This window comes from Streptomyces sp. NPDC042371 (assembly GCF_056437465.1).
Genome location: NZ_JBWKAP010000020.1, coordinates 56,193 through 113,863, shown reverse-complemented (window position 1 = coordinate 113,863; position 57,671 = coordinate 56,193). Strand labels below are relative to the sequence as shown.

Sequence of the window (57,671 nt, the reverse complement as noted above, 5' to 3'; positions counted from 1 at the left end):
CCGCCGAGCTCGAGCTGGCGCAGGCGCTGACCGACCAGGTGGTGGCCGCGGTCAGCGAGCCCGTCCTCGCCGCCCTGCTGCTCGGCAAGGCGGCGCAGGCCAACGAGCACGGCGTGGAGCTGGTCGTCTCGGACGACAGCAGCATCGACGACGGCATGCTCCCGGCGTCCCTGCCCGCCCGCGACCTGGTGACGGTCCTCGGCAACCTCATCGACAACGCGGTCGACGCGGCGCAGGGCTCGCCCGCGGCGCGCGTCACCGTGACGGCCCGCGCGGACGGGGCGGAGCTCCTGCTCCGCGTCTCGGACACGGGACCCGGCGTCGACCCCGCGCAGCGGGACGCGGTCTTCGAGCGCGGCTGGTCGACCAAGGCGGCCACGGGCCGGGGCCTCGGCCTCGCCCTGGTCCACCAGACGGTCACCCGCAACGGCGGCACGCTGACCGTACGAGAATCCCCGGAGGGCGGCGCGGAGTTCGAGGTGACCCTCGTGACGACCACCGCCGAGACCGTCCCGGGAGGCGCCCAGTGATCCGCGTACTCGTCGTCGAGGACGACCCCGTCGCCGCCGACGCCCACGTCCTCTACGTCAACCGCGTCCCCGGCTTCGAGGCCATCGGCCGCCCCGCCCACTCCGCCGCCGAGGCCCGCCGCGCCCTGGACCGCACCCCGGTCGACCTGATCCTCCTCGACCTGCACCTCCCCGACGGCCACGGCCTCCAGCTGGCCCGCTCCCTGCGCGCCGCGGGCAACCACACGGACGTCATCGCGGTGACCTCCGCCCGGGACCTGGCCGTCGTCCGCGAGGGCGTCTCCCTCGGCGTCGTCCAGTACGTCCTGAAGCCCTTCACCTTCGCGACCCTCCGCGACCGCCTCACCCGTTACGCGGAGTTCCGCACCGCCGCGGCGGAGGGCGAGGCCACCGGCCAGGACGAGGTGGACCGCGCGCTCGCCACCCTGCGCGCCCCGGGCCCCGTCGACCTCCCGAAGGGCCTCAGCGGCCCCACCCTCGAACGCGTCATCCGCACCCTGCGCGATGCCCCCGACGGCCTGACCGCCACCGCGGCCGCCCAGTCGGCGGGCCTCTCCCGGATCACCGCCCGGCGCTATCTGGAGCACCTGGTCGACACGGCCCGCGCGGCCCGCAGCCCCCAGTACGGCCACGTCGGCCGCCCCGAGCTGGTCTATCGCTGGCTTACGCCGAACGACTGAACCCCGGCCGGGCACTCGGCACTTCCCACCCCGGAGGCCTCACCAACGTACGCCCGATAACAACGTTGTCACGGTGGTGACAGGCAACAACGCACAGCGCCCGCAGAGGCATTGACCTTGCTCGGAGCACGCCCTTACGTTCACCGGGCAAGCCACGTGGCAGCCCAGCCGCGTCGGCCAGTAGGAGGTCGTGCCCGTGCGCCCCACCACCACCCCACTGCTCCTCGCCGCTTCCACCCTGCTCGCCGCCGGTTCCCTCACCGCGTGCGGCGGCGGCTCAGGCGACGACCCCGACACCGTGAAGATCTCCTTCAAACAGTCCACGGACAACCAGATCAGAGTCATGGACACCTATCTGGCGGACATCAAGAAACAGTTCGAGAAGGAGAACCCGGGCAAGAAGGTCAAGCTGGTGCCGATCAAGGCGCCGGACTCCGAGTACTACACCAAGCTGCAGCAGATGCTGCGCTCCCCCAAGACCGCGCCCGACCTGGTCTACGAGGACACGTTCCTCATCAACTCGGACATCACCAGCGGGTACTTGAAGCCGCTCGACACCTATCTGGCCAAGTGGCAGGACTGGAACCAGTTCATCGGCACGGCCAAGACGGCGGCGAAGGCGGCCGACGGCAAGACGTACGGCGTGCCGGACGGCACGGACACCCGTGGCCTCTGGTTCAGCAAGGCGATCTTCAAGAAGGCGGGGCTGCCCGCCGACTGGCAGCCCAAGACCTGGGACGACGTCCTGGACGCGGCCAGGACCGTGAAGGAGAAGGTCCCGGACGTCACGCCCCTCAACGTCTACACGGGGAAGCCCGCCGGTGAGGCGGCGACGATGCAGGGCTTCCAGATGCTCGCGTACGGCACTGGCAAGGACCCCCTCTACGATCCGGCGTCGAAGAAGTGGGTCACCGGCAGCAAGGGCTTCAAGGACTCCCTGAAGTTCGTGGAGACCGTCTACAAGGACAAGCTCGGCCCGGACGTCTCGGACGCCCTCGACCCGAACTTCGCCACCCGCGTCCGCGGCGAGCTGCTGCCCGAGGACAAGCTGGCGATCAACCTCGACGGTTCGTGGCTGCCGCAGGACTGGGGCAAGGGCGCGGGCCACGAGTGGCCCGAGTGGTCGAAGAAGCTGGGCCTCGCCGCCATGCCGACGCAGCACGGCCAGGCCCCCGGCAAGGTGAGCATGTCCGGCGGCTGGACCTGGGCGATCCCGTCCAAGGCCGACAACCCCGACCTCGCCTTCAAGTTCATCGAGACGATGCAGACGAAGGCCAACGCCAAGAAGTGGTACATCGCCAACTCCGGCATCGCGGTCCGCAAGGACGTCGCGGCCGACCCCACGTACGTGAAGGCGCAGCCCGGCATCAAGTTCTTCACGGACCTGGTCGCCACGACGTACTACCGGCCCGCGTACCCCGAGTACCCGAAGGTCTCCACGGCGATCCAGGAGGCGATGGAGTCGGTGACGACCGGTGACAGCTCGGTGGAGGACGCCGCGAGCGGGTACGACGAGGAGGTCGACTCGGCGACGGACGGCAAGGTCACCGACAAGTAGCGCCTTGGGGTACACCGCCTCACCGGCGTCGTACCAGTGTCGTCGTTCCGCCGTCGTGTCAGAGAGTGAGTGCCCGCACGTGACCACCGCATCCTCCGCGGGTCCCGGCGGCGTCGCCAAGACGTCGCCGCCGGGACCGGCCTCCGCACCCCCGCCCCCCGCGTCCGCCGGCTCCCGGGCCCGCGTCCGCCGGGGCCTGTTCCGGGCCCTGCCCGTCTCCCCCGCCGTCATCCTGCTCACGCTCTTCCTCGCGGGCCCGATCGGCTACTGCGCGTACATCGCCTTCACCGACCTCCAGCTCACCGGACAGGCCGAGTCGAGCTTCGTCGGGCTCGACAACTTCCGCGAGGCGTTCGGCGACGAGCGGTTCCTCAACGCGGTCTGGCTCACCCTCGTCTTCACGCTCCTCTCCTCCATCATCGGCCAGAACACCCTGGGCCTGGCCCTCGCCACCCTGATGCAGCGCGCCTCCAAGCCGGTCCGCACCTTCACGGGCGCGATCGTCGTCACGGCGTGGGTCCTGCCGGAGGTCGTCGCAGGCTTCCTCCTCTACGCGTTCTTCCGCCGCGAGGGCACCCTCAACGCCGTCCTCGACTTCCTCCATCTGCCGTCCCAGAACTGGCTGTTCACCCTGCCGATCCTCGCGGTGTCGTTCGCGAACGTCTGGCGGGGCACGGCGTTCTCGATGCTCGTCTACTCCGCCGCCCTCAACGAGATCCCCAAGGAGATCACCGAGGCCGCGGAGGTCGACGGCGCGAGCGGCTGGCGCCGCATGTGGCACATCACGCTGCCGATGATCCGTCGCTCCATCGGCACGAACCTGATGCTCAACACCCTGCAGACGCTCTCCGTCTTCGGTCTGATCTGGGTGATGACGCGCGGCGGCCCGGGAAACGACAGCCAGACGCTCCCGCTCTTCATGTACGAACAGGCCTTCCAGAAGAGCATGATCGGCTACGGCACGGCCGTGGCCCTGCTGCTCCTCCTGGTCGGCTCGCTGTTCTCCCTCGTCTATATGCGCCTGCTCCGTACGGAGGTCTGAGTGTCCATCAAGTTCACCTCCCGTACGCCGCGTTCGCGCCGCGCTTCGCACCGCCTGGCCGCAGACGCGGGGCTGATGGTGGTGGCCGCCGCCTTCATCCTCCCCCTCGCCTGGGTGGTCCTTTCTTCCTTCGACCCGAAGGCGGACCTCAGAGTGCGGCTCCCCGACAGCCTCACCCTCGACAACTACGACAAGGTCCTCACCCCCGAGATCACCTTCACCCCGCTCCTCAACAGCCTCCTGCTCTGCGGCGGCGGCACGCTCCTGACGGTCGTCTGCGCGGCCCTCGCCGCGTATCCGCTCTCCCGCTACCGCTCCCGCCTCAACCGCCCCTTCATGCTGACGATCCTCTTCGCGACGAGCCTGCCGATCACGGCGATCATGGTTCCGGTGTACGCGCTGTTCGTGCAGGTCGACCTGATCGACACGATGCAGGGCACGATCTTCTTCTTCGCCGCGTCCCAACTCCCCTTCGCCATCTGGCTGATGAAGAACTTCATGGACGGCGTCCCCAAGGAGCTGGAGGAGGCGGCATGGACGGACGGCGCGTCGTCCTTCCAGTCCCTGCTCCGGATCGTCCTGCCCCTGATGGGCCCGGGCGTGGCGGTGGTGACGGTCTTCTCGTTCGTCATGATGTGGGGGAACTTCTTCGTCCCCTTCATGCTCCTGCTCACCCCTGAGCAGATGCCCGCGTCGGTCAGCATCAATGACTTCTTCGGCAACAAGGGAACGGTGGTCTACGGGCAGCTGGCGGCGTTCTCGATCCTCTACTCGACGCCGGTGATCCTGTTGTACGTCCTGATCTCGCGGAAGCTCGGGGGCGGGTTCGCGCTGGGCGGCGCGGTGAAGGGCTGAGTGGCGCGGTGACGGGCTGAGTGGCGCGGTGAAGAGCTGAGGGGCGCGGTGAAGGGCTGACGCGATCCGCTCTTACGGTGGACACGAAACTGTGACATGAGTTCGCGGCGATACGTTCCCTGTCGCCCCATTCGTGGTTACACATCTCCCTGGTATCGGGCCCGGGACCGCACTAGCGTGCTGAGCTCTCGCCCTCCCCACCTGTCCCCACCTGCCAGGAGCCGCACAGTGACCCGTCCCCTCCGTCTTGCGGCGGCCGCGCTCGCCGCGTCCGCGGCGCTGCTCCTGACGTCCTGCGGCAGCGACGACGACAAGCCGAAGGACGACGACAAGATCGCCGGGGCGGACCAGGGCGGCGAGAAGTCGCCATCGCCGAGCGAGGACGCGGATGCGGACGCGGCGGCGGACCGGCCGAAGATCAAGCTGCCGTCCGACCTCACGTACAAGTTCGACTGGTCCAAGACGGGCGACAAGACCAAGGACGCGGTCCTGGCCGACACCGAGCAGTACGTGCAGGCCGTCGACATGGCCATCGCCGAGCAGGAACCGCTGCACAAGGCGTACCGCTTCTACTCCGCCGGAGACGCGGCGGCGGGGAGCCAGAAGTTCGTGGAGGAGTACGTCGACTACAAGGACCGCATCACCGGCGTCAAGCGGTACTTCAACGCCCGGGTCGACGTCACGGGCGGCAAGACGGCGGGCCTCGTCTACTGCGAGGACCAGCGGAAGGCGCACAACAAGAGCCTCAAGACGGGCAGGACGGCGAAGGCGCCGGCACCGTCCAAAGACGACTTCGTGCTGTACAGCAGCCGACTGCGCGTGAACAAGCAGGGCGTCTGGGTCACCGAGACGACCACATCAGACCGGGGGAACGCCACATGTCAGCCATGACGAGGACGAGCAGGACACCACTGATCGCGGCCGGGGCGGCGGCGATGGCCGCCGTACTGCTCCTGCCCGGTCCCGCCTCGGCGGGCACCGGCCACGGCGGGAGCGCCAACGGCGACGCCAAGGGGCCGACCGAGGACGGCGGCGACGGCACCCTGATCGCCTCCTCGGGCGGCATCTCCTTCGACCGTTCCAAGAACGGCTCGGGCCCCAAGAGCGGTGCCATCGCCCCCACCGGCACGTACAGCCCGCCGCCCTGCTGGTACGGCCCGACGTACACACCCGCCGAGTTCAAGAAGGAGCGCGAAGCCGTCTGGGCGGTGGACTCCACGGGGCACGAGTGGGACCTCGAACAGCAGGAACGCTACGTCAAGGGCAAGCCGTACAAGGACTTCAACATGGACAAGGCCGGGAAGGGCTACTGGTGGACGGGGTTCCCCAACAAGACCTATCCGCCCGGCTGGGACAAGTGCAACAAGGACACCTTCTGGGTCGACAAGGGTGACCCGCCGCCCGCCGACGTCCCCGGCATCACCCCGGAGATCCTGGCGAAGCTCGCGTACGCCGAGATCCGCGTCCCCGGCACGAAGGTGTCGCTTGCCCCCGGGGGCCCGACGAAGGTCAAGCTCCCCACCTGGGCCTGGCTGGACGGCGCGGAGTTCAAGCCGGTGTCCGTGACGGCCAGGGTCGCCGTCCTCGGCATCAAGGCGACGACGACCGCCGAACCCGTCTCGCTCAAGATCGACCCCGGCACGGCGGACGCGGAGACGTACCCCGGGTCCGGCGTCTGCGAGATCGTGAACGGCAGGATCGGCGCGCCCTACGCGAAGGGCAAGGCCAAGCAGACCCCGCCCTGCGGCGTGAAGTACCTCCGCTCGTCCGGTGAAGGATCGTACCCGCTGAAGGCCACGGTCACGTGGAAGATCCACTGGACGGGCACGGGCGTGAACGGCGAACGGAAGCTGCCCGACGGCGAGTTCGGCGCGGAGCAGGACGTGGTGGTCGAGGAGATCCAGTCCATCAACCGCTGACCACAGGGTGCCACGAGGGGGAGGCAGCCCGGTGCGGGGGCGGATGCTCGACGACCGCTACGAGCTGCCCGCGCCGATCGGCGCGGGCGGCATGGGGCAGGTCTGGCGCGCACGCGACACGAGCCTCGGCCGCGAGGCCGCGGTCAAGCACTTCGTGCCGGGGCCGACGACGGGCGAGGACGAGCAGCGGCAACTCCTGGCCCGCTTCCGGCAGGAGGCGCGCGCCGCAGCCTCCCTGGACAGCCCGTACATCGTCGCCGTGCACGACCACGGCGAGGACGACGGCACCCCGTACCTGGTGATGACCCTGGTGCCGGGCCGCTCGCTGGACGAGGTGCCGCGCGAGAGCGTGCGGGTGCCGGTGGCGGACGCGCTGCGCTGGGCGGGCGACTTCTCGACCGCCGGGTGGACGGGTCATGGAAGGAATTCGGCACCGTGAACGAAAGGTTCCGCCCCACCCGCCCATGACGGCCCCTCACGGCCCCTGACAGCCCAGCGGACGATCGTGTCCGAAAGCCGGGTTTGTGCCGACCCATCGCTGCCGAGGAATGCCTCATGGTGGAGAACGACGCGGCTCGGGCCGCCGACGTGGCACGCGACTACTACGACACGAAGGACGTCGACGGCTTCTACGCCCAGGCGTGGGGCGGCGAGGACATCCACGTAGGTGTGTACGCGGACCCACACGAACCGATCGGCACGGCATCCCGCCGAACCATCGACCGCATGGCAGCGAGGGTGAGCGACGGGCTCGGCCCCGACAGCACCGTCCTGGACATGGGCTCGGGCTACGGCGGCGCGGCCCGTCGCCTGGCCGCCGAGTTCGGCTGCCGTGTCGTGGCCCTCAACATCAGCGAGACGCAGAACCGCCGCCACCGCGAACTGAACGCGCAGCACGGCCTCACCGAGCTGATCGAGGTGGTGCCGGGCTCCTTCCAGGACATCCCCGCCCCCGCAGGGTCGTTCGACGTCGTCTGGTCCCAGGAGGCCCTCTGCCACAGCGCCGACCGACTCGGCGTCCTGCGCGAGGCCCACCGGGTCCTGCGGCCGGGCGGCCACGTGACCTTCACGGACATCATGGCCGCCGAGCACGCCCCCGCCGACGCGCTGCGATCGATAGCAGAACGCCTGAGCCTGCCCCCGTTCGCCACGGCGCCCCGCTACACCGAACAACTCCAGGCTCTGGCCTTCACCGAGGTGGAATTCGACGACCTCACGCCCCACATCCGAACCCACTACGACCGCCTGGCCGCTTCACTCCGCACCCCGGCCCCGGGCCTACTGGACGCGGTGAGCCCCACCTACGTCGACACCCTCCGCACCAGCCTGGACCACACGGCCGCGGCCTGCCAGGACGGCTACTTCAGCTGGGGCATCTTCCACGGCCGCCGCGAGTGACGGCGACCACGGTCATGGCCCGCGCGATCTTCGGCCCGCTCGGCGGGCTCGTGGAGATCGGCGCGGTCGTCTCAGCGGGTTCGTGGGCGCTCGCCGACGTCTCGGTGGGCGCGTTCGTGGACGAATGCGGGAAGGACCTCGCACGCGCTCTCATGCTGATCAGGGACATCGGCGAGTTCAGCCCCGAAACCATGCTGATCTTCGACGAGTTGGGCTACGCACGGGATCACCCAGTCGCCGCACCGTCCCTCCTGCTGTCGTCAGGCGGCTACGAGGAGGTGTCACCGCGGCTGGGCGAACGGGAAGCGGTCCAGCGCATGTGCGGGATGGGCACCGACCTGCAGCTCACCCGATTCCTGCAAGCCCTCATCAACGCCGCAATCGCGCGGGGCGCGGACGCCGCCGAGGGCGCTCCCTTGGTGAGCGAGGCATTGAGGATCGCGGTACGCATCACCGGCACCGCCCCGGAGCCCGGGGCCGCAGCCGTCCTCACCATGTGGCGCGTGGCGTTCCTCGCGGAGATCCTGCACCCGAACTCGGCGGCCCGCCCAGACGCCCGCGCCGCCTTCCGCCAGTACTCCCACGCCCTGGAAGAAGCACTTGTCGCCCGGTGACACCCCCGCGCCCTCCCCCTAATCCTTAACCGTGTAGACCTTCGTGGGCGCCGGAGGCCTACTCACTTCCGCTTCACGCGTGCATCCCTGTTCGATACGTTTGCACGTGCGGACAGGTACTGAAGTTGCGGGCGTGGCGGGGGAATCGCATGGGGGGTCATCGGCCGCGGGATTGGCATGTCCTTGACTTGGAGAAGGATCCGACGCCGGGTGATCCGCACCGGGTGCGGTCGCTGGCGAAGAACCTCCACGACTTCGCCGCCGATGTCGGCAGGGTGTTGCGGGACATCAAGGGGATGGCGGGCGACGAGGCCATCCTGAAGTGGGTGGGCAAGACCGCGGACGCCTTCACGGAGAAGTTCGAGGACGCGCCGGACAAGCTGAAGAAGCTCAAGAAGAGCTACGAGATGGCCGGTGACGCGCTCTCCGCGTACTGGCCCGACCTGGAGCGCGCCCAGACCCTGGCGGACAAGGCGCTGGTCAAGGGCCGTGAGGCGCAGGCCGATCTCACCTCTGCCAAGTCCCGTCTCACCTCGGCGGACTCGTGGGTGGACAAGGCGGGCAAGGAAGCCGACAAGTACAAGGACAAGCCCGGCGGCGGCAAGGACGTGCCCAAGCCGGACGAGGACAAGGTCAAGGCCGCCACCCGCAACGCGCACTCCGCGGAGAAGGCCCAGAAGTCCGCGCAGGGTGATGTGGACTCCGCGCAGAGCGCGCTGGACGCGGCGAAGAAGATGGCCGACGACGCCCGCAAGATGCGCGAGGAGGCCGCCGGGACGGCGAAGAAGAAGATCGACGAGGCGTCCGACGCGGGCATCCCGAACCGCAAGTGGTGGGAGGAGGTCGGCGACTGGGTCTCCGACAACTGGGACACCATCGTCGAAGTGTGCAAGGTCGTCGTCGCCGTCGTCGGGATCATTGCGATGATCGTGGGAGGGCCGATCCTCGCCGCCATCGTCATCGTCGCGGGCGCCATCGTGCTGGCCGACACCTTGAGCAGATACGCAAAAGGCCAAGCCACGTTGATGGACGTGGCCTTCGCCGCCATGGACTGCGTCCCCGGCATGAAGGGGATCACCACCGCCGCCAAACTCGCCAAGGGCATGAAGGGCCTCAAGGGCGGACTCAAGGGATTCAAGTCGGCCCGCACCGCGCTCAAAGACAGCGCAAAGGGCGCGTACAACCGGGTCAAGAGCAAGATCAAGGGGCGCGGCGATCCCGTCGACATGGCTACAGGGCAGATGTTCCTGGATGAAATCGACCTCGCCCTTCCCGGCACGCTCCCGCTGCTCTTCACCCGCCGGGTCGCCTCCGGCTATCGCACGGGCGGCTGGTTCGGCCCGAGCTGGACCTCCACCCTTGACCAGCGTCTGGAGGTCGACGAGAGCGGTGTCGTCTTCGTCACCGAGGACGGCATGCTCCTGGAGTACCCCCACCCTCGGAGCCTGGACGCCATGACGCTCCCGGATTCAGGCCCCCTCTGGCCTCTGGAGCGGCTGGAGGACGGCGGCTATGTCGTCACCGACCCGCTGACGGGCCACGCCCGCCACTTCGCTGCGCCGACCGCCGATGACGGGGTGGCGGTGCTTGTGCGGATCCACGATCGCAACCACAACACCATCGATTTCGACTACGACGCCGAAGGCACTCCTCGGGCGATCCGCCACAGCGGTGGATACCGCCTCACCTTGACCGTCGCGAACGAACGCCTCACCGCTCTCTCCCTGGCGGGCGCGAGGGAAGACGGCGGCGACGTCACGATCAAGCAGTACGCGTACACCGACGGAAACCTCACCCGCGTCGCCAACTCGACGGGGCGCCCCCTGCGGTTCACGTACGACGAGCAGTTGCGCATCACATCATGGGAAGACACCAACGACAGCCGCTACGACTACGCCTACGACGCCCACGACCGCTGCGTCGCCCAGCAGGGCATGGCCGGGCACCTGGCCAACACTTTCACCTACGACGCGAGCCATCCCGCGTGGCCCGGCTTCCACGTCACCGAGGTCACCACGGCCGATGACGCCACCTCCCGCTACGTCGTCGACGAGCGCTGTCTGATCATCGCCGAGATCGATGCGCTCGGCGGCACGGTCACCACTGACTACGACGCCCACCAGCACGTCACGGCGACGACGGATCAACTCGGCCACACCACCCGCATGGCCAACAACACGCTGGGGCAGCCGGTCCGGGTGACGCGGCCCGACGGTTCCGTCGTACAGGTCGAGTACAACGCCCTGCACCTCGCCACCCGTATCGACCTGCCGGGCGGAGCCGCCTGGCAGTTCACCTACGACGAGCGGGGCAACTGCACTCTCACGACCGATCCGTCCGGGTCACGGTCCCACGTCTCGTACACGTCAGCGGGCCACCCGGGCACGATCACTGACGAGCTGGGGCACGCCACCACCGTCTTGTGCGACCCGGCCGGCCTGCCCCTCGAGATCCGTGATCCCTTGGGTGGGACCACGTCATGGCAGCGTGATGCTTGGGGAAGGCCAGTGGCACTGACCGACGCGCTGGGGGCCGTCACCCGTCTCACCTGGTCGGCGGAGAGCCGCCTCCTGCGGCGTATCGCGCCGGACGGTGCGACGGAGTCCTGGACGTACGACGCCGAAGGCAACCACCTCACGGAGACGGACCCATTGGGTCATGTGTCGCGTTTCGAGTACACCCACTTCGACGTGCTCACGGCGCGCACAGGCCCGGACGGCTGCCACTACACCTTCGACTACGACTCCTCTCTGCGCCTCACACAGGTCACCAATCCGCAAGGGCTGACGTGGAACTACGTCTTCGATTCTGCCGGGCGCCTGGTCCGCGAAACGGACTTCGACGGCCGCGAGACCACGTACGCCTACGACGCGGCCGGGCAGCTGACGTCGCGGACCGACGCCCTCGGGCAGATCATCGCCTTCGAGTACGACTCCCTCGGCCGGACCACTCGTAGGAACGTCAACGGCCGGTCCTCGACCTTCGCCTACGACCCGGAGGGGCAGCTCTGCTCAGCCATCGGACCGGACAGCACCGTAGCCATCCGCCGGGATCCTGTCGGCCGCGTCCTGTCCGAGACGGTCGATGGCCGCGAACTCCGCTACTCCTATGACGCTCAGGGACGTCCCACCGACCGCGTCACCCCCTCCGGAGCCACCAGCTCCTGGGCCTACGACGCGGCCGGTCGGCGGACCCGGCTGACCGCTTCCAACCGTGTGATGGAGTTCGAGTACGATCCGGCCGGCCGCGAACTCTCCCGGCACATCGGCACGTCGGTCACGCTCACCCAAGGCTTCGACGACACCGGGAGGCTGACCGCACAGGCGATCACGACCGCCCGGTCCCGCGAGCCCATCCAGCACCGGGCCTACACCTACCGTGCGGACGGTCATCTCACGGGTGTCGACGATCAACTCTCCGGCTCGCGCCGTCTCGAACTCGACACAGCCGGTCGAGTCACCGCGGTCCACGCCAAGAATTGGACCGAGTCGTACGCCTACGACGTGGCGGGCAACCAGCAGTTCGCCACCTGGCCCCCGGGCCACCCCGGCCAGGAGGCTGTCGGCCCCCGGGCGTACGTTGGCACACGCATCACGCAAGCGGGGAACGTCCGTTACGAGCACGATGCCCTTGGCCGTGTCGTCCTCCGTCAAAAGAGCCGTCTGTCACGCAAGCCGGACACCTGGCGCTATACGTGGGACGCGGAGGACCGGCTGACATCGGTCATCACCCCCGACGGAACGCATTGGCGCTACGCATACGACCCGCTCGGCCGACGCACCGCCAAACTGCGGATGTCCGACGACGACACGGTGGTGGAACGCACATCCTTCACCTGGGACGGCACCACTCTGTGCGAACAGACCACCGTCGCACCGGAGCTGCCCCGCCCGGTCACGCTGACGTGGGATCACCTCGGGCTGCAGCCCATCGCGCAGACGGAACGCGTCACCCCGCCCGAAGCCCGTCAGGAGGAGTTCGACACCCGCTTCTTCGCCATCGTCACCGATCTCATCGGCACACCCACCGAACTCGTCGATGAGCAGGGCGACATCGCCTGGCGCACGCGCAGCACCGTATGGGGCACCACTGCCTGGAGTCTCGACGCGACGACGTATACGCCTCTCCGGTTCCCAGGTCAGTACTACGACCCCGAGTCCGGCCTGCACTACAACTGCATGCGCTACTACGATCCCAAGACCGCCCGATACCAGTCCCCGGATCCGCTCGGCCTCGACCCTGCTCCGAACCCGGTCACCTACGTGGACAACCCCTGCACCTGGGGAGACCCACTCGGCCTCGCCCCGTACAACATTCACGCCTCGGTGGCGTATCAGGACTGGGGAAACAAGGGCGCACACATCCACATCAAGAACAACGAGGTCCAGATCTTCCCCGACAACAAGGGGGGCATCGGGGGACGGCCCATCCGCCTCAAGCACGGCACGGCGAGTGACCGGGAAGTCCAGAAGGTCCTGGACGAGATCCACTCGAACCCTGCGCTCAGGGACGACATCATCGCGAAGGCCACGTCTGCCCGTGACAGCATGAATAAGGGCGAGTTCGGGATGAGTCAGAACCGTGCGGCGGAGATGCACTTCATCATCAAGAACCTCGAAAAGATGAACAAGGCAGAAGGCGGCTGATGTCCGACATCGACTTCTACGTGGAAACGGTCCTCCGGCAGACGGTTCTCGGCGTCCCTCTCGGTTCCTCTCCCGAGGAGTGGGAGAACAAGCTGGGCGGCGATTTCCTGGACGATGCCCGGAAGGGGCGGATGCGGCGGGACTACGGCCTGGTCGAGATCGCGTTCGTGCGGCGGGCGGGTGCGTGGGAATCCGTGTCCGTGTACCTCCAGATCCACCGCATGGCACGCGGGCTGGACGGGATCGTCCCGCGTCCGCTCACGGACATCCACGGAGAGTTCTCACCGCAGGTACCTCTCGACGTGTTCCTGGGGGCGCTGCGAGCGCAGGGCGGCGATCTGGAGGAGGGCACGGAGCCGCCGTCAGGAGGGTTCCGCCAGTTCCGGGAAACGAGCACGGGAACGACCCTGTACGTGGCCGACGAGTCCGGGCAAGACGCACTGCTGGAACCAGCATCTCTCTGGTCGATCATCGTCCAGCACCAGACCGCCCCCGTACCTTCCCACCAATCCGCAACCTCGTAGGAACGCACCGTAGTCGCCACCCCCACGGGCGCCTACGGTGTGCCCGTGCAACCGAGCCAACCGCCGCACCAGCCCACGCCCCCGTTCGACTTCCCCGCCGCCCGGCGCCTGCGGGAGGCGCTAGGGATGGCGCACGGGCATGTCGCCTATGGGATGCGGGCCAGTTATGGGCTCGCCTACGTCACCGCCGACACCATCGCCGCCTGGGAGCGCGGGCTCTCCTCGCCCACTTCCGCCGAGCTCACCGCGCTCGCCGCGACGCTGTGGTGCTCGCCCGGGGAGCTGATGGGGGCCGCGCGGACCCTGCGCGAGCACCGGATCGCGCGCGGGCTCGCGCCGGAGGACGTGGCGCGTGGGGCGGGCGTGGAGATTCAGGCGTATCTGCGGATGGAGGAGACCGACACCTGGCGGGGGAACGAGCGGCAGTCCGCCGCCCTCGCCGAGGTGCTGACGCTCTCCGTGCCCGACTTCGTGACCGTGACGGGGCGGGCGGAGCAACTCGCCGAGTTGTTGCGCAGTGCCGTCAGCACGCGCTGGCAGGGGTACGTCAGGCCCGTCAGCAAGCTGCTGCCCGTGGAGAAGCGGCACGTCGAGGACGTGCTGCGGCAGATGCACGAGGACTATCAGTCACGGATGGCGCGGACGCTGAGCTGGGGCGGCGGGGCCGGTTCCGACGCGTCCGGGGAGGCCGGGCGGGATTTCTTGGAGCGGATCCTCGAGCATTTCTGGTCCTTGGTCCGCGGAGGTCGGGGCTGAGTCCCTTGATCCACCGGGACCAAGGTCCAGGGAGACGGGTCGGAAGAAGGGGTACAAGGGTCCTTTAGAAGACCGACTCCGCCTCGTCTAGAAGACCGACTCCGCCTCGTCCATGCGGTCCTTCGGGACCGTCTTCAGCTCGGTGACCGCGTCCGCCAGCGGCACCATCGTGACGTCCGTGCCGCGCAGCGCCGTCATCTTGCCGTACTCCGCGCGGTGCGCCGCCTCCACCGCGTGCCAGCCGAAGCGGGTCGCGAGGACGCGGTCGTACGCCGTGGGGGTGCCGCCGCGCTGGACGTGGCCGAGGATGACCGGCTTGGCCTCCTTGCCGAGGCGGGACTCCAGTTCGTACGCGAGGGCCGTGCCGATGCCCTGGAAGCGCTCGTGGCCGAACTGGTCGATCGCGCCCTTGCCGTAGTTCATCGTGCCGTCCTGCGGGTGCGCGCCCTCCGCGACGCAGATCACCGCGAACTTCTTGCCGCGCGAGAACCGCTCCTCGACCATCGCGACCAGGTCGGCGGGGTCGAAGGGGCGCTCGGGGAGGCAGATGCCGTGGGCGCCGCCCGCCATGCCCGATTCGAGGGCGATCCAGCCCGCGTGGCGGCCCATGACCTCGACGACCATGACGCGCTGGTGCGACTCGGCGGTGGTCTTGAGGCGGTCCATCGCCTCCGTCGCCACGCCGACCGCCGTGTCGAAGCCGAAGGTGCGGTCCGTGGAGGAGATGTCGTTGTCGATGGTCTTCGGCACGCCGACCACCGGAACGCCCGCGTCGGACAGCATGCGCGCCGCCGTCAGGGTGCCCTCGCCGCCGATCGGGATGAGCGCGTCGAAGCCGGAGCGCTCGATGAGCTCCTTGGCGTTGTCGCAGGCCGCGCGGAAGCGGTCGCGCTCCAGGCGGGACGAGCCGAGGATGGTGCCGCCACGGGCCAGGATGCCGCTGACTGCGTTCAGGTCGAGGGCGCGGTACCGCCCGTCGAGCAGGCCCGCGTAGCCGTCCTCGAAGCCGATGACCTCGTCGCCGTAATGCGTCACGGCACGGTGCACGACCGACCGGATCACTGCGTTGAGGCCGGGGCAGTCGCCGCCCGCGGTGAGAATTCCGATACGCATCGCGCTGTGTCTCCTGCTCGCTACTGGTACTTGTGAGCCGGTCCGATTGTTCCACGGCCGGAGGGGGGTCGCCGCTCACGGATGTCCGACGGATGTGTGTCCGAGAGGTGGGCAGGGACCTTGGTACCGGCCTTGCAGGGCCTTTCGTCCGGCGGGCGACCCCATCGGGCGCAGAGGTATTGTCAAGAGGACACACCCGCGATATCGGGTGCTTTGTCCGTCTCCTCCGGCCTTCCGCGCCGGGCATCCACACGACAGCGAAGCAGGACAGACAGAAGGGGAGAGCACGCGTGACGCGCAGCGTGTACGTGACCGGCATCGACCGGGGCGACGGTCGCCAGGTCGTCGAGCTGGGAGTCATGGAGCTCCTGACCCGCCAGGTCGACCGGGTGGGTGTCTTCCGGCCACTGGTCCACGACGGCCCCGACCGCCTCTTCGACCTGCTGCGCGCCCGGTACAGGCTCTCGCAGGACGCGGGCTCGGTGTACGGCATGGACTACCACGAGGCGTCCGCGATCCAGGCCGAGCAGGGCACCGACGAACTGGTCTCGCAGCTCGTGGACCGGTTCCACCGGGTCGCTAGGGATTATGAAGTCGTTCTCGTGCTGGGCACGGACTTCGCCGACACCCAGCTGCCCGACGAGCTCGCGCTGAACGCCCGGCTCGCCAACGAGTTCGGTGCCTCCGTGCTCCCCGTGGTCGGCGGCAGGAAGCAGACCGCCGAGTCGGTGCGCGCCGAGACCCGCAACGCCTACCGTGCGTACGACTCGCTCGGCTGCGACGTCCTCGCGATGGTCACCAACCGGGTGGCCCCGGCCGACCGGGACGAGATCCACCAGCGCCTGGACGCCCGCCTCCCCGTGCCCTGCTACGTCCTGCCGGACGAGGCCGCGCTCTCCGCGCCGACGGTCGCGCAGATCGCCCACGCGCTGGACGGCCGCGTACTGCTCGGCGACGACTCGGGCCTCGCGCGCGACGCCCTGGACTTCGTCTTCGGCGGCGCCATGCTGCCCAACTTCCTGAACGCCCTGACGCCGGGATGTCTGGTGGTCACCCCCGGCGACCGCGCCGACCTGGTCGTGGGCTCGCTCGCCGCGCACAGCGCGGGCACCCCGCCCATAGCCGGTGTGCTGCTGACCCTGAACGAACAGCCGGGACAGGAGATCCTCACCCTCGCCGACCGCCTCGCGCCCGGCACCCCGGTGGTCGCGGTCTCCGGCGGCTCCTTCCCCACGGCGGGCGAGCTCTTCGCGCTGGAGGGCAAGCTGAACGCGGCGACGCCCCGCAAGGCGGAGACCGCGCTCGGCCTCTTCGAGCGGTACGTCGACACCCCGGACCTCCTCAGGCGCGTCTCGGCGCCCAGCAGCGACCGCCTCACGCCGATGATGTTCGAGCACAAGCTCCTGGAGCGGGCCCGCGCCGACCGGCGCCGCGTCGTGCTGCCCGAGGGCACCGAGGAGCGGGTGCTGCGCGCCGCCGACGTGCTGCTGCGCCGCGGCGTCTGCGACCTGACCCTGCTCGGCCCGGTCGAGCAGATCCGCAAGAAGGCCGCCGACCTCGGCGTGGACCTCGCCGACTCGGAGCTCATCGACCCGCAGACCTCCGAGCTGCGGGATCGTTTCGCCGCCGCGTACGCGGAGCTGCGGGCCCACAAGGGCGTCACCGTCGAGCTCGCGCACGACGTGGTGGCGGACGTGAACTACTTCGGCACGCTGATGGTCCAGGAGGGCCTCGCCGACGGCATGGTGTCGGGCTCCGTGCACTCCACGGCGGCCACCATCCGCCCGGCCTTCGAGATCATCAAGACCAAGCCGGACGCCTCCATCGTGAGCTCCGTCTTCTTCATGTGCCTCGCCGACAAGGTCCTGGTGTACGGCGACTGCGCGGTCAACCCGGACCCGAACGCCACGCAGCTCGCGGACATCGCGGTGCAGTCGGCGGCCACCGCCGAGCAGTTCGGGGTCGAGCCGCGGATCGCGATGCTCTCGTACTCGACGGGCACGTCCGGTTCGGGCGCCGACGTCGACAAGGTGCGCGAGGCCACCGAGCTGGTGCGCGGGCAGCGCTCCGACCTGAAGATCGAGGGGCCCATCCAGTACGACGCCGCGGTGGAGCCGTCGGTCGCGGCCACCAAGCTGCCCGACTCGGACGTCGCGGGCCAGGCCAGCGTGCTGATCTTCCCCGACCTGAACACCGGCAACAACACCTACAAGGCCGTGCAGCGCTCGGCCGGCGCGATCGCCGTCGGCCCGGTCCTCCAGGGCCTGCGCAAGCCGGTCAACGACCTCTCCCGGGGCGCGCTCGTCCAGGACATCGTCAACACCGTCGCCATCACGGCGATCCAGTCCCAGGCCCAGCCCACCGCGTAATCACCCCCCACAGAAAGCGCCTCCATCAGTGACCGCCACTCGCGTACTCGTCCTCAACTCCGGCTCCTCGTCGGTGAAGTACCAGCTGCTCGACATGCGGGACCACTCCCGTCTCGCCGTCGGCCTGGTCGAGCGGATCGGCGAGGAGACCTCCCGGCTCAAGCACACCCCGCTGACCGGCGGCGGCGCCGAGTCCCGTGAGCGCGAGGAGCCGTTCGCCGACCACGAGGCGGCGCTCAGGGCCGTCGCCCAGGAGCTGTCCGACGACGGCCTCGGCCTCGACTCCCCCGAGCTCGCCGCGATCGGCCACCGGGTGGTGCACGGCGGGCTGAAGTTCACCGCGCCGACGGTGATCGACGACGAGGTGCTGACGGAGATCGAGCGGCTGGTCCCGGTGGCGCCGCTGCACAACCCGGCCAACATCACCGGCATCCGCACCGCGCAGGCGCTCCGCCCCGACCTGCCCCAGGTCGCCGTCTTCGACACCGCGTTCCACACGACGATGCCGGAGTCCGCGGCGCGCTACGCGATGGACGTGAAGACGGCCGACGAGCACCGCGTGCGGCGCTACGGCTTCCACGGCACGTCCCACGCGTACGTCTCGCGCCGGACCGCGAAGCTGCTCGGCAAGACGCCGGAGGACGTCAACGTCATCGTGCTGCACCTGGGCAACGGCGCTTCGGCGAGTGCGGTGCGGGGCGGGAAGTGCGTCGACACGTCGATGGGGCTCACGCCGCTTGAGGGGCTCGTGATGGGTACCCGTTCCGGTGACATGGACCCGGCCGTGATTTTTCATCTCGCCCGGGTCGGCGGAATGTCCATCGACGAGATCGACATTCTGCTCAACAAGAAGAGCGGTCTGATCGGGCTCTGCGGCGACAACGACATGCGGGAGATCAGGCGCCGTATCGATGCCGGTGACGAAGAGGCGGCGCTCGCCTTCGACATCTACATCCACCGTCTGAAGAAGTACATCGGCGCCTATTACGCGGTGCTCGGCCGGGTGGACGCGATCGCGTTCACGGCCGGGGTCGGCGAGAACGCCGCTCCGGTGCGGGAAGCTGCGGTGGCGGGCCTGGAAGAGCTGGGTCTCGCGGTCGACGGTGCACTCAATTCCGTACGTTCCGACGAAGCCCGGCTCATTTCGCCGGAGTACGCGCGCGTGGCCGTCGCCGTGGTGCCCACCGACGAAGAACTGGAGATCGCCGATCAGACGTATGCATTGGTCAGCGACCGCAACGCCTGAGCGCACAGCCGCCCATTTGTAGATTCCACCAGACGGAATATTCCGTAGCGAAACAAACCGATAGGATCGCCCCATGCGCCGTTCCAAAATCGTCTGCACGCTGGGCCCCGCCGTCGACTCCGAAGAGCAGCTCGTCTCGCTGATCGAGGCCGGCATGAACGTGGCCCGATTCAACTTCAGCCACGGCACGCACGCCGAGCACCAGGGGCGGTACGACCGCGTCCGTGCGGCCGCCGGGAAGACCGGCCGTGCCATCGGCGTCCTCGCCGACCTGCAGGGCCCGAAGATCCGTCTGGAGACCTTTGCCGAGGGTCCCGTCGAGCTGGTGCGCGGTGACGAGTTCACCATCACCACCGAGGACGTCTCCGGCGACAAGTCGATCTGCGGCACGACCTACAAGGGTCTGCCCGGCGACGTCTCCAAGGGCGACCAGATCCTCATCAACGACGGCAACGTCGAGCTGCGCGTCGTCGAGGTGGACGGCCCGCGCGTGAAGACGATCGTCGTCGAGGGCGGTGTCATCTCCGACCACAAGGGCATCAACCTGCCCGGCGCGGCCGTGAACGTGCCCGCCCTTTCGGAGAAGGACATCGAGGACCTCCGCTTCGCCCTGGAGATGGGCTGCGACATGGTCGCCCTGTCCTTCGTGCGCGACGCCAACGACGTCAAGGACGTCCACAAGGTGATGGACGAGGTGGGCCGCCGGGTCCCCGTCATCGCCAAGGTGGAGAAGCCGCAGGCCGTCGCCAACATGGAGGGCGTCGTCGCGGCGTTCGACGCCGTGATGGTGGCCCGTGGCGACCTCGCCGTCGAGTACCCGCTCGAGAAGGTCCCGATGGTGCAGAAGCGCCTCGTGGAGATGTGCCGCCGCAACGCCAAGCCGGTGATCGTCGCGACCCAGATGATGGAGTCGATGATCACCAACTCGCGCCCCACGCGCGCCGAGGCGTCCGACGTCGCCAACGCGATCCTGGACGGCGCCGACGCGGTCATGCTGTCGGCCGAGTCGAGCGTCGGCGCGTACCCGATCGAGACCGTCAAGACGATGTCGAAGATCGTGCAGGCCGCCGAGGGCGAGCTGCTCTCCAAGGGCCTGCAGCCGCTGGTGCCCGGCAAGAAGCCGCGCACGCAGGGCGGTTCGGTGGCCCGTGCCGCGTGCGAGATCGCGGACTTCCTCGGCGCCGAGGCGCTGATCGCCTTCACGCAGTCCGGTGACACGGCCCGCCGTCTGTCCCGCTACCGCGCGGCCCAGCCGATCCTGGCCTTCACCACGGACGAGTCGACCCGCAACCAGCTCACGCTGAGCTGGGGCGTGGACACCTACGTGGTGCCGCACGTCGACAACACCGACGCGATGGTCGAGCTCGTCGACGCCGAGCTGGTCAAGCTCAACCGCTTCAACGACGGCGACACGGTCGTCATCACGGCGGGCTCGCCCCCCGGCGTCCCCGGCACCACCAACATGGTCCGGGTGCACCACCTGGGCGGCGGCGAGCGCGACTGATCCCCGCCCCGTACGACACCGAGGGCGCCCCCTGCGAAAGGGGGCGCCCTCGGTGTATGTCGCGGCGGCTCAGTCGGTGATCGACTGGTGCAGCCCCGGAATCGTCAGGTTCCCGCCGAACTGGCCCGCCTGCTGCACCTTCACGTCCGTGAAGTAGATCAGCGGGATGTTCAGCGGCGGCGGGTGCTCGGGGTCGAAGGTGATCGGGATGAGCCCGAACAGCTTGCCCGAGATCCGCTCGGTGTACATCGTGGTCTCGCCGCCCCGGATGGTGGACGTGGTGCCCTTGGCGGCCTCGACGTGGTACTTCTTGCCCGCCGGTCCGTCCACGATCTGGTGCAGGTCGCCGATGTCCGTGTTCTGGACGACGTACTTCAGGGCCTGCTTGGACTTGCCGTTGGGCATCTGCAGGTTGACGACACCCTGGTAGTCGGCGCCCTTGAGCGTGAGCGAGCTGGCTTCCAGGTGCCACGGCTGGTTCGGGATCGGCGAGGGTGTCTGCTCGGCCTCTCCGTCGACCTTCTTCTCGACCACGCACGGGAACGGCTTCTTGCCGTCCGCGTCCGGGGCCATCGGGTCCTCGGCTTCGTCCTTCGCGTCGTCCTCGGCCTTCTTGCCGGCCTTGTCCGCCGCGTCCTTCGCCGCCTTCTCCGCGTCGTCCGTGACCTTGCCGGCCTCGTCCTTCGCGTCGTCGACGCCGTCCTTGAGTCCGTCCTCGACCTTGTCGACCGTGTCCTCGACGGGCTTGGTGACCTTGTCCGTCGTGTCCTTGGCCTTGTCCTCAGCGGACTCGGCACCGGACTCGGCCTTCTCCGACTCGGACGGGTCCGGCTCCGGGCTCTCGGACTCCTTCTTGTCGTCGGGCGTGAAGACGTCCTTGAGGGCGTCGCCGACACCCAGCGGGTCCCAGGGGTTCTTGGTCTCGGTGGGCTCGGGAGTCTTCTCCGGCTCCTTGTCGCCGTCCTTGTCGCCGGTGGACGGGGTGGAGGCCGGGTCGTCCTTGTCGTCGCCTGCGCTGTCGCCGTCGCCGCCGCTGTCGCCCTTGTCGCCCGCGGAGGGCGAGGTCGACGGGTCCGGCTTCTTCGCGTCGTCCCCGGCGTCCTTCTTCTTCGCCCGGTCCTCGGCGTCCTTCTTCGCCTTCGCCTCGGCGTCCTTCTTGGCCTCGGCCTCGGCGTCCTTCTTCGCCTTGTCCGCCGCGTCCTTCTCGGCGTCCTCGGCGTCCTTGTCCGGAGCCGTGACACACGGCCCGTCCTGGAAGGGGTTGTCCGGAACACCCGGCTTGGCCTGTGCGAGCGTCGGGGTCAGCCCCATGCCCATCAGCACGGCGGTGGGCATCGCGGCGATGGCTATCGCCTTCCCCGCGGGAACCTGCAGCCGGGTCAGCAGCGGCTTCCTGGGTGCCGCGTGGCGCGGCCCGGTTCTCGCCCGGGGCTCCCCCGCAAAGCCCTCGTGGTGCACCTCGTCAGCCGGCACGGTGCCTCCCGTTCGTCCCGTTGGTCGGGCTCGTTCCTGACAGATCGTCCTGCGCGCCGCTCACCCCACCCGCGGCGGTGGGCTCGGGGACCCCGTCACCCACGGGGCCGCCGGACTCTCCTGTCGTACGTCCCTTCGCGGGGTCGCCCGCAGGCTTCGCGGCCGCCCAGGAGACGCCGAGGGCGCCGCCGATCAGGGCGAGCAGGAAGCCGATGACGAAGCCGCCGAAGTTGGACACCACCAGGGAGACCAGGGCGAGCAGGATCGCCGCGACGCCCGCGAAGACACGGGAGTGCGGCTGGAACCACATGGTCAGGCCGAGCACGACCAACAGCACGCCGATGATCAGTGATCCGGCACCGGCGGTGGTCGCCATCCGGATCGTCATCGTGCCGAGCGTGAGGTTCGCGTACGGGAAATACATGATCGGGATGCCGCCGAGAAGTGTCAGCAGACCACCCCAGAACGGGCGCTGACCGCGCCACCCTCGGAACGATCGGCGCATCCGGCCGAGCTTGTCGCCCAGTCCCACTTGCGCTTCGGCGCTCATGTCGTACAGCTCCTCGGGAATGGCGTTGGTTCTGTGTGTCGTGCGGATTCGGGCACGGGGACGGCTCCGTCATGTGCCGTCGCGCCCCCGCGCCCGGCCGTTCTCATCGCACCGAGTGCGCACCGGGCCGCCTGATGCGGTCCGCTAGGGCATCAACTGCCCTAGTAGCACTCGTGCTTGCCCTTCTTGACCGACATGCCGAGGCCAGAGAGCTTGAAGGTACCGGCGGTGGTCGCCCACGCACGCTGCTTGACGTCGGTGAACTTCACCGACTCCGCCTGCTGCGCGAACGAGTCCGGGGCGTACTTGTCGCCCTTCGCCGGGCCGGGGCCCTTGGTGGTCTGGTCGACCGAGACACCGATGTCGACCTTGTTGAAGGTCGCGTTGGCCTTCAGGTCATCGGCGTCGATGTAGAGCTTCTTGGCCTCTACCTTCGGACCACCCTCGCCACCGGCCTTGAGGGTCATCGACACATCGCCGAAGACCGGGACCGGAACGACCACGGACTGGCAGAGGTTGGTGATCGTGGCCTCTTCGAGACCGACGACGGCGACCGGGTGGTTACCCGACTTGCCGCTGTCCAGAGCTCCGTACTGGACGAATCCCGTACCGTTGAGCTCCTTGGCAGTCACCTTGAACTGCTGCCCTGACACACTGAACGATGCCGCGAGCGCGCCCTGGGACAGGGCGACACCTATCGCGGCAGTAGCCGCGACGCTCGGCACCATGACTACGGCGAACCGCTTCCATCTGGTTCCGCCACGAGCCACGGACTCCATGACTTTCCTCCTTCTCGGACGTACATCTCCGGCCCTGACTGCTGCCGTTCGGGCGGCTCAGCCGGGCAGGGATGGGAGAAGTGCTACGTCCTCGGGAAGGAGAGCGCCTGCATCGGAGGCGCGCTGCCGCACCACTCATCACCGGCGATCACCCCCGAGCGACAACCACTGGTCGCGCCTGACGCATCACGCACAACCTCTCGGACAGGCCCTGCCGGTACCGGCAGAGACCCCCCTGTCCAAGACCGGCGACGGCGTCACCGGCCTGCTCGGTGGGGACCCAGAAGGCCCGCTCCCGAGTGGCTGTCGGGGTACGGGTCAATGGACCGAGCGTGGCCGATCGTGGTGCATTCTCGGCCCCCGCACAAGGGGGTTCGTTACTCGCTAGTAACGGCCCGATAACCGAAGCGCGACCGCGCGGTATCGATCGGCCACAGACGGTGGCTCAAAGAGGGGGAGCAGAACGGGACATCAGCGGGCGTAACAGCCCACAAGGAAGCCGATGCCTTACTCCAAGTAACAGTGGCCGCGTTTACCAAGTTTTGGCAAAGCGCGGCCACTGTGGTGCCTCGGGAACAGACTTTTCACTCCGGCATCACAACGCCCCGCGTTTAGGGACTGGTCAGCCGACGGGCCGGGAAACAAACCGGCCGGAGTACGGACACAGGGTCAGAAGAGCACCCGGGCGAGCGCCGTGCGGGCCGACGTCACCCGCGGGTCCTCGCCGCCCACGACCTCGAAGAGTTCGAGCAGCCGCACCCGGGCGGCGTCCCGGTCGTCACCGGCCGTGCGCCGCACCGTGTCGATGAGCCGCCCGAAGGCGTCCTCGACATGGCCGCCCACCAGGTCCAGGTCGGCGGCGGCGATCTGCGCGGGCACGTCCGCCGGGCGGTCGGCGGCGTCCTTGCGGACCACCTGCGGGTCCAGGCCCTGCACCCGCAGGAGCAGCTCGGCCTGGGCGAGGCCGAGCTTGGCCTCGGTGTTGGCGGGGTCGTCACTGAGCACGTTCTTGTACGCCTGCACGGCACCGGCGAGGTCACCCGCGTCCAGCGCCTGCACGGCCGCTTCGAGCAGGGCGTCGTGCGGACCCGCCGGGACCTCCGGCGCCCCGGGGGCCTGCTCGCCCTGCGCGCCGGCGCCCGCGTCGACCACCAGGCCGGTCAGGCCGAAGCGCTCCTCGCCGACCTGGATGAGCTGGTCCAGGGTCTGGCGGATCTGCGCCTCGGGAGCGGCGCCCTGGAAGAGGGGCAGGGCCTGTCCGGCCACCACCGCGAAGACAGCCGGGATCCCCTGGACCCCGAACTGCTGCATCAGCATCTGGTTCGCGTCGACGTCGATCTTGGCAAGGAGGAAACGGCCGTTGTATTCCTGCGCGAGCCGCTCGAGAAGGGGGCTCAGCTGCTTGCACGGCTCGCACCACTCGGCCCAGAAGTCGATGACGACCGGGACCTCGGTGGAGCGCTGCAGGACCTCGAGCTCGAAGCCCGCCTCGTCGACATCGATGACAAGGGAGGCCGGGGAGATCGCGGCGCCCGCCGCACCCCCGCCCTGCCGGGCCGCTTCGGCGCGCGCTTGCTCCGCCTTCGCCTTGGCCTCCTGGGCCGACTTCACCGCGGCGAGGTCGACGACTCCGCTCATGGACATGTTCCGTGGCTGCATGAGTACATCCTCCCCCAAGCCGTGCGGGAACCGTGCCCGTCCGTGACCCTCCGCCGGAATGCGGGGGGCACGGGCGACACGGTTCGAGGTCGCTGTGGAGACCGGCGGACCGGTCGTTGGCCCGGGGTCCCCACCCCGGTCCGGTGGTCGTGCTGTGTGGTTGTCGCTCGTGGCTCTCGCTCAGGGGCGTACGGGACGCGCCGTCCACCGTCGCCCAGAAGCTTTCGCTACGGGTCGTAGCGTAACTGTCGCGCACCGGGCGTGGGGAGACGGCTTCCGGTGATCTCGCTCACTCGGCACCCCGGAAGGCCGCGTACTGGCCGGTATGGTCGCCGCCATGCAGAGCCGTACGTCGTCCACCACGTCTCCCGCCCGCACCGGCGGCCGTCCGCGCAGCGCGGCCGCCGACGCCGCGATCCTGGAGGCGACCCGGCAGGGCCTCGTCGAGCTCGGCTGGTCCAAGCTGACGCTGGGCGCCGTCGCCACGCGGGCGGGCGTCGCCAAGACGACCCTGTACCGGCGCTGGGCGGGCAAGAGCGAGCTGGTCGTGGACGCGGTGGCCGAGCTCTTCGACCAGTTGGAGCTGCCCGACCGGGGCAGCCTCGCCGCGGACATCGAGGGCGTCGTCCTGCAGTTCGCGGTGCTGCTCGGACGGCCCGAGACGAAGACGGCGCTGATGGCGGTGGTCGCGGAGTCCACGACGGACGAGCCGCTGCGGAACCGTATCCGCACCTCCATCGTGGACCGCCAGAAACGGCTGGTCCTCGCGGGCCGCAGACGGGCCCAGGAGCGCGGCGAGCTCCCCGCGGAGCCCGACGCGGTCTCCGCGGGCCGCACCGCCGACCTCATCTTCGACGTGATCGCGGGCGCGGTGGTCCACCGCACCCTGGTCAGCGCGGAGCCGGTGGACGAGGAGTGGGCACGCCGCTTCACGCTCCTGCTCCTGGGCGGCCTGGCAGCGGCCGCGGCACAGCCCTGAGCGGGTGACGCGGGGGTGTCGAGGCCAGGGGCGCGGGGAACTGCGCGACCAGCCCCCACGCACCCGCAGCCAAAGGTCAGACCTGGTACCTGTCCGCAGCAAAGAGATTCAGGTTCTCGGCGACCCAGGCCGAAGTGTGCTTGAGACCGTCCGTGAGGGAGACCTCAGGAACCCACCCCGCCCACTCCCGCGCCCGGGTGTTGTCCGACAGGAGCCGCTGCACCTCGCTGCCCGAGGGCCGCAGCCGCGCCGGGTCGACGACCACGGACGCCTCCCGCCCCGACGCCGCGATCAGCGCCTCCGCGAGGTCCCCGATGGAGATCTCCCGGCCCACGCCGAGGTTCACCGCGTGGCCCAGCGCCCGGTCGGCCACCGCCATCGCCATGAAGCCCCGCGCCGTGTCCGTGACATAGGTGAAGTCCCGCGTCGGCGTCAGCGAACCCAGCTTGATCTCCCGGGCCCCGGAGTGCAGTTGGGCGAGGATCGTGGGGATGACCGCACGGGCCGACTGGCGCGGGCCGTACGTGTTGAAGGGCCGCACCACCGTCACCGGCAGCTCGAAGGCGTGCCAGTGCGAGAGCGCCATCATGTCGGCGCCGATCTTCGATGCGGAGTACGGCGACTGCGGCTGGAGCGGGTGCGACTCGGCGATCGGGGCCGTCAGCGCCGTCCCGTACACCTCGCTCGTGGACGTGTGCACCATGCGCCGCACGGAGTGCCTGCGGCACGCCTCCGCGACGTTCTCGGTGCCGACCACGTTCGTCTGGACGTACGCGCCGGGCGAGTCGTACGAGTACGGGATGCCGATCAGCGCGGCGAGGTGGAAGACGGTGTCGCACCCGGCGACCGCGTCCATCACGCGCCCGGCGTCCCGCACGTCGCCCGCGATCATCTCGACCCGCGGGTCGCCGAGGAGGTGGGCCAGGTGCCCCTTCTCCGCGTACGGCTTGTAGTGCACGAAGGCGCGGACCTTCGCGCCCGCTTCGAGGAGCTGGTCGACGAGCGTCGAGCCGATGAAGCCCTCGGCGCCGGTGACCAGGACGGTGCGGTCCTGCCAGGAGAAGGGGGTGGCGGCGGACGTGTTCATGCGTACTCCAGGTGAGGGGTTGCGTGGGCGAGTCGAAGCACCCGCTCGGCGAGCAGGTCGGCGGCGCGGGCGTGCGGTCCGGGATCGGCGGCGCCGCTCATGGCGGCGAGCCGCACCGGGTCCGCGAGGAGCGGGCCGAGCAGCTGCGCCAGCCGCTCGTCGGTGGTCTCGGCGTCGGGCAGCAGGAGGCCCGCGCCCGCGTCGGAGAGGACCCGGGCGTTGTGGGTCTGGTGGTCGCCGGGGGCGTGCGGATAGGGCACGAGGACGGCGGGGACGCCGGTGGCGGCCAGTTCGGCGACCGTCGCCGAGCCCGCACGGCACACGACGAGGTCGGCTGCGGCGTAGGAGAGGTCCATGCGGTCGAGGTAGGGGACGGCCCGGGCGACCGTGTCTCCGCCCTCGGCGGCGAGCCGCGCCTGCGTCTCCTCCAGGGCCGCGGGACCGGTCTTGATGAGGAGGTGTACGTCCCTCCGGTCACGCCAGCGCGCCGCGAGGCCGACCGCCGCCGCCGTGAGGCGGGCCGCGCCGAGGCTCCCGCCGTTGAAGAGGATCAGCCGGGCGCCGGGCGGCACGCCGAGCTCACGCCGGGCCGCCGGGCGCAGCGCGGCCCGGTCGAGCGCGGCGAGCGGCGCCGCGATCGGCATGCCGGTGGTGTGCGCGCGCTCGCCGCCGGGCAGATGGGCGCGGCTGCGGTCGAAGGCCACCGCGATGTTCGGGGTGAGCCGGGCGGCGAAGCGGTTGGCGCGGCCGGGGACGGCGTTGGACTCGTGGATGAGGCTCGGCAGCCCGGTCATGCGGGCGCCGACGATGACGGGGGCGCTGGGGTAGCCGCCCATGCCGACGGCGACCTGTGCGCCCTGCTCGCGCAGGATGGTCCGGCACTGGGCGCCGGACTTCACCAGCGCCGCGGGGAGCAGATAGCGGCGGGCGCCGAGCGACGGGTCGAAGGGGATCATGTCGACGGTGTGGAGGCGGTAGCCCGCGTCCGGTATGAGCCGGGTCTCCAGGCCCCGTTCGGTGCCGACGAAGGAGATCACCGCGCCCGGCACGGCCCGGCGCAGGGCGTCGGCGAGGGCGAGGCCGGGATAGATGTGCCCACCGGTGCCGCCCGCGCCGATGACGACGGAGAGCCCGGCGCGGCCCGGGGCGGCGGCGCGGTCGGAGTGAGTGGTTCGCATGGCAGTGGAGCATCACGCGAGGGTCTAAGAGGGTTTTAAGAGCCGCGTTTGGCACCTTTGGTTCATGAGCTTCACGAGTGTGACCAGCAAGGGCGGCCCGCCGGGCGCGGGCGGGGCGGCGCACCGGATCCTCGTCGTCGACGACGACCCCGAGGTCCGCGCCGCCGTCGAGGACGCCCTGACGGTCGAGGGTCATCACGTACGGGGCGCGGCGGACGGCCACCGCGCGCTCACGGCGGTCGCCCGCTGGCAGCCCGACCTGGTCGTCCTCGACGTCCTGATGCCGGTCATGGACGGCCTCGCGGTCTGCCGTCAGCTGCGCGCCGCGGGCGACCGCACGCCGGTGCTCGTGCTGACGGCCCTGGACTCGGTGAGCGAGCGCGTCGACGGCCTGGACGCGGGCGCCGACGACTACCTGGTCAAGCCGTTCGCCCTGGACGAGCTGGTGGCCCGGGTCAGGGCCCTGCTGCGGCGCGCGACGCCGGAGCGCGCGGCGGACGACGGCGACGAGCTCGCGTACGGCGATCTGGTGCTGGATCCCGCGACGCGCACGGGCCGCCGCGGCGGGCGCCGGGTCGAGTTCAGCCGCACGGAGGCCGTCCTGCTCGAACTGCTCCTGCGCAACGCGGGCCAGGTCCTGCCGCGCGAGCTGATCCAGCAGGCGGTGTGGGGCCGCGACTTCGGGCCCGACTCCAACTCCCTCGCCGTGTACGTAGGTTATCTGCGCAGGAAGCTCGAATCGGACGGCGAGCCCCGCCTCGTCCACACCGTGCACGGCGTCGGCTACCGGCTGGGCTCCCCGTGAGCGCGCGGCGCAGGCTCGGCGCGCGGTGGCGGCGCCGCAGGCCGCTGCGGACCCGCCTCGCGGTGGTCGCCGCGGCCGCCGTGGCCGTGGTCGCGATCGGGGTGTGTGCCGCCGCGTTCTTCGTGATCCGCTTCAAGCTGTACCAGCAGCTCGACCAGAACCTCGCCCAGTCGGCGACGCTCATCGCCCAGCAGCACCGCAGCGAGGGTCTTGGCGTCATGACGGGCGAGTGCCGTTTCCTCGGCGCGCCCGCCTGCTCGCAGATCGTGCCCGCGGACGCGAAGGACGACCCGGCGAAGCCGTACCTGCTACCCGTGTCGGGGCTGACGCGCTCGGTCGCCGACGGCCACCGGCCCGCGTACTACTCGAACTTCACGCTCCCCGGCGGCAAGCCGGGTCGCATGTACACCACCACGTTCGGCAAGGAGGGCGAGGCCGTGCAGGTCGCCCTGCGCGCGGACATCGCCGAGCGCGGGGTGCGCCAGGCCGCGTCGCTGCTCGCCGCGGTGGGCGGCGCCGGTGTGCTGCTCTCGGCGGTCGGCGGCTACTGGGTCTCCCGCACGGGCCTGGCGCCGATCACCCGGCTCACGGCCACCGCGGAGCGCATCGCCGCCACCCGCGACGCCCGCCACCGCATCGAGCTGCCGCCCGGCCGCCCGGCCCGTGAGGGCCACGAGGACGAAGTGACCCGCCTGGCCACCTCGTTCAACACGATGCTCGCCGAACTGGAGGAGTCCGTCACGGCCCGCCGCCGACTGGTCGCCGACGCCTCGCACGAGCTGCGCACCCCGCTGACCGCGCTGCGCACGAACGCCGAACTCCTCGCCAGGGCGGACCGGCTGACGGACGCCCAGCGCGAGCGGGCCTCCGGTGCGCTCGGCCGTCAGCTGCGCGAAGTCACCGGCATGGTGAACGACTTGATCGAGCTGGCCAGGGACGCGGAGCCGCAGCCCCTGCTCGAAGAGGTACGGCTCGCCCCGCTGGCCGCCCACGCGGTCGACGCGGCCCGCGGCCACTGGCCCGCGATCCGCTTCACGCTCCAGGTGGCGCCGGAGGCGGCCGAGCTGAGCGTGCCCGGCGTACCGGCGCGGCTGTCCCGGCTGCTCACCAACCTGGTCGACAACGCGGCGAAGTTCAGCCCGCCGGGCGGCCCGGTCGAGGTCGCGCTGACCCGCGAGGCGCTGACGGTGCGCGACCACGGCCCGGGGATCTCGGAGGAGGACCTGCCGTACGTCTTCGACCGCTTCTACCGTGCCGAGAAGGCCCGCGCGCTGCCCGGCTCGGGCCTGGGCCTGGCGATGGCGCGCCAGATCGCGCATGCGCACGGGTCGGAGCTCACGGCGGAACGGGCACCGGGCGGGGGCGCACTGTTCCGCCTGACGCTGCCGGAACCCTGACCGGAGTTGGGCTACTTCTTCGACCAGGCGCAGCTGCCCAGCGTGGCCTTGCCCTTGGCGACGAGCCGGTCGGCCTCGCGGGCGACGAGCACGCGGGTCTTGTCGCTCTTGCACACCACGGTGCGGTCCCCGTGTCCCGCCAGGTCGACGAGGATCTGGTCCCAGTGGCGGTACTGCACGTCGTGCCCGGAGTCCGCGTAGGTGCGCACCTTCGCCGTGTCCGGCAGCTCCCGCTGCCACGCCTTCAGGGTCTCGGGCGGCACGGTGGTGTCCTTCTTACCGCCGTAGAGGTAGACGGGGGCGTCCAGCTTCGACAGGTCGGGGCCGGGGCGTCCGCAGTACAGCTTCTGCTCGTGCACCTGGGGCGCGGGGTCGGCCTGCTGGCCGCGCTGGTTGTAGGTGCGGGCGCCTTCCTCGTACGCGGTGTCGGCGAAGCCGGGAATCGACTTCACGGGACTGTCGTCGGGGAAGGCCCACCACTTGCGCGGGTCCTTGATCTGGTCCCGCACGGCGTCGGCGAGCGCGTCGTCGGAGAGGCCGCAGTACTCGGGCTTCGTGCCGTAGGGCGGCAGGGCGGCGGCGAGGTGGAGCTGCGAGATCCGCTCGGGGGCCTGCGCGGCGAGCTCGGCGGCGTAGGGTCCGCCGCCGGATATCGCGACGACGGACACGTCGTCGATGTCCAGCTTGTCCAGTACCTCCAGGGCGTCCTTGGCGAAGTCGCCCTTGCCGAGGTTCTTGTCGAACGCGGTGTCGCCGAAGCCGTTGCGCTCCACGGAGATGAGGCGCAGGCCCAGGTCCTCACGGGTGGTGCGGAAGAAGTCCGTCATGTGCGAGGCGCGGGCGCTGGTGCCGGTGCCGCCGATGAACAGGACGGGCTTGCCGTCCTTCTCGCCGGTGTCCGAGTAGTGCGCGGTACGCCCGTCGGAGAGCTTCGCCGCGCGCACGGCGGGGCCGAGCGAATCGAAGTCGTCCTGCACCTTGGGCTCGGGCGGCGGGCTCGCACTCACCTCGCCGGATCCGCCCACAAGGAGTGCACCGAGGACGGTGCAGGTGGCGGCTCCGATGGCGAAGGCGGCGGTGCGGGCGTGACCGGTCGAGCTCACGGAGTCTCCTGGGGCGGGGGGTGGCTGGCCGGGCGTGCGCCTGCCCTGGCCCCTGGGCCTTAAACCTCCGACTTTCGGCCCCGCCCGTTTCGTCGCCGTCTGCGGGTGGTGGGGGCTGGTCGCGCAGTTCCCCGCGCCCCTAAAAACACCCCGCCCCCGGCAACGCCCCAGCCACCCCCTCGGGGGCGAGGGACGCCGCGAAATGGCTCCGGCGCGGGGGACTGACCTAGGGGCGCGGGGAACTGCGCGAGCAACCCCCACCACCCGCAGAGGGCCGCGCACGATCCGCCCCCACACCCCCGCAGACAGCGAACCGTCCTAGAACCCTGGCGGCTCCACGTAAACCCCCCACTCATCGCGAAGCACCCCGCAGATCTCCCCGAGCGTCGCCTCCGCCCGGACCGCCTCCAGCATGGGCTCGATCATGTTGGCCCCGGACCGAGCCGCCGCCAGCATCGCGTCGAGCGCGCCCCGGACCACCGCATCGTCACGCCGCCCCTTGCGCCCCGCAAGATCCCGTACCTGGTCCCGCTCCACCTCATGGCTGACCCGCAGGATCTCCAGGTCACCCGTGACCGAGCCTTCGAGGCAGTTGACGCCGACGACCCGCTTGTCGCCCTTCTCCAGGGACCGCTGGTACTGGAAGGCGGACTCGGCGATCTCGCCGGTGAACCAGCCGTCCTCGATGCCACGGAGGATGCCCGAGGTGATCGGGCCGATCGGGTGCTGCCCGTCCGGCTGCGCCCGACGCCCCCGCTCCTTGATCTGCTCGAAGATCTTCTCCGCGTCGGCCTCGATGCGGTCGGTGAGCTGCTCGATGTACCAGGAGCCGCCCAGCGGGTCGGCGACGTTCGCGACGCCCGTCTCCTCCATCAGCACCTGCTGCGTACGGAGCGCGATCTCCGCGGCCTGCTCGCTCGGCAGCGCGAGGGTCTCGTCCAGGGCGTTGGTGTGCAGGGAGTTCGTGCCGCCGAGCACCGCGGCGAGCGCCTCCACCGCCGTACGCACGACGTTGTTGTACGGCTGCTGGGCGGTGAGCGAGACACCGGCGGTCTGCGTGTGGAAGCGCAGCCACTGCGCCTTGTCGCTCTTGGCGCCGTACTCGTCGCGCAGCCAGCGGGCCCAGATGCGGCGGGCGGCGCGGAACTTGGCGATCTCCTCGAAGAAGTCGACGTGCGCGTCGAAGAAGAAGCTGAGCCCCGGCGCGAAGACATCGACGTCGAGCCCGCGGCTCAGGCCCAGCTCCACGTACCCGAAGCCGTCGGCGAGGGTGTACGCGAGCTCCTGCGCGGCCGTCGCTCCGGCCTCGCGGATGTGGTAGCCGGAGACCGAGAGGGGCTTGTACGCGGGGATGTCACGCGCGCAGTGCTCCATCAGGTCACCGATGAGGCGCAGGTGCGGCTCGGGCTGGAAGAGCCACTCCTTCTGCGCGATGTACTCCTTGAAGATGTCGGTCTGGAGCGTGCCGTTCAGGACACCCGGGTCGACGCCCTGCCGCTCGGCCGCGACGAGGTACATGCAGAAGACGGGCACGGCGGGCCCGCTGATCGTCATCGACGTCGTCACGTCGCCGAGCGGGATGTCCTTGAAGAGGACCTCCATGTCGGCGGCGGAGTCGATGGCGACGCCGCAGTGGCCGACCTCGCCGAGCGCGCGGGGGTCGTCGGAGTCGCGGCCCATCAGCGTCGGCATGTCGAAGGCGACGGAGAGGCCGCCGCCGCCGTTGGCCAGGATCATCTTGTAGCGCTCGTTCGTCTGCTCGGCGTTGCCGAAGCCCGCGAACTGGCGGATGGTCCAGGTCCGGCCGCGGTACCCGGTCGGGTAGAGCCCGCGCGTGAAGGGGTACTCCCCGGGCCAGCCGATCCGCTCGAACCCGTCGTACGTGTCCCCGGGCCGCGGCCCGTAGACGGGGTCGACCGGGTCCCCGGAGAGCGTGGTGAAGTCCGCGTCACGCTTGCGGGCCTTGTCGTAACGGGCCTGCCAGCGCTGGCGGCCTTCCTCGATCGCGTCAGCGTCCATACCTTCGAATTTACTAGGACGTCCTAGTAAAAGTCGATGCCCAACCGCCACGGACCTGTCCGTGGCGGTGGAGGTTACGCCTTGGCCGTGGCCGGGGAGCCCTTGACGATCAGCGGCTCCACCTCGCGGACGACCTTGCGCTCGACGAAGAATGCGGCGGTCGGGATCGTGCCCGAGACCAGCACCCACAGCAGCTTCCCGAACGGCCACTTCGCCTTGGAGCCCAGGTCGAAGGCGAAGATCAGGTAGATGATGTAGAGGACTCCGTGGACCTGGGAGACCACCAGGGTCAGACCCTCGCCCTTCTCGAAGCCGTACTTCGCCACCATGCAGGCGCACAGGATGAGGAGCATGACGGCGGTGACGTAAGCCATCACCCGGTAGCGGGTCAGCACGCTGGATTTCATGGCTACGAGCGTAACGGCCCGTTATGCGCGATCTTCGGCGCCCCCGACCCGGGCGGAACGGGCGGGTCCGACGAGTCCTACTTCTCCTCGAAATCCTCCGCCGCCACCCGCAGCGGCCTGAGCATCGCGAAGATCTCCCCGCACTCCTCCGCGTCGTACACCCCGAGCCCGAAGTCCATCGCCATCAGCTCGCGGGTCGCGGCCTCGACGACCTCGCGGCCCTTCTCCGTGATCGAGGCGAGCGTGCCGCGGCCGTCGTTGGGGTTCGGGCGCTTGTCGACCAGGCCTGACTTGACCAGGCGGTCCACCGTGTTCGTGACCGACGTGGGGTGCACCATGAGCCGCTCGCCGATCTTCGACATCGGCAACTCACCGGCCTGCGAGAAGGTGAGCAGGACCAGCGCCTCGTAGCGCGCGAAGGTCAGTCCGTACGGCTTGACGACCGCGTCGACCTCGGCGAGCAGGATCTGGTGCGCACGCATGATCGAGGTGATCGCGCCCATCGCCGGGACTGATCCCCAGCGCTGCTTCCAGAGCTCGTCGGCGCGGGCGATGGGATCGAAGGGGAGGCTGAGCGGCTTCGGCACGCCATCGACCTTACCGGTCGGTCATATGCTGGTCAGCCCCGTCTCGCGATTCGGTCGAACGTACCTCCGCCGCCAGGATCAGGCAGCAGAGCGTGCCGAGCACCCCCGCACCGGCGACGACCGTGCTCACCGCGACGAACTCCGCGGCCAGCCCCGCGAGCGCCATGCCGACGCCCTGGATCGTCATGAGGCCCGCCGTGTGCACCGTCATCGCGCGGCCCCGCAGCTCGTCGGGGACCGCGTCGACGAACCAGCGGTCAAGACCGAGGGTGTAGGCCGAGCCCGCCCCGGCAAGCGCCAAGGCCATCAGCGCGGGGACGAGACCCGGCGTGACCGCGTACACGGTGAGCGGCACCAGCGTGAGCGAGACGAGCGGCAGCACGATGCGGGCCCGCGCGGACGCGGAGAGCACCGACCCCGCGTACAGCTCGGCGGCGATGGTGCCCACCGGCAGGGCGCACATGAGGAGCCCCACCCCCGCGACGCCGACGCCGATCTCGTCCGCGTAGGGCGCGGCGAGCACCTCCGGGGCGACCAGGAACATGGGCGGCACCCAGAAGAGCAGCAGGAGGGCCCGCACGCGGCGGTTGCCGAGCACCTCCCGCGCGCCGCCCAGGGAGTAGCGCACGAGCGCGTCGCCACCGCCGTTCCCGCGCGCGGGCCGCCGTTTCGTCCCGCACCGCAGCAGCAGCGCGGACGCCGCGAACGTGCAGACGGTGATGGTGAGCGCCCCGCGCGGGGACACGACGGTGAGGAGTACGCCGCCGAGCCCGAAGCCGACCAGGACGGAGCTCTGCGAGACGATCCGCAGCAGGGAGCGGCCGAGGACGAACAGGTCGCCGTCGCCGAGGATGTCGGTGAGGGTCGCCATGCGCGTGCCGTTGAAGACGGGCGCGACGAGGGCGATGACGCAGCGCAGCGCGAGCAGTCCGGCGACGGGGGTCGCGGGCAGCGCCATGAGGCCCGCGCACCCGGCACACAGGACGTCGCAGACGACGAGCACCCGCCGCGGCGGATACCGGTCGGCTATTCCGGACAGCAGGGTTCCGCCCACCAGGTACGGCAGCATGCCGAGCGCGAAGGTGAGCGCGCTGAGCAGCGGCGACCCGGTGAGGCCGTAGACGAGGACGGTCAGCGCGATCTCGCTGACGACGACGCCGAGCAGGGAGAGCGCGTGCGCGGCGAAGACGGCACGGAACTCGCGGACGGCGAAGACGCGGGTGTAGCCGGTGGGCTCCGGAGGCGGCAGTGGTGGCATGGGCGCAGCCTCACGCGAGTGGGCGCGCTGCCCTAAAGTTTCGGGCCCGGCCGAATCTTCAATGGTGGCGATAAAGGGAGGTTCCTTGCCGTTCCACATCCACTTCGGGCAGGACGATCTGCTGCGCTGCCGGTTCGCGGTGTCGCCCCTGTGGGAGACGCAGGAGGCCGTACGCACCCTCAAGCGTCCCGAGCGGCACGCCTATCACCCGCGGTGGCTGCGCCGGATCCGCGAGGCGGGCCGTGGGCTCGACCTCTCCGCGCTCTGGCTCCTGATGCCGCGGCGCGGGCACTCCCCCGACTTCCTCGGCCCGCCGCCGATCGGGCCCGCGGCGCGCTTCGATGAGGAGATCGCGGCGGTCCGTGCGTCCGATCCGGTGGCCGCGCGGGACGACATGGCGCGGGCACTCGCCTGTACCCCGGGCGCCGCCGACTCCCCGAAGGGGCGGGCGCTGCTCGCCGATCCCGCGGCCGCCGTCCTGGAGCTCGCGGACGCCATGGAGGCGGCCTGGCACGCGTTGATCGAGCCGGACTGGCCGCGGCTGCGCGCGCTCCTGGAGGCCGATGTCGCCTTCCATTCGCGGCGGCTCGCGGAGGTCGGCCTCGGCGGGCTGCTTCCGGAGCTGGACCGGCGGCTGCAGTGGGACGCGGGCAGGCTCACCGTGGAGTGGCGCGACGAGCACGTGCGGCACCTGTCGGGGCAGGGGCTGATCCTGATCCCGAGCGTCTTCTCCTGGCCGGACGTGGTCAGCGGGTTCGATCCCCCGTGGCAGCCGACGCTCGCCTATCCGGTGCGGGGCATCTCGGGGCTGTGGGCGGAGCCTTCGGACCGTACGCCCGAAGCGCTCGTACGGCTCCTCGGCCGCGGGCGCGCCACCGTGCTCGCCGCGCTCGACGCGCCCGCCACCACGTCGGGCCTCGCGCACCGCCTCGGTCTGGCGCAGTCGTCCGTGTCGGCGCATCTGACGGCGCTGCGGGGCGCCGGACTGCTGGTGTCGCGGCGGTACGGGCACCAGGTGTTCTACGAGTGCACGCCGCTCGGCACCGCCCTGGCCGCCGGGGGCGGTGTGGCACAAGAGTTTGACTAGTCCTTTATGTAACGATTGCCGGGCTGACTGACCGTCACCGTCACTGTCACCGTCGCCCTAGGGGGCTGGATGCACCGGCTGCTCCGCACGTTCACGGCACTGGCGGCGTTCGCCGCCCTCGGGCTCCCGGCAGGCTGCTCCTCCGACTCCGCGTCCGGCGCGAAGGAGGAGGCCGCCGTGCGCGGTCCCGCCACCGGGACCGACGCGCCGTCCCGGGGCGCGTTCTGGGTCGACCCGGACAGCCCCGCCGCACGCCAGGTGCAGCAGTGGGAGGAGCAGGGCCGCGAGCGGGACGCCGAGGCGCTCAAGCGCATCTCCCAGCAGCCGATGGCCGTGTGGCCCGCCGGGGACGACCCGGCGCCCGACATCGCGCAGGCGACGCGGGGCGCGGCGCAGGAGGGCCGCACGGCCGTGCTCGTCGCCTACAACATCCCGCACCGTGACTGCGGCCAGCACTCCGCGGGCGGCGCGGGCAGCGCGGGCCACTACCGGAACTGGGTGAACGCCTTCGCCGACGCGATCGGCGACGCGCCCGCGCTGGTCGTCCTCGAACCCGACGCGGTCCCGCACATCGTGGACGGCTGTACCCCGGCCGAGTACCACGCGGACCGCTATCAGCTCCTGTCGGAGGCGATCCAGCGGCTGAAGCGGCAGCCGAAGGTGAAGGTGTACCTCGACGCGGGGAACCCCGGCTGGATCTCCGACGCGGGCAAGCTCAGCGAGCCGCTGCGGAAGGCGGGCGTCGCGGAGGCCGACGGCTTCTCGCTGAACGTCTCCAACTTCCAGAGCGACGGGACGACCAAGGCGTACGGCCGCACGCTGTCGGCCACCGTCGGCGGCAAGCACTTCGTCATGGACACCAGCCGCAACGGCAGGGGCCCGCTGGCGGGCGACCGCCAGGACGCGTGGTGCAACCCGCCGGGACGCGGCCTCGGCACTCCGCCGACCGACCGCACGGGCGACCCGCTGGTCGACGCCGTCCTCTGGATCAAGCGCCCCGGCGACTCGGACGGCCCGTGCCGTGGCGGCCCGGCGGCGGGCAAGTGGTGGCCGGACTACGCCCTGGGGCTCGCCCGCAACGCGAAGGCGGCCTGAGCGGTTCGACGGCGGGGGCGGTCCTCAGTCCTCCGCGCCGACGTGGATCCACTTCGCCTCGGAGGACGTGCCGTCCGTGTCCGTCACGAACAGCATGTACCAGCCCGGCGGGACCAGTGCCGTGTCGCCCCGCGGCACGTCCACCGTCACCGAGTCCTTGCCCTTGCTGAGCCCCAGGGCGATCGAGCGCTGCTCGACGTCCGTCGTGTGGGTCACCGCGCTCGGCCGCATCAGACGGGCCGACGCGATCTTCTCGGGGTGGTCGGTCCTGAACTTCGCGCGGCCGTCCGCCGCCAGTTGCTCAGGGCCCTCGCCGAGCACCGGCCGCGTCTTGCCGCCCCGGTGCAGCGCGGGCGGCGTGAAGATCTCCATGCGCTGCTCGAAGTGGCCGAGCTTGGTGTTCTGCTCGTTGTCGTAGAGCGGGTCGGAGCCGAACGTGGCGACCCTGCCGTCGGGCAGGAGCAGCGCCTCCGAGTGGTAGTTGCGGCCCACCGCGGGCGACGCGGCCTCCTGGAACGCGTTCGCCTTGGGGTCGTAGAACTGCGCCTTGTGGATGTTGCTGGCGCTGCGACCGCGGTAGTCCGAGGCTCCGTTTGTCGTGAAGACGGAGTCGTTCGGCATGAGGACGCTGTTCAAGTAGCGCGTGCCCTGCGGAAGCTGGGGTCCTGTCTTGAAGGACGGGTTGTCCTCCTTGAGGTCGATCACGGCCGTGCGCCGCGTCGCCTTCTCCGACTCGCCCACTCCTCCGCCGCCGAGGATCATCACCTTCTGGTCCTGCGCGGGCGGCAGCAGCACGGACGCCGACGTCTCGGTCTGGTCGAGGTCCTCCAGGCCGGGGACCTTCTCGAACTTGTTCGTGTCCAGGTCCCACAGGCCCGGCGCCCGGCCCTTCTCCGCGGGCCCGTAACCGGCGTTCGAGGCGGGGTAGAAGAGCTTTCCGCCCTTGGTGAGGAAGAGCGCGGGGTACGTCGGGAAGTACCGCTTGGGCCCGTCCGTCCACTTCTTCGTCTTCGGGTCGTAGATCTCGTTGTCGCCTGGGTCGACGACGCCCACGTCGTCGAGTCCGGAGACCGCGAGCACCTTGCCGTCCTCCAGGCCGACGAGCGTCGGATACCAGCGGGCCTTGTCCATCGGCTCCACCGGGATGTACTTCTCGGCCTTGGGGTCGAACTCGTACGCCGCCTTGATCCCCTGGAAGTCCTGCTTCTCCATGTCGATCTTCTCGGCGATGCCGTAGGTGTTGTCGGCCTCCTCGCCGGTCAGACCTTCGATCTCGTACTGCGCGGACTTCTCGGTGACCGACTGCTCGCCGCTCTGGACCGCCTCTACGAAGACCCGTGTCTCGCTCGCCTTGATCTTCGTCTTCCAGGGCTGCATGACACCGGACTTGGAGTACGTGATCTCGAAGTCCCGCTTGGCCTTGGGCACTTCGACGTCGAACTTGCTGACGTACTCGACGCCCGACGGCGAGCGGAACGTGGTGCCCTTCTTGAGGACCACCGGCTTGTCCGGGTTCTCGTTCTTCACGCGCATGCCGCCACCGGCCCGCTCCACCTCGCCGTCGAGCAGCTCGTAGCGCGCGGTGCCGCCCGCCACCAGGAGGCGGCCGTCGGGGAGTTGAGCGTGCCCCGAGCAGAAGAAGTCTTCAGGCGTCTTGATCTTCTTGAAGGTGTCGTTCTTCGGATCCCACAGCACGGTGTCGAAGGACCCGGCGTCGAACTTCTTCTGCTCGTTGCCGGACCCCGCGACGATCAGCACCTTGCCGGTGTGGAGCAGCGCGGCGTGAATGGCGTTGGTGCGGAACTCCTCGGGGATATCGACCTGCTTCCAGGAGCCGTACTTCTTCTTGTAGCCCGGCTGGGAGATCTTGTACGCGTGGTACTTCTCCTCGGCGAAGGAGAGGGCGGCGGGCGCGTTCAGCCCGACGAGCAGTGCGCCCGCGCCGACTCCGATGAGCGTCTTCCTGGTGCGCTTCGAGGGCCGGTAGGCCATGGGTCAGTTCCCTCCTGTCGACGTGCCGGTGGCGAACGCCGGCTCCGGCTCGCCCTCCGCGGGTGCCTCTGTGCGCAGGCCCGCCCGCTGCTCCTGGACGCCCGCCTTGCGCGCCCTGCGCTCCCTGAGGAGGCCGAAGGCCCAGATCGAGACGGGCGCAAGGGAGATGACCATCGCGAGGACCGCCCAGGTGCGCATCGCCACGTGGGTGTGGCCGAGGACGAAGGACGCGGTCAGCGAGCTCGCCAGCACGACGGCCCAGAAGAGATGGATCCGGAAGGTGAGCAGCCGGTCCGGGCTCGCGTCACCGCCCTTGGGCGTCACGACGAAGCGGCTCGGCCTGCGCAGGACGGCCGCGCCGAGCGACTTGGCGTAGATGGGCGCGGAGAGCGCCGACATCGCCATCCCGGCCAGGCCTCCGGAGCCCTCGGGCTCGTGCGGGGACACGTTGTGCCTGCGGTTCCAGAGGTAGAGCCCCACCTGGAGGGCGGCGGCGTCGCTGTAGAGCATCAGCCAGACGGAAGCGGCGACCTGCGTCCCAGAGGCCCCGAACCAAAGGAACAGGACACAACTGAGAATGCCGAGCAGCCAGTTGACGGCCGTCATGGGGTAGTACACGAGCATCAGCGAGTACGAGAAGAGGCGGCCGGGCGGCATCGTGAACGGTGCCTTCCAGTACTGCTTGAACAGCGTCTCGTACGTGCCGCGCGACCAGCGCATCTGCTGCGTGAAGAAGTCCGTCCAGGAGGCCGGTCCCTCGCCCACGGCCAGCACGTCGGGGGTGTACACCGACCTCCAGTGCCGCTTCGTGGCCGGGTTGCGGTGGCGGTGCAGCTCGAAGCCCGTCGCCATGTCCTCGGTGATCGAGTCGTAGAGACCGCCGATCTGGGTGAGGGCGCTGATGCGCACGACGTTGTTGGTCCCCACGAACATGGGGGCGCGGTAGCGGTTGCCCGCGCGCTGGATCAGCGCGTGGAAGAGGAACTGCTGGGACTCGGCCGCCTTGGTCACCGGGGTGTCGTAGTTCCCGTACACCTGCGGCCCGACGACGAACGCGACGTCCGGGTCGCGGAAGTAGCCCATCATCCGCTCCAGGAAGTTGGGGAGCGGTACGTGGTCCGTGTCGACGGAGGCGAAGAAGTCGTACGCCTCGTGGTGCATCGCCAGCCAGGCGTTGTAGTTGCCGTGCTTGGTGCGGGCCTTGTGCGGCCCTTTTTTGCGGTTCCACTCCGGCACGCCGTTGCGGGTGAAGTGGCGGACGCCGAGCTCTTCGCAGAGGGCCTTGGCCTCGGGGCTGTCCCCCTCGTCGAGGAGCCACACGTCCAGGGGGCCGGGGTGGTGTATCCGGACGGCGCCCTCCAGGGTCGCCCGGACCATGGCCAGGGGCTCCTTGCCGGGAACGTACGTGGTGAGGAACGCGACGCGCGTGCCCTGCTCCGGACGCACGGGGATCGGATCCCGCGCGACCATGGTCGCGTGGGCGATCGATACGACATTGACGAGCATGAAGAGCTCGATCAGCCCGATCGCCACGAGCATCGTGATGTCGAGACCGATCAGCCAGCGGTCGCCGCCCTCGCGCTCGGTCCAGTGGGTGGGCCAGACGAGGTAGACGAGCAGGAGACCCGTGAGCACGGGGGCCAGGGTCATGAGCAGGACGGCACGTATTCGGTGCGGCTCACTGGCCAGAAGCTTCCGGTACCGAACGCGATAGCTCCCGCCTTCGCCGTCCGGCTCCGTGAGCGGTCCGGCGAGCGTGCTGTGGGTCTCGTAGTCGTAGCCCTCCGGCTGCCGCACAGCGCCCTCCAGGTTCTGGTGATCCGAGCCAATGCCCCGATACCCACACAAAAGTGGAGTTTCCCCGGCGTGTCGAACGGGGTTCGCCCGTGCGAGCGGTTTTATGGTGGCCGGTTTGGGTGGAGTTGCGGCGATGGCCGTGCTGTGGACAACACCCAGACTCACCTGCGGAGAGCGCCGCGGGACGCTCTCCACGGGACAGCCCCGCTCCCCCCACTCCCGCTGGACGTCGCGGGGCAAACGGGTGGACGGGTGGGAGACATCCGCCGCGAAGCGGCGGGCTTGAGGCCCCTACCCCGCAGCCCGTCGCAGAGCCACAAACACCGCCCCCCGCCCCCCCCCTCAGCCCCGCGCCTTCCGAAGGCGATGCCGAACAGCCCGCTGAGCCAACGGCCCCAGATCCTCAACCGCGGCGACAAGAAGAGAGAGCCCCTCGAGCGAATCGAGGGCCCGCTCCGTGCCCTCCGCATCGACCCCCTCGTACAACTCCATCCCCACGAACGACGCCGCCACCGCCCGCGCAAGCCCCACAGGATCCGCGAACTCCCCGAGGGGAGAGGCCGAAAGGACCCGGGTCAGGACCTTCTCGATCTCCTCGATCCAGAGGGCGAGGCCCGCCGCGGTCGCCGCCGCGAGCCTGGGCTGCGTCTGCGACCCCGCGAGCAGCTGCCCGAGCACCGCGACGTGCCCCGCCTCGCGCTCCTCCTCATGCATCTCGCGCCCGAAGGCGAGGAGTTCGGAGAGGGAGTCGATCCCCGAGAGACGCTCCCGGTACCGGGAGACCCGCTGCTCCGTACCGTGCCTGCACGCCGCGGCCAGCAGGTCGTCGACCGAGCCGAAGTGGTAGAAGACGAGCGCCTGATTGACCCCGGCGGTCGCCGCGATGTTGCGCGCGGACGTCTTGGCGATGCCCTGCTCCGTGAGGGTCCGCAGCGCCCCGTCGAGGAGCTTGGTCCGTGTCTCCAGGCTCTTGGCCGGGTCCTTGGCCGCACTCACGCGCGCGCCTCCTCGCGGACCGGCCGCAGTCCCGGCCGGACTCCGCAGGTACGGACGTCGGTGTACGTCGCCGAGAAGGACCCCTCGTAGCCGAAGAGCGGCCCGAAGTGGGGGTTGGTGACCCGGACCCGGATGCGGAAGCGGTCGGAGGCCTCGTCGTAGGACTCGCGGACCTCCGCGTCGCCGCCGATGAGGGACGGCACGCGGCAGTCGACCGGGCCCTCCCGGAAGCGGTGCGTGCCGGAGCGGATCAGGAGCGAGCCGTCGGGCTCAGCGCGGAAGTGGAGGTCGCTGGCGAGGTGCTGGTGCGTGCCGAGGTAGTCGAGCACGCGGTCGCCCTTGGGGCTCAGGACCATTTGGGCGTCGAAGCGGCGGGGGCCGCCGGGCAGGTCGAAGGTGCGCACGAAGGTCACCGTCTCACGGCCGTACGTGTCGGCGTACGGCACGTTCTCGATGACGAAGGGGACGTTCCTGCCCTGGCGCGGGACGAGGATGTTGCGGGTGCCGCCGAGCGCGAGGAACGGCTTCACGAATCCCCGCCCGTGCCAGATGCGGTCCATCACGCCCCGGCCCGTACAGGCCTCGCCGCTCGCGAGGCCGACGGAGAAGCGGCGCCGGAGCTGCGGGTGCAGCCGGTCGAAGTCGGCGCCCATCACGGTGCGGAAGATCGATGCGGGCTCGGTCATGGGTGCTGCTCCTTGGGCCCGGCGAGCGGGGTGAGGGTGGAGAGGATGCGCGGGTCGCGGGTGCGCGCCGGTGGCGTGCGCAGGCAGCGGCGGGCGGCCGGGGTGGTGGGCAGGGGCGGCAGCATCAGCATCAGGGCGGCCGTCGCGAGGGCCGTCATGGGGGCGAGGAGGACCGCGGCGGTCACGCACAGGACGCGGGCGGTGACATCCGCGACGGCGTGCAGCAGGGCGCGCTCCGGGGTGACGCCCCGCTCCAGCCAGAGCCTGAGGCGGTCGAAGGACCAGGCGGTCGCCCAGCCCATGAGGGGCCGGAAGAGCAGCCGGTCGACGATCTTCCCGAAGCGCCCCCAGCGCGGGCGGTAGTCGTATCCGGTGAGGAAGCGGATGCCGTCGCCGTCCTGCGCCGGTACGTAGCGCCAGTAGCCGCTGCCCTCTTCGAGGAGGGAGAGCGGGTGCGGCGACGCGAAGCGCAGGGCGGAGGTCCTGGTGCCGTCGGAACGCCGCCGCTCCCCCGCGGAGACCCCGGTACCGGCGATGGTCAGAAAGGGCAGCACGCGCGTGGCGTACCGGAAGTGCTGCGGCTCGCCCTCCTCGCACGGCAGGTAGTCGATCGCGGTGAACCGCAGGTCCCAGCGCTGGTGCTGGTCGGGTTCCTGGGTGCGGGCCCAGAGGTCGTCGAGATCGGCACGTATCCGCGCCTCGATGTACAAGCCCACGACAAACCCCCACGTCAGCACGTTTTTGAGCGACTGCTCAAACAGAAGGTAGCGCTGTTTGAGCAGTCGCTCAAGTCCGCAGGCATGCAAAAGCCCCGCACCTGATATCAGGTGCGGGGCCGGTAAAGCGGGGCGGCACTCAGCCCAGCGGAGGCAGGGCCTTCGAAGCGTGGTCGATGACGTTTCCGTTGGAGCAGTTGTTCTGGTGGTCGCTCACCCAGTCGCCGAGAACGGGCACCACAGCGACCTCCTGCAGACACACGGCCGCTGCCGTGAAGTTCCAGTTGTTCGCGGCGTTCACGCCCTCACCGAAGTTGCTGTCGTTGTCGGCGTGGGCAGGGGCGGCGAGGGCGACGCTGCCGAGGACGAGCCCGGCCATCACCATGATCTTCTTCATGCGCTGCCAACGAAGATCACGCGAAAACGTCACCGCGGCCCGACGGAAACACGCGGCTGCCCCCGCCCAGAAGGGCGGGGGCAGCCGATGCGGAACCGAGGCGCGCCTACGCGGACAGGTGGCGCTCCACCGTGTCGACCTTGGAGGTGAGCCCGTCCGTCACGCCGGGGCGGATGTCCGCCTTCATGACGACCGAGACGCGGGGCGAGCGTGCCTCCACCGCGGCGACGGCGCGCTTGATCACGTCCATCACCTCGTCCCACTCGCCCTCGATGGACGTGAACATGGCGTCGGTCCGGTTCGGCAGGCCCGACTCGCGGACCACGCGGACCGCGTCGGCGACGTACTCACCGACGTCCTCGCCGACCCCGAGCGGGGTCACGGAGAAGGCGACGATCATGCGTTCACGACGCCTTCCTGGCGGGCGCGCGAGGCGATCACCGCGGCCTCGGCCTCACGCTTCAGCCTGCGCTCGGCCATGAAGCCGCCGCCCGGGATGAACGAGTAGGCGAAGTACAGGGCGCCGGTCTTGAAGTCCCACTTCGTGCGGTTCCAGGCGTCGAGCCAGAAGAGCACGTAGAGGATGAAGAGCACACCGTGGATCGGGCCCAGCACCGGCGCCACGTTGAAGCCCTCGGCGACCGTGTACTTGATGATCGTGCAGACCAGCAGCACGATCCAGGAAATACCCTCGGGCACGGAGACCAGACGGAGGCGGCGGAGTGCGGAAGCGGTTTTGATGTCCACGGGTCACCTTCGGTGGGACGGACGACAGGCAGGGGGCGGGGCTCGGCGCCGCCGATCTTGTGAACGGACGCACAAGCGACCCCCATTGTGACATCGGGGTGTTCTCCGGGTTCGCTCAGGGCCCTTCACCCTGTTCTGGGTGGGTACGCGGCGGCTACCGTCGATTCGTGGCTACGTTCCGGCTCCAAGGGAGCAGAGTGCTCGCCGTCGACATGACGGGCGACGCCGTGAAGGCGAAGAACGGCTCAATGGTCGCGTACGACGGCCAGATGGCCTTCAAGAAGATGACCGGCGGCGGTGAGGGCATCCGCGGCATGGTGACCCGCCGCGTCACCGGCGAGCAGATGACGGTGATGGAGGTGAAGGGGCACGGCACGTGCTGGTTCGCCGACCGCGCCACCGAGATCAACCTCGTACACCTGCAGGGCGAGAAGCTCTACGTGGAAGCGAGCAACCTGCTCTGCACCGACGCAGGCCTGCGCACCGGCACCAGCTTCACCGGCCTGCGCGGCGCGACCCAGGGGAACGGCCTCTTCACGACGACCGTCGAGGGCACAGGCCAGGCGGCGATCGTCTCCGAAGGACCCGCGGTGGTGCTGCGCGTCTCCCGGCAGTATCCGCTGACGGTCGACCCGGGGGCGTACATCGCGCACCAGGGCAATGTGCAGCAGAGCTTTCAGTCCGGCGTCACGTTCCGCACCTTCATGGGCGAGGGCGGCGGCGAGGCCTTCCAGATCCGCTTCGAGGGCGACGGCCTGGTCTATGTACAGCCCAGCGAGCGAGCGACGATCGCAGGGGACGTGTGACATGCCCTTCCGTCAGATCAACTCGAAGATGATCGAGGCCACGGTCCAGCCGGGCACCAAGATCTTCAGCCAGCGCGGCGCCATGCTGGCCTACAAGGGAGAGGTCTCCTTCACCCCCAATGTGCAGGGCGGACAGGGCGGCATCGCCTCCATGATCGGGCGCCGCGTCGCGGGCGAGGCCACGCCCCTGATGACCGTGGAGGTCCCCCAAGGTCTTCATGACCAGGGAGGCACCCCCACCGGCACGGTCCTTTTCGGGCACGGCGGCCACCACATCCAGGTGATCGACCTCTCCGGAGACACCCTTTACGTGGAAGCGGACCGTCTGCTCGCCTTCGACGGCACACTCCAGCAGGGCACGATGTTCATGGGCTCCCAGGGCGGCGTCATGGGCATGGTGCGCGGCCAGGTCAGCGGTCAGGGCCTGTTCACCACGACCCTCAAGGGCCACGGCGCGGTCGCCGTCATGGCGCACGGCGGCGTCATAGAGGTGCCCATCACCCCGCAGCGCCCGGTCCACGTCGACCCGCAGGCGTATGTCGCGCACCACGGCGACGTGCGCAACAAGCTGTCCACGGCGCTCGGCTGGCGCGACATGGTGGGCCGCGGCTCCGGAGAGGCCTTCCAGCTGGAGCTGTCGGGAAGCGGCGCGGTGTACGTCCAGGCTTCGGAGGAGAAGCTGTGAACCCGAACGTCCCCAACGTCTCGACCCCCGCGGGCGCGCCCGCCGTCCTGGACCCCATGACGCTGCCGAGCGACGACAGCGTGAATCCGTACACCTTCTGCGTGGAGCTCAAGGGGAACCAGTGGTTCCTGCAGAAGGGCAAGATGATCGCGTACTACGGACGGATCGATTTCAACGGCATCGGACACGGCCGTCTCGACCGCCTGGTCCGGACCAGTTTTCATTCGCCGCTGCACGCGAGCGACTGGGTCGTGGCGGACGGCCAGGGCAAGATGCTCCTGTCCGACCGGGCCTTCGACGTGAATTCGTACGATCTCGAAGAGGGCAACCTGACCATTCGCTCGGGCAACCTCCTCGCTTTTCAGCCAACTCTCGCGCTGAAGCAGTCGATCGTTCCGGGCTTTCTGACACTCATCGGCACGGGCAAGTTCGTCGCCGCATCGAACGGCCCGGTTGTCTTCATGGAGCCCCCGATCCGCGTTGATCCACAGGCGCTCGTGGGGTGGGCCGACTGCCCTTCACCGTGCCATCACTACGACCACGGATACCTCACGGGCGTGATCGGAGGCGTGCGAGCACTGACCGGCATCGGCGGAACGTCCGGCGAGGAGCACCAGTTCGAGTTCGTGGGCGCCGGCACGGTCCTGCTCCAGTCCACCGAGGCGCTGATGCCCGATCGGGCATCGGGAGAGGTGCCGCACCAGGGGGGCGTACCCGGCGGACGGGGCACTCCGGGGCAACCGGGTCAGCAGCCGGGTGCACCGCGCCTTCCCGGACAACTGGGGGACCTCCAGCGTCGCTTCGGGCTGTGAGCGGTAGTCTGCGGAGTGTGACGGCGAACGCCTGTGCCCCTCCGCGAGGCGGGTTGTGCGAGGCGCGTCACATCCCACCATTCGTTCACCTTTCAACTTCTTAGGTAGAATCGATTCCATGGAGACCGAGACGGCCCCGCAGTGGCTGACCGACGAGGAACAGTGCGCTTGGCGCACCCACGTGGAGGTCAACAGGATGCTGACTTATCAGCTCGAAAAAGACCTTCAGCCGTTCAACCTGACCATGAACGACTACGACATTCTCGTGTACCTCTCCGAGTCGGAAGAGCTGCGGATGCGGATGAGCGACCTTGCCGCCGCGACCCTGCAGTCCAAGAGTCGCCTCTCCCACCAGATCACCCGCATGGAGAACGCGGGCCTGGTGCGCCGTGAGAACTGCGAGTCCGACCGGCGGGGGCTCTACACCGTCCTCACCGAGGAGGGCATGGAGACCATGCAGAAAGTGGCTCCGCACCACGTCGCCTCCGTGCGACGGCACTTCGTCGATCTCATCTCCGCCGAGGCCCTCGAAGACCTGCGCAAGGCCCTGACCCCGATCGCGGAACACCTGCGCTCCCAGCGCGGCAAGCCCTGATCCGCTCCGCCACGGCCCGCCGCACCCCTCATTCCGCCGACGACTGAGGGCTGGGCAGCCGCAGCTCGAACAGCGCACCCCCGGACGGCGCCGCCCGCACCACGAGCGTGCCGCCGTGCCGCACCGCCACGTCCCGCGCGATGGCGAGGCCGAGACCGGCCCCGCCCTCGTCGCGGGTCCGCGCGTCGTCGAGCCGCACGAACCGCTCGAAGATCCGCTCCCGCTCGCTCGCAGGCACGCCGCTTCCGTCATCGGACACCTCAAGGACCGCCCAGGCACCATCGCTCCGGGTGGTGACCGTGACGCGGGAGCGCGCGTGCCGCTGGGCGTTGTTCAGGAGGTTGCCGAGCACCCGCGCCAACTGGCTGCGGGAGCCCGCGACCTCGACACTCTTCAGGTCCGTGTGCACGTCGACGTGGTCCCGGTTGCGCTGCGAGAGCTCCTCGCGCGCGAAGGCCGCCAGGTCGACCCGCCCCTCGCCCGGCTTCTCCCCCGCGTCCAGACGGGCCAGGAGCAGCAGGTCGGCGGCGAGTTCCTGGAGCCGCACGGTGTCCTCGACCGCGCCGTCCACATCCAGCAACTCCGGGTGTGCGGCGCCCACTTCGAGCTGGGTGCGCAGCGAGGCGATGGGGCTGCGCAGCTCGTGCGAGGCGTCCGCGACGAACCGGCGCTGGCGCTCCACGGAGGTCTGCAGCGCGGTGAGCGTCTCGTTCGTGGTGCGGGCGAGGCGGGCGATCTCGTCGTGCGTGTCCGGCTCGGGCACGCGGCGCGCGAGGTCCTCCGACGCGGTGATCACGGACATCTCCGCGGTGATCGCGGCCACCGGGCGCAGGGCGCGCCGCGTCACCAGCCAGGTGACGCCCGCGACGACCGCGAGCAGCAGCGGGAACCCAATGAGCATCGCCGTCAACGCCGTGGACACCGCGCTCTTTTCGTCGGAGAGCGAGCCGCCCGCGTAGACGGTGAAGTCACCCTTGGGCGAGCTGACCTCGACGGCGGCGAAGCGGTACTCGGCGCTCTCGCCGTCGATGGTGGCGGAGCCCTGGGTGTACTTCGTCTCGTCGTCGACCTCCCCGTCCCCGCGGTCCTCCCGGTCCCCGCGGTCCTCACTGTCGCCGTCTTCCTTCTCCCCCGCTCCCCCGCGACCCGGCTGGACCTCGTCGACGCCCGTTCCGCTGATGCGCTGCAGGTCGTCGCTGGCCGCGACCAGCTTGCCGTCGCCGTCGACCACCTGGATGGGCTGCTCCTCGTCGTCCGGCAGGTCCAGGTCGCCGAACGAGCGGACCGTGAGGAGCTGCGAGGCGACCTTGCGGGCGGCCGAGTCGGCCCGGGAGCCCGCCTGGTCGGTGAGGTTGTCCCGCAGCGAGAGCAGCACGGCGGCGCCCGCGGCGACCAAGGCGAGGGCGACGACCAGGCTCGCGCCGAGCGTGGCCCTGGCCCGCACGGATCCGAACAGCCTGCTCATCGCGGGGCCTCCAGGCGGTATCCGGCGCCCCGCACGGTCTTGATGAGGGCCGCGCCGAGCTTGCGCCGCAGCGTGCTCACGTACACCTCGACGATGTTGGGATCGCCCTCGTACGCGAAGTCCCAGACGTGGTCCAGGATGTCGCCCTTGGAGACGACCTCGCCGGTCCGCAGCACCAGCTGCTCCAGGACGGCGAACTCCTTGGCGGTGAGGGTGACTTCGTCCGCGTCGCGGAAGACGCGGCGCGCGGCCGTGTCGACCTTCAGGTTCCCCAGGGTGTGGACCGGGGAGGGTCCCGCGGAGCCGCGGCGGCGCAGCAGCGCCTTCACGCGGGCGACCAGCACGACGTACGAGAAGGGCTTGGTGAGGTAGTCGTCCGCGCCGGTGTCGAGGCCCTCGGCCTCGTCGTACTCGCCGTCCTTCGCCGTGAGCATCAGGATCGGCACGTCGTGGCCCGCGGCGCGCAGCGTGGAGCAGACGCGGTAGCCGTTCATGCCGGGCAGCATGATGTCGAGGATCACCAGGTCGTACGTCCCCTCGCTCGCCCGGTGCAGTCCGTCGACGCCGTCGTGGACGACGTCGACGGCGAAGCCCTCGGCGGTCAGCCCCTTGGCGAGCGACAGGGCCAGCCGCTTTTCGTCCTCCACGATCAACAGGCGCATGCGTTCAGGGTGGCAGAGCGAAGCTGAAGAGTTCTTCAGGCGGCTTCAGCGTGCGTTCAGGATCGCTCGGCCAGATTGGTCCTCGTCGAAAGCGAACGGCGGCGGCCCCCGGGCCGCCGCCCACACCGCCCACTTCCTCGGGAGGACCCTCATGAAGCGCAACATCGTCATCGCCACCGTCGCCGCCGCGGCCCTGATCGGAGGCGGCACCGCCACCGCCTTCGCGACCGGCGGTGACGACGACAGCGCCGCGAGCAAGTCGACCGTCCAGCTGAAGGACCACGACCGCGACGACGCCGCCGAGAACACCGCCGAGGCCAAGGCCGCCAAGGTGACCGCCGCCGACGCCATCAAGGCGGCCCTCGCCGACACCTCCGGCACCGCGGTCTCCGCCGAGCTCGACGACGAGGACGGCGGCCTGGTCTGGGACGTCGACGTCCTGAAGGGCAGCACCTGGCACAGCGTCGAGGTCGACCCGGGCACGGGCAAGGTCCTCGGGTCCTGGGTCGAAAAGGCCGACACCGACGACAACGCCGACGCCGCTCGCGTGAACTCCGCCCTGAAGGGCGCGTCCGTCAGCGCCACGGACGCCGCGAAGGCCGGTGCCGACAAGGGCACGGTGACCTCCGTGGACCTGGACGACGACGGCACGGCGACCGCCTGGAACGTGGAGACGACCGGCGCCAAGGGTGCCGAGTCCGAGTACAACGTCGACCTGAAGACCGGCAAGGTCACGGCGGACCACTCGGACGCCCAGGACCACGACGACCACGACGGCCAGGACGACGACTGACACCCAGCGATCACTACCGCCACAGGCCACAGGGGCGGCGTCACCGACGCCGCCCCTGTGGCCTGTCTCAGCTCTCCGTCAGGCCCTCGACCAGCTCGTCCGCGGCCGTGTACGGGTCCAGCTCCCCCGCCACGATCCGCTCCGCGAGCGCGGACAGCCTGAGGTCGCCGTGCAGGGAGCCGATCCGCTCGCGCAGCGTGGTCACGGCGATCGACTCGACCTCGTGGGAGGCGCGGGCGACCCGCCGCTCCCCGAGGACGCCGCGCTCCTCCATCCACGCCCGGTGCTTCTCCAGGGCCTCGACGACCTCGTCGACGCCCTCGCCGCGCGCCGCGACCGTCTTCACGATGGGCGGCCGCCAGTCACCGGCGCCGCGGGACTCGCCGAGGCCCAGCATGTGGTTCAGCTCGCGCGCGGTCGCGTCGGCGCCGTCGCGGTCCGCCTTGTTGACGACGTACACGTCGCCGATCTCCAGGATTCCGGCCTTGGCCGCCTGGATGCCGTCGCCCATGCCGGGCGCGAGGAGCACGACCGAGGTGTCCGCCTGGGAGGCGATCTCCACCTCGGACTGTCCGACGCCGACGGTCTCGACGAGGATCACGTCGCAGCCCGCCGCGTCCAGGACCCGGATGGCCTGCGGCGCGGCCCAGGCGAGCCCGCCGAGGTGGCCGCGGGTGGCCATGGAGCGGATGTAGACGCCGGGGTCGGACGCGTGGTCGGACATCCGCACCCGGTCGCCGAGGAGCGCGCCGCCGGAGAAGGGGGACGACGGGTCGACGGCGAGGACGCCGACCCGCTTCCCGGTCCGCCGGTAGGCGCTCACCAGCGCGGACGTCGATGTCGACTTGCCGACACCGGGGGATCCCGTGAGGCCGACCACGTACGCATGGCCGGCGAGCGGCGCCAGCGCCGCCATCACTTCGCGCAGCTGCGGTGACGCCCCCTCGACCAGTGAGATCAGCCGGGCCACGGCCCGTGGCCTGCCCTCGCGGGCCTGCGCCACCAGGGAGGGGACGTCCTGCATCACAGCTCCGTTCACTACGTACGAGCACGTACGGGGCACTAACGCACATGCCCGAGGGACAGCGGGGACAGCGGTCGGCCGGAGGCTAGGCCCTGGCCACCTTCACGATCAGGGCGTCGCCCTGGCCGCCGCCACCGCACAGCGCGGCCGCACCCACGCCGCCGCCCCGGCGCTTCAGCTCCAGGGCGAGGTGCAGCACGAGACGCGCGCCGGACATGCCGATCGGGTGGCCCAGCGCAATGGCTCCGCCGTTGACGTTCACCTTTTCCGAGGACACCCCGAGGTCCTTCATTGACTGCACCGCGACCGCGGCGAAGGCCTCGTTGATCTCGATGAGGTCGAGGTCCGAGGCGGACAGGCCCTCCTTCTTCAGGGCGTGCTGGATGGCGTTGGACGGCTGCGACTGGAGCGAGCTGTCGGGGCCCGCCACATTGCCGTGCGCGCCGATCTCGGCGATCCAGGCCAGGCCCAGCTCCTCGGCCTTGGCCTTGGACATCACCACGACGGCGGCCGCGCCGTCGGAGATCTGCGAGGACGTGCCCGCCGTGATGGTCCCGTCCTTGGCGAAGGCCGGGCGCAGCTTGGCGAGGGACTCGACGGTGGTCTCCGGGCGGATGCCCTCGTCCTTGGCGAAGAGCACCGGGTCGCCCTTGCGCTGCGGGATCTCGACCGGGGTGATCTCGGCCTCGAACAGGCCGTTCTTCTGGGCGGCGGACGCCCGCTGGTGGGAGAGGGCGGCCACCTCGTCCTGCTCAGGGCGGCGGATGCCCAGGCGGATGTTGTGCTTCTCCGTGGACTCGCCCATCGCGACGCCGTCGAAGGAGTCGGTCAGGCCGTCGTGCGCCATGGAGTCGATCATTTCGATCGCGCCGTACTTGTGGCCCTCGCGGGACTTGGGGAGCAGGTGCGGGGCGTTGGTCATGGACTCCTGGCCGCCGGCCACCACGATGTCGAACTCACCCGCACGGATGAGCTGGTCGGCGAGTGCGATGGAGTCGAGACCCGACAGACAGACCTTGTTGATGGTCAGCGCGGGGACGTTCATGGGGATGCCCGCCTTGACGGCGGCCTGACGTGCCGGGATCTGCCCTGTCCCGGCCGTCAGTACCTGACCCATGATCACGTACTGGACCTGGTCGCCTCCGATGCCCGCGCGCTCGAGCGCGGCCTTGATCGCGAAGCCCCCCAGATCCGCACCCGAGAAGGACTTCAGCGAGCCGAGGAGACGGCCCATGGGCGTTCGTGCGCCCGAGACGATCACTGAGGTTGTGCCGGTCGTTCCTGCCATGTGCGACGACCCCTTGGGAGGAGAGGAGTTAACGAGGGTTTATCTGAATGTACTGAGCAGTACCCCCGCCGTCACCGGGCGGCGACTGTGATCGCGCGCACGTTGCGTAATCACTGCATCAAGCGCTGCACTTGAAGCATGCTGACGCGAATCGATCACATCGGGATCGCCTGTTTCGACCTCGACAAGACCGTCGAGTTCTACCGCGCGACGTACGGATTCGAGGTGACCCACTCCGAGGTCAACGAAGAGCAGGGCGTGCGCGAGGCCATGCTCAAGATCAATGACACCAGTGACGGAGGCGCCTCCTACCTGCAGCTTCTCGAACCGACCCGCGACGACTCCGCGGTCGGCAAGTGGCTGGCCAAGAACGGCGAGGGCGTGCACCACATCGCCTTCGGCACCGCGGACGTGGACGGCGACGCCGCGGCCATCAAGGACAAGGGCGTACGCGTCCTCTACGACGAGCCCCGTATCGGCTCCATGGGCTCGCGCATCACCTTCTTGCACCCGAAGGACTGCCACGGAGTACTCACGGAACTTGTCACTTCGGCGCCTTCCGAGTCACAGGAGCACTGACCTCCGTATATCCGGGCCGGTAGGGTGAGAGGCAGGCCGTCCGAAGTCGGGGCGGCCAAGTGCCGGGGTCCGGGTTTCGGGGGAAGAGCGTCGGGGCAGCAGCCCATGCTCCGCTGTTGATCTGACACCATTCACCCGGGGGCCCCGTTCGGCGGATGGACGAGGCTCGTTGGAGAGACTTGCGACCAGGGTTGGGGCATCCCCTGCTCGAAGAGCTTGGGGAAGGATGGGACCGCGCAGTGCGGGGCTACGAACGCCAAGAGAACTCGCGGACTGAGACCGACAGTCTGTCGCGGTTCGAGGCCGAGATGGACCGGCTGAAGACCGAGCGGGAGAAGGCCGTCCAGCACGCCGAGGACCTCGGCTACCAGGTCGAGGTGTTGCGCGCCAAGCTGCACGAGGCGCGCCGCAACCTCGCGTCCCGCCCTGCCTACGACAGCGCGGACATCGGGTATCAGGCCGAGCAGTTGCTCCGCAATGCCCAGATCCAGGCCGAGCAGCTGCGCGCCGACGCCGAGCGCGAGCTGCGGGACGCCCGGGCGCAGACCCAGCGCATCCTCCAGGAGCACGCCGAGCAGCAGGCCAGGCTCCAGTCCGAGCTGCACACCGAGGCCGTGACGCGGCGCCAGCAGCTCGACCAGGAGCTGAACGAGCGTCGGCAGACCGTCGAGTCGCACGTCAACGAGAACGTGGCCTGGGCCGAGCAGCTCAGGGCCCGCACCGAACAGCAGGCCCGCCGGCTCCTCGACGAGTCGCGCGCCGAGGCCGACCAGTCGCTGGCCGCCGCCCGCGCGGAGGCCGCCCGCGTCGCCGAGGAGGCCAGGCAGCGCCTCGCCGGTGACGCCGAGGCCGCCCGCGCCGAGGCCGAGGCCATCCTGCGCCGTGCCCGTACGGACGCCGAGCGCCTCCTGAACGCCGCGTCGACGCAGGCCCAGGAGGCCACCGACCACGCCGAGCAGCTGCGCTCCACCACGGCGACCGAGTCCGAGCAGGCACGCCGCCAGGCCGCCGAGGCGAGCCGGGCCGCCGAGCAGCGCATGACCGAGGCCGAGACGGCGCTGCGCGAGGCGCGCGCCGAGGCCGAGAAGGTGCTCGCCGAGGCCAAGGACACCGCGAGCAAGCAGCTCCAGGCCGCCGAGGGCGCCAACGAACAGCGCACGCGCACCGCCAAGGAGCAGGTCGCCCGACTGGTCGGCGAGGCCACCAAGGAGGCCGAGGCCACCAGGGCCGAGGCCGAGCAGCTGGTCGCCGACGCCCGCGCGGAGGCCGAGAAGCTCATCTCGGACGCCGCCGAGAAGGCGCGCACGATCACCGCCGAGGAGACCGCGGGCCAGCTCGCGAAGGCCGCGCGGACCGCAGAGGAGGTCCTGGACAAGGCCTCCAAGGACGCCAAGGAGACCACGAAGGCCGCCACCGAGCAGGCCGAGCGGATCCGCTCCGAGGCGGAGACCGAGGCGGACCGGCTGCGCGCGGAGGCGCACGACATCGCCGAGGGGCTCAAGGGCGCGGCGAAGGACGACACCAAGGAGTACCGCGCCAAGACCGTCGAGCTGCAGGAGGAGGCGCGCAGGCTGCGCGGCGAGGCCGAGCAGCTGCGGGCCGACGCGGCCGCCGAGGGCGAGCGCATCCGGGGCGAGGCGCGGCGCGAGGCCGTCCAGCAGATCGAGGAGGCGGCCAGGTCCGCCGAGGAGCTGCTCGCCAAGGCGAAGGCCGACGCCGACGAGCTGCGCACGGCCGCGACCACCGAGAGCGACCGGGTCCGCGCCGAGGCCGTCGAGCGCGCCACGACCCTGCGCACGCAGGCCGAGGAGACCCTGGAGCGCACCCGCGCGGAGGCCGAGCGGCACCGCGAGGAGGCCGCCGAGCAGGCCGAGGCCACGAAGTCGGAGGCCGAGGAGGCCGCGCGGGCGCTGCGCGAGGAGACCGAGCAGGCCATAGCGGTACGCCAGGCCGAGGCGGCCGAAGAGCTGACGCGGCTGCACACGGAGGCCGAGGAGCGTCTCTCCGCCGCCGAGCAGGCGCTGACCGAGGCCCGCGCGGAGGCCGAGCGCATCCGCAAGGAGGCCTCGGACGAGACGGACCGGCTGCGCACGGAGGCCGCCGAGCGGATCCGTACGCTCCAGTCGCAGGCCGAGACCGAGGCGGAGCGGCTGCGCACGGAGGCCGCCGCCGATGCCTCGACGGCCCGCGCGGAGGGCGAGAACATCGCCGTGCGGCTGCGTTCGGACGCCGCCGCCGAGGCCGAGCGGCTCAAGACCGAGGCGCAGGAGTCCGCCGACCGCGTGCGCGCGGAGGCCACGGCCGCCGCCGAGCGCGTCGGCACGGAGGCCGCGGAGGCGCTGGCCGCCGCGCAGGAGGAGGCCGCACGCCGCCGCCGCGAGGCCGAGGAGACCCTGGGCTCCGCCCGCGCGGAGGCCGACCAGGAGCGCGAGCGGGCCCGCGAGCAGAGCGAGGAGCTCCTCGCGTCCGCCCGCAAGCGCGTCGAGGAGGCGCAGGCCGAGGCGATCCGCCTCGTCGAGGAGGCCGACCGCCGCGCGACCGAGATGGTCTCGGCCGCCGAGCAGCACGCCCAGTCCGTACGGGACTCGGTCGCCGGTCTGCACGAGGCGGCGCAGGAAGAGGTCGCGGGCCTGCGTTCGGCCGCCGAGCACGCCGCCGAGCGCACGAAGACGGAGGCGCAGGAGGAGGCCGACCGCGTCCGCTCCGACGCCTACGCCGAGCGGGAGCGCGCCACCGAGGACGCCAACCGCACCCGCCGCGAGGCGACGGAGGCCTCGGAGGCCGCCAAGTCGCTCGCGGAGCGCACGGTTTCGGAGGCCATCGCGGAGGCCGAGCGGATGCGCTCGGACGCCTCGGAGCACGCCCAGCGGGTGCGCACGGAGGCGTCGGACACCATCGCGCAGGCCGAGCAGGACGCGTCGCGCACCCGGGCCGACGCCCGCGAGGACGCCAACCGCATCCGCAGCGACGCGGCGGGCCAGGCCGACCAGTTGATCGGCGAGGCCCGCAGCGAGGCCGAGAAGCTGCAGAGCGACACGGCCGCGGAGGCCGAGCGCGTCCGCACGGAGGCGGCGGAGCAGGCGGAGCGGCTGCGCACCGAGTCCACCACCGAGGCCGAGCGCCTCACGGCCGAGACGGCGACCGAGGCGGAGCGGGTCCGCGCGGAGTCGGTGGCGAAGGCCGAGAAGCTCATCTCGGACGCGTCCGGCGACGCGGAGCGGCTGCGCGCCGAGGCCGCGGAGACGGTCAACTCCGCGCAGCAGCACTCCGAGCGGATCCGCGCCGAGGCCGAGCGCGTCAAGGCGGACGCGGCGCGGGAGGCCGAGCGGCTCACGTCCGAGGCGCGCGAGGAGTCGGAGCGGACCCTCGACGAAGCGCGTCAGGCCGCCAACAAGCGCCGCCAGGAAGCGGCCG

At 70.3% G+C, this 57,671-nt stretch carries 52 protein-coding genes (2 of these 52 cut by a window edge); 28 read left to right on the top strand and 24 right to left on the bottom strand.

The genetic code is table 11. The features are described from left to right. The 13 genes from AC068B_RS38265 to AC068B_RS38205 form a co-directional block, all read left to right on the top strand. Positions 1-530 carry the end of a sensor histidine kinase gene (locus AC068B_RS38265; RefSeq protein WP_478676072.1) on the top strand. It extends 1,117 nt beyond the left edge of the window, so only the last 530 of its 1,647 coding nucleotides appear in the window; the start codon falls outside the window, past its left edge; it ends in the stop codon at positions 528-530. Continuing rightward, on the top strand, positions 527-1,210 hold the full coding sequence (locus tag AC068B_RS38260; RefSeq protein ID WP_478676071.1) for a response regulator: 684 nt from the start codon (positions 527-529) through the stop codon (positions 1,208-1,210). Before AC068B_RS38265 ends, AC068B_RS38260 begins: the two co-directional genes overlap by 4 nt. Before the next feature lie 190 nt (positions 1,211-1,400). Beyond that, positions 1,401-2,768, top strand: coding sequence for an extracellular solute-binding protein (locus AC068B_RS38255; RefSeq protein ID WP_478676070.1), 1,368 nt, complete (start codon positions 1,401-1,403; stop codon positions 2,766-2,768). A gap of 79 nt (positions 2,769-2,847) precedes the next feature. Further along, positions 2,848-3,810 carry a carbohydrate ABC transporter permease gene (locus tag AC068B_RS38250; RefSeq protein WP_478676069.1) on the top strand — a complete coding sequence of 321 codons (963 nt, stop codon included), beginning with the start codon at positions 2,848-2,850 and terminating at the stop codon, positions 3,808-3,810. A 75-nt stretch (positions 3,811-3,885) separates the two neighbouring features. After that, positions 3,886-4,665, top strand: a complete 780-nt coding sequence (locus tag AC068B_RS38245) for a carbohydrate ABC transporter permease (protein ID WP_478676090.1) — start codon at positions 3,886-3,888, stop codon at positions 4,663-4,665. 228 nt (positions 4,666-4,893) lie between these two features. Continuing rightward, positions 4,894-5,556: a hypothetical protein gene (locus AC068B_RS38240; protein ID WP_478676068.1), complete on the top strand. Its 663-nt coding sequence runs from the start codon at positions 4,894-4,896 to the stop codon at positions 5,554-5,556. Next, the gene (locus tag AC068B_RS38235) at positions 5,544-6,584 is read left to right on the top strand and encodes a hypothetical protein (protein WP_478676067.1); all 1,041 of its coding nucleotides are present in this window, start codon (positions 5,544-5,546) and stop codon (positions 6,582-6,584) included. The genes AC068B_RS38240 and AC068B_RS38235 overlap by 13 nt, the downstream gene beginning before the upstream one ends. Before the next feature lie 31 nt (positions 6,585-6,615). Next, the gene (locus tag AC068B_RS38230) at positions 6,616-7,023 is read left to right on the top strand and encodes a protein kinase domain-containing protein (protein ID WP_478676066.1); all 408 of its coding nucleotides are present in this window, start codon (positions 6,616-6,618) and stop codon (positions 7,021-7,023) included. Positions 7,024-7,139: 116 nt separating this feature from the next. Beyond that, positions 7,140-7,982: an SAM-dependent methyltransferase gene (locus AC068B_RS38225; RefSeq protein WP_478676065.1), complete on the top strand. Its 843-nt coding sequence runs from the start codon at positions 7,140-7,142 to the stop codon at positions 7,980-7,982. Next, positions 7,979-8,596, top strand: coding sequence for a hypothetical protein (locus AC068B_RS38220; RefSeq protein ID WP_478676064.1), 618 nt, complete (start codon positions 7,979-7,981; stop codon positions 8,594-8,596). Before AC068B_RS38225 ends, AC068B_RS38220 begins: the two co-directional genes overlap by 4 nt. 149 nt (positions 8,597-8,745) lie before the next feature. Continuing rightward, entirely contained in the window at positions 8,746-13,242 is a 4,497-nt protein-coding gene (locus tag AC068B_RS38215; protein WP_478676063.1) for a DUF6531 domain-containing protein, read from the top strand. Continuing rightward, positions 13,242-13,766, top strand: a complete 525-nt coding sequence (locus tag AC068B_RS38210; RefSeq protein ID WP_478676062.1) for a hypothetical protein — start codon at positions 13,242-13,244, stop codon at positions 13,764-13,766. The genes AC068B_RS38215 and AC068B_RS38210 overlap by 1 nt, the downstream gene beginning before the upstream one ends. A gap of 39 nt (positions 13,767-13,805) precedes the next feature. Beyond that, positions 13,806-14,522, top strand: a complete 717-nt coding sequence (locus tag AC068B_RS38205; RefSeq protein ID WP_478676061.1) for a helix-turn-helix domain-containing protein — start codon at positions 13,806-13,808, stop codon at positions 14,520-14,522. 87 nt (positions 14,523-14,609) lie between these two features. On the opposite strand, the gene AC068B_RS38200 is transcribed toward AC068B_RS38205, so the two are convergent. After that, positions 14,610-15,635, bottom strand: a complete 1,026-nt coding sequence (locus tag AC068B_RS38200) for a 6-phosphofructokinase (RefSeq protein WP_468557150.1) — start codon at positions 15,633-15,635, stop codon at positions 14,610-14,612. A gap of 290 nt (positions 15,636-15,925) precedes the next feature. Here AC068B_RS38200 and pta point away from each other — a divergent pair, with 290 nt between their 5' ends. From pta to pyk, 3 genes are all read left to right on the top strand, one after another. Then, positions 15,926-18,004 carry a phosphate acetyltransferase gene (pta, locus tag AC068B_RS38195; protein WP_478676060.1) on the top strand — a complete coding sequence of 693 codons (2,079 nt, stop codon included), beginning with the start codon at positions 15,926-15,928 and terminating at the stop codon, positions 18,002-18,004. 28 nt (positions 18,005-18,032) lie between these two features. Continuing rightward, positions 18,033-19,250, top strand: a complete 1,218-nt coding sequence (locus AC068B_RS38190; protein ID WP_478676059.1) for an acetate kinase — start codon at positions 18,033-18,035, stop codon at positions 19,248-19,250. 73 nt (positions 19,251-19,323) lie between these two features. Next, on the top strand, positions 19,324-20,754 hold the full coding sequence (gene pyk, locus AC068B_RS38185) for a pyruvate kinase (RefSeq protein ID WP_478676058.1): 1,431 nt from the start codon (positions 19,324-19,326) through the stop codon (positions 20,752-20,754). A gap of 69 nt (positions 20,755-20,823) precedes the next feature. Here pyk and AC068B_RS38180 read toward each other — a convergent pair whose 3' ends face one another. The 4 genes from AC068B_RS38180 to AC068B_RS38165 all read right to left on the bottom strand — a co-directional run bounded on the left by AC068B_RS38180 (position 20,824) and on the right by AC068B_RS38165 (position 25,215). Beyond that, on the bottom strand, positions 20,824-22,227 hold the full coding sequence (locus AC068B_RS38180) for a hypothetical protein (RefSeq protein WP_478676057.1): 1,404 nt from the start codon (positions 22,225-22,227) through the stop codon (positions 20,824-20,826). Then, positions 22,217-22,777, bottom strand: a complete 561-nt coding sequence (locus AC068B_RS38175) for a DUF6114 domain-containing protein (protein ID WP_478676056.1) — start codon at positions 22,775-22,777, stop codon at positions 22,217-22,219. The genes AC068B_RS38180 and AC068B_RS38175 overlap by 11 nt, the downstream gene beginning before the upstream one ends. 161 nt (positions 22,778-22,938) lie before the next feature. After that, entirely contained in the window at positions 22,939-23,556 is a 618-nt protein-coding gene (locus AC068B_RS38170) for a DUF6230 family protein (protein ID WP_356256647.1), read from the bottom strand. Between the two features lie 669 nt (positions 23,557-24,225). Then, positions 24,226-25,215, bottom strand: coding sequence for a tetratricopeptide repeat protein (locus AC068B_RS38165; protein WP_478676055.1), 990 nt, complete (start codon positions 25,213-25,215; stop codon positions 24,226-24,228). Positions 25,216-25,552: 337 nt separating this feature from the next. Between AC068B_RS38165 and AC068B_RS38160 the strand changes: the two genes are divergently transcribed. Then, on the top strand, positions 25,553-26,194 hold the full coding sequence (locus tag AC068B_RS38160; RefSeq protein WP_478676054.1) for a TetR/AcrR family transcriptional regulator: 642 nt from the start codon (positions 25,553-25,555) through the stop codon (positions 26,192-26,194). A gap of 76 nt (positions 26,195-26,270) precedes the next feature. Here AC068B_RS38160 and AC068B_RS38155 read toward each other — a convergent pair whose 3' ends face one another. Next, positions 26,271-27,281, bottom strand: coding sequence for an SDR family NAD(P)-dependent oxidoreductase (locus AC068B_RS38155; protein WP_478676053.1), 1,011 nt, complete (start codon positions 27,279-27,281; stop codon positions 26,271-26,273). Further along, entirely contained in the window at positions 27,278-28,459 is a 1,182-nt protein-coding gene (locus tag AC068B_RS38150) for a UDP-N-acetylglucosamine--N-acetylmuramyl-(pentapeptide) pyrophosphoryl-undecaprenol N-acetylglucosamine transferase (protein ID WP_478676052.1), read from the bottom strand. The genes AC068B_RS38155 and AC068B_RS38150 overlap by 4 nt, the downstream gene beginning before the upstream one ends. Positions 28,460-28,523: 64 nt before the next feature. Between AC068B_RS38150 and AC068B_RS38145 the strand changes: the two genes are divergently transcribed. Together AC068B_RS38145 and AC068B_RS38140 are read left to right on the top strand one after the other, a co-directional pair. Then, positions 28,524-29,264: a response regulator transcription factor gene (locus tag AC068B_RS38145; protein WP_478676051.1), complete on the top strand. Its 741-nt coding sequence runs from the start codon at positions 28,524-28,526 to the stop codon at positions 29,262-29,264. After that, positions 29,261-30,661 (top strand): sensor histidine kinase, encoded by a 1,401-nt coding sequence (locus AC068B_RS38140; protein WP_478676050.1) that lies wholly within the window; start codon positions 29,261-29,263, stop codon positions 30,659-30,661. The genes AC068B_RS38145 and AC068B_RS38140 overlap by 4 nt, the downstream gene beginning before the upstream one ends. A gap of 11 nt (positions 30,662-30,672) precedes the next feature. On the opposite strand, the gene AC068B_RS38135 is transcribed toward AC068B_RS38140, so the two are convergent. The 5 genes from AC068B_RS38135 to AC068B_RS38115 all read right to left on the bottom strand — a co-directional run bounded on the left by AC068B_RS38135 (position 30,673) and on the right by AC068B_RS38115 (position 36,035). After that, positions 30,673-31,764 (bottom strand): alpha/beta fold hydrolase, encoded by a 1,092-nt coding sequence (locus AC068B_RS38135; protein ID WP_478676049.1) that lies wholly within the window; start codon positions 31,762-31,764, stop codon positions 30,673-30,675. Positions 31,765-32,082: 318 nt separating this feature from the next. Beyond that, entirely contained in the window at positions 32,083-33,783 is a 1,701-nt protein-coding gene (locus AC068B_RS38130; RefSeq protein WP_478676048.1) for an acyl-CoA mutase large subunit family protein, read from the bottom strand. Between the two features lie 74 nt (positions 33,784-33,857). Continuing rightward, entirely contained in the window at positions 33,858-34,190 is a 333-nt protein-coding gene (locus AC068B_RS38125) for a DUF3817 domain-containing protein (protein WP_478676047.1), read from the bottom strand. A gap of 77 nt (positions 34,191-34,267) precedes the next feature. Next, on the bottom strand, positions 34,268-34,777 hold the full coding sequence (locus AC068B_RS38120) for a MarR family winged helix-turn-helix transcriptional regulator (protein ID WP_055564582.1): 510 nt from the start codon (positions 34,775-34,777) through the stop codon (positions 34,268-34,270). Positions 34,778-34,787: 10 nt separating this feature from the next. Next, positions 34,788-36,035 (bottom strand): MFS transporter, encoded by a 1,248-nt coding sequence (locus tag AC068B_RS38115; protein ID WP_478676046.1) that lies wholly within the window; start codon positions 36,033-36,035, stop codon positions 34,788-34,790. Positions 36,036-36,120: 85 nt separating this feature from the next. On the opposite strand from AC068B_RS38115, the gene AC068B_RS38110 reads away from it, so the two are divergent. Beyond that, positions 36,121-37,122: an ArsR/SmtB family transcription factor gene (locus AC068B_RS38110; RefSeq protein ID WP_478676045.1), complete on the top strand. Its 1,002-nt coding sequence runs from the start codon at positions 36,121-36,123 to the stop codon at positions 37,120-37,122. Positions 37,123-37,191: 69 nt separating this feature from the next. Further along, positions 37,192-38,217, top strand: coding sequence for a glycoside hydrolase family 6 protein (locus AC068B_RS38105; protein WP_478676044.1), 1,026 nt, complete (start codon positions 37,192-37,194; stop codon positions 38,215-38,217). A gap of 24 nt (positions 38,218-38,241) precedes the next feature. On the opposite strand, the gene glxA is transcribed toward AC068B_RS38105, so the two are convergent. The 8 genes from glxA to AC068B_RS38065 all read right to left on the bottom strand — a co-directional run bounded on the left by glxA (position 38,242) and on the right by AC068B_RS38065 (position 45,548). Further along, positions 38,242-40,209: a radical copper oxidase GlxA gene (gene glxA, locus AC068B_RS38100; RefSeq protein WP_478676043.1), complete on the bottom strand. Its 1,968-nt coding sequence runs from the start codon at positions 40,207-40,209 to the stop codon at positions 38,242-38,244. A 3-nt stretch (positions 40,210-40,212) separates the two neighbouring features. Continuing rightward, positions 40,213-42,006: a glycosyltransferase family 2 protein gene (locus AC068B_RS38095; protein ID WP_478676042.1), complete on the bottom strand. Its 1,794-nt coding sequence runs from the start codon at positions 42,004-42,006 to the stop codon at positions 40,213-40,215. Positions 42,007-42,348: 342 nt separating this feature from the next. Further along, positions 42,349-43,002, bottom strand: coding sequence for a TetR/AcrR family transcriptional regulator (locus AC068B_RS38090; RefSeq protein ID WP_478676041.1), 654 nt, complete (start codon positions 43,000-43,002; stop codon positions 42,349-42,351). Further along, a complete protein-coding gene (locus tag AC068B_RS38085; protein WP_478676040.1) occupies positions 42,999-43,688 on the bottom strand; it encodes a DUF4166 domain-containing protein in 690 nt (229 codons plus the stop codon). Before AC068B_RS38085 ends, AC068B_RS38090 begins: the two co-directional genes overlap by 4 nt. Beyond that, complete coding sequence (locus AC068B_RS38080) at positions 43,685-44,404, bottom strand: hypothetical protein (protein WP_478676039.1); 720 nt, start codon at positions 44,402-44,404, stop codon at positions 43,685-43,687. Before AC068B_RS38080 ends, AC068B_RS38085 begins: the two co-directional genes overlap by 4 nt. Positions 44,405-44,543: 139 nt before the next feature. Then, positions 44,544-44,801, bottom strand: a complete 258-nt coding sequence (locus tag AC068B_RS38075) for a hypothetical protein (RefSeq protein ID WP_478676038.1) — start codon at positions 44,799-44,801, stop codon at positions 44,544-44,546. A gap of 106 nt (positions 44,802-44,907) precedes the next feature. Beyond that, a complete protein-coding gene (locus tag AC068B_RS38070) occupies positions 44,908-45,201 on the bottom strand; it encodes an MTH1187 family thiamine-binding protein (protein ID WP_359353694.1) in 294 nt (97 codons plus the stop codon). Beyond that, positions 45,198-45,548: a DUF3817 domain-containing protein gene (locus AC068B_RS38065; RefSeq protein WP_356256596.1), complete on the bottom strand. Its 351-nt coding sequence runs from the start codon at positions 45,546-45,548 to the stop codon at positions 45,198-45,200. Before AC068B_RS38065 ends, AC068B_RS38070 begins: the two co-directional genes overlap by 4 nt. Positions 45,549-45,715: 167 nt before the next feature. Here AC068B_RS38065 and AC068B_RS38060 point away from each other — a divergent pair, with 167 nt between their 5' ends. The 4 genes from AC068B_RS38060 to AC068B_RS38045 all read left to right on the top strand — a co-directional run bounded on the left by AC068B_RS38060 (position 45,716) and on the right by AC068B_RS38045 (position 48,446). Then, complete coding sequence (locus AC068B_RS38060) at positions 45,716-46,354, top strand: AIM24 family protein (protein WP_478676037.1); 639 nt, start codon at positions 45,716-45,718, stop codon at positions 46,352-46,354. Between the two features lies 1 nt (position 46,355). Further along, positions 46,356-47,039, top strand: a complete 684-nt coding sequence (locus AC068B_RS38055) for an AIM24 family protein (RefSeq protein ID WP_478676036.1) — start codon at positions 46,356-46,358, stop codon at positions 47,037-47,039. A gap of 56 nt (positions 47,040-47,095) precedes the next feature. Continuing rightward, a complete protein-coding gene (locus tag AC068B_RS38050) occupies positions 47,096-47,851 on the top strand; it encodes an AIM24 family protein (protein ID WP_478676035.1) in 756 nt (251 codons plus the stop codon). A gap of 118 nt (positions 47,852-47,969) precedes the next feature. After that, complete coding sequence (locus tag AC068B_RS38045) at positions 47,970-48,446, top strand: MarR family winged helix-turn-helix transcriptional regulator (protein ID WP_055564215.1); 477 nt, start codon at positions 47,970-47,972, stop codon at positions 48,444-48,446. A 28-nt stretch (positions 48,447-48,474) separates the two neighbouring features. Here AC068B_RS38045 and AC068B_RS38040 read toward each other — a convergent pair whose 3' ends face one another. Both AC068B_RS38040 and AC068B_RS38035 read right to left on the bottom strand, forming a co-directional pair. Next, positions 48,475-49,911 (bottom strand): sensor histidine kinase, encoded by a 1,437-nt coding sequence (locus AC068B_RS38040; RefSeq protein WP_478676034.1) that lies wholly within the window; start codon positions 49,909-49,911, stop codon positions 48,475-48,477. Continuing rightward, positions 49,908-50,573, bottom strand: coding sequence for a response regulator transcription factor (locus AC068B_RS38035; RefSeq protein ID WP_356256580.1), 666 nt, complete (start codon positions 50,571-50,573; stop codon positions 49,908-49,910). Before AC068B_RS38035 ends, AC068B_RS38040 begins: the two co-directional genes overlap by 4 nt. A 151-nt stretch (positions 50,574-50,724) precedes the next feature. Between AC068B_RS38035 and AC068B_RS38030 the strand changes: the two genes are divergently transcribed. Then, positions 50,725-51,366 carry a PepSY domain-containing protein gene (locus tag AC068B_RS38030; protein ID WP_478676033.1) on the top strand — a complete coding sequence of 214 codons (642 nt, stop codon included), beginning with the start codon at positions 50,725-50,727 and terminating at the stop codon, positions 51,364-51,366. Positions 51,367-51,433: 67 nt separating this feature from the next. On the opposite strand, the gene meaB is transcribed toward AC068B_RS38030, so the two are convergent. Beyond that, positions 51,434-52,390: a methylmalonyl Co-A mutase-associated GTPase MeaB gene (gene meaB / locus AC068B_RS38025; protein ID WP_468557091.1), complete on the bottom strand. Its 957-nt coding sequence runs from the start codon at positions 52,388-52,390 to the stop codon at positions 51,434-51,436. 85 nt (positions 52,391-52,475) lie between these two features. Further along, positions 52,476-53,678: an acetyl-CoA C-acetyltransferase gene (locus AC068B_RS38020; protein WP_478676032.1), complete on the bottom strand. Its 1,203-nt coding sequence runs from the start codon at positions 53,676-53,678 to the stop codon at positions 52,476-52,478. A gap of 138 nt (positions 53,679-53,816) precedes the next feature. On the opposite strand from AC068B_RS38020, the gene mce reads away from it, so the two are divergent. Next, complete coding sequence (mce, locus tag AC068B_RS38015; RefSeq protein ID WP_055564221.1) at positions 53,817-54,257, top strand: methylmalonyl-CoA epimerase; 441 nt, start codon at positions 53,817-53,819, stop codon at positions 54,255-54,257. Positions 54,258-54,496: 239 nt separating this feature from the next. Beyond that, positions 54,497-57,671: the 5' portion of a polarized growth protein Scy gene (gene scy, locus AC068B_RS38010; RefSeq protein WP_478676031.1), read on the top strand. The gene runs 797 nt beyond the window's last position; the window shows 3,175 of its 3,972 coding nt (coding positions 1-3,175); it begins with the start codon at positions 54,497-54,499; its stop codon lies beyond the right edge, outside the window.

Coding starts and splice junctions, on each gene's coding strand:
- AC068B_RS38245 (WP_478676090.1), top strand. CDS start 3,886: ATGGTGGTGGCCGCCGCCTTCATCCTCCCCCTCGCCTGGGTGGTCCTT.
- AC068B_RS38235 (WP_478676067.1), top strand. CDS start 5,544: ATGTCAGCCATGACGAGGACGAGCAGGACACCACTGATCGCGGCCGGG.
- AC068B_RS38225 (WP_478676065.1), top strand. CDS start 7,140: ATGGTGGAGAACGACGCGGCTCGGGCCGCCGACGTGGCACGCGACTAC.
- AC068B_RS38215 (WP_478676063.1), top strand. CDS start 8,746: ATGGGGGGTCATCGGCCGCGGGATTGGCATGTCCTTGACTTGGAGAAG.
- AC068B_RS38210 (WP_478676062.1), top strand. CDS start 13,242: ATGTCCGACATCGACTTCTACGTGGAAACGGTCCTCCGGCAGACGGTT.
- AC068B_RS38200 (WP_468557150.1), bottom strand. CDS start 15,635: ATGCGTATCGGAATTCTCACCGCGGGCGGCGACTGCCCCGGCCTCAAC.
- pyk (WP_478676058.1), top strand. CDS start 19,324: ATGCGCCGTTCCAAAATCGTCTGCACGCTGGGCCCCGCCGTCGACTCC.
- AC068B_RS38175 (WP_478676056.1), bottom strand. CDS start 22,777: ATGAGCGCCGAAGCGCAAGTGGGACTGGGCGACAAGCTCGGCCGGATG.
- AC068B_RS38170 (WP_356256647.1), bottom strand. CDS start 23,556: ATGGAGTCCGTGGCTCGTGGCGGAACCAGATGGAAGCGGTTCGCCGTA.
- AC068B_RS38165 (WP_478676055.1), bottom strand. CDS start 25,215: ATGCAGCCACGGAACATGTCCATGAGCGGAGTCGTCGACCTCGCCGCG.
- AC068B_RS38160 (WP_478676054.1), top strand. CDS start 25,553: ATGCAGAGCCGTACGTCGTCCACCACGTCTCCCGCCCGCACCGGCGGC.
- AC068B_RS38155 (WP_478676053.1), bottom strand. CDS start 27,281: ATGAACACGTCCGCCGCCACCCCCTTCTCCTGGCAGGACCGCACCGTC.
- AC068B_RS38150 (WP_478676052.1), bottom strand. CDS start 28,459: ATGCGAACCACTCACTCCGACCGCGCCGCCGCCCCGGGCCGCGCCGGG.
- AC068B_RS38145 (WP_478676051.1), top strand. CDS start 28,524: ATGAGCTTCACGAGTGTGACCAGCAAGGGCGGCCCGCCGGGCGCGGGC.
- AC068B_RS38130 (WP_478676048.1), bottom strand. CDS start 33,783: ATGGACGCTGACGCGATCGAGGAAGGCCGCCAGCGCTGGCAGGCCCGT.
- AC068B_RS38125 (WP_478676047.1), bottom strand. CDS start 34,190: ATGAAATCCAGCGTGCTGACCCGCTACCGGGTGATGGCTTACGTCACC.
- AC068B_RS38115 (WP_478676046.1), bottom strand. CDS start 36,035: ATGCCACCACTGCCGCCTCCGGAGCCCACCGGCTACACCCGCGTCTTC.
- AC068B_RS38105 (WP_478676044.1), top strand. CDS start 37,192: ATGCACCGGCTGCTCCGCACGTTCACGGCACTGGCGGCGTTCGCCGCC.
- glxA (WP_478676043.1), bottom strand. CDS start 40,209: ATGGCCTACCGGCCCTCGAAGCGCACCAGGAAGACGCTCATCGGAGTC.
- AC068B_RS38085 (WP_478676040.1), bottom strand. CDS start 43,688: ATGACCGAGCCCGCATCGATCTTCCGCACCGTGATGGGCGCCGACTTC.
- AC068B_RS38075 (WP_478676038.1), bottom strand. CDS start 44,801: ATGAAGAAGATCATGGTGATGGCCGGGCTCGTCCTCGGCAGCGTCGCC.
- AC068B_RS38070 (WP_359353694.1), bottom strand. CDS start 45,201: ATGATCGTCGCCTTCTCCGTGACCCCGCTCGGGGTCGGCGAGGACGTC.
- AC068B_RS38055 (WP_478676036.1), top strand. CDS start 46,356: ATGCCCTTCCGTCAGATCAACTCGAAGATGATCGAGGCCACGGTCCAG.
- AC068B_RS38050 (WP_478676035.1), top strand. CDS start 47,096: ATGACGCTGCCGAGCGACGACAGCGTGAATCCGTACACCTTCTGCGTG.
- AC068B_RS38045 (WP_055564215.1), top strand. CDS start 47,970: ATGGAGACCGAGACGGCCCCGCAGTGGCTGACCGACGAGGAACAGTGC.
- AC068B_RS38040 (WP_478676034.1), bottom strand. CDS start 49,911: ATGAGCAGGCTGTTCGGATCCGTGCGGGCCAGGGCCACGCTCGGCGCG.
- AC068B_RS38035 (WP_356256580.1), bottom strand. CDS start 50,573: ATGCGCCTGTTGATCGTGGAGGACGAAAAGCGGCTGGCCCTGTCGCTC.
- AC068B_RS38030 (WP_478676033.1), top strand. CDS start 50,725: ATGAAGCGCAACATCGTCATCGCCACCGTCGCCGCCGCGGCCCTGATC.
- meaB (WP_468557091.1), bottom strand. CDS start 52,390: ATGCAGGACGTCCCCTCCCTGGTGGCGCAGGCCCGCGAGGGCAGGCCA.
- AC068B_RS38020 (WP_478676032.1), bottom strand. CDS start 53,678: ATGGCAGGAACGACCGGCACAACCTCAGTGATCGTCTCGGGCGCACGA.
- mce (WP_055564221.1), top strand. CDS start 53,817: ATGCTGACGCGAATCGATCACATCGGGATCGCCTGTTTCGACCTCGAC.